At 72.3% G+C, this 50,992-nt stretch carries 43 protein-coding genes and 1 pseudogene (1 of these 44 cut by a window edge); 25 read left to right on the top strand and 19 right to left on the bottom strand.

The features are described from left to right. Positions 1-837, top strand: the 3' portion of a protein-coding gene (gene hmgA / locus ACFVX6_RS13540) for a homogentisate 1,2-dioxygenase (protein WP_389690917.1). It extends 486 nt beyond the left edge of the window; 837 of the gene's 1,323 nt are visible here — the last part of the coding sequence; the start codon falls outside the window, past its left edge; its stop codon occupies positions 835-837. 10 nt (positions 838-847) lie between these two features. After that, entirely contained in the window at positions 848-1,648 is an 801-nt protein-coding gene (locus tag ACFVX6_RS13545) for a GntR family transcriptional regulator (protein WP_389690919.1), read from the top strand. Between the two features lie 78 nt (positions 1,649-1,726). Here the strand turns inward: ACFVX6_RS13545 and ACFVX6_RS13550 are convergent, their stop codons facing one another. Next, positions 1,727-1,888: a hypothetical protein gene (locus ACFVX6_RS13550; RefSeq protein ID WP_385373620.1), complete on the bottom strand. Its 162-nt coding sequence runs from the start codon at positions 1,886-1,888 to the stop codon at positions 1,727-1,729. Between the two features lie 171 nt (positions 1,889-2,059). On the opposite strand from ACFVX6_RS13550, the gene ACFVX6_RS13555 reads away from it, so the two are divergent. Beyond that, entirely contained in the window at positions 2,060-3,205 is a 1,146-nt protein-coding gene (locus ACFVX6_RS13555; RefSeq protein ID WP_389690996.1) for a type ISP restriction/modification enzyme, read from the top strand. Between the two features lie 224 nt (positions 3,206-3,429). Here ACFVX6_RS13555 and ACFVX6_RS13560 read toward each other — a convergent pair whose 3' ends face one another. Next, the gene (locus ACFVX6_RS13560) at positions 3,430-4,155 is read right to left on the bottom strand and encodes a TetR/AcrR family transcriptional regulator (RefSeq protein WP_389690921.1); all 726 of its coding nucleotides are present in this window, start codon (positions 4,153-4,155) and stop codon (positions 3,430-3,432) included. A gap of 70 nt (positions 4,156-4,225) precedes the next feature. Between ACFVX6_RS13560 and ACFVX6_RS13565 the strand changes: the two genes are divergently transcribed. Genes ACFVX6_RS13565 through ACFVX6_RS13575 form a run of 3 tightly spaced genes read left to right on the top strand, consistent with a single transcriptional unit; the run spans position 4,226 to position 7,219 of the window. Continuing rightward, positions 4,226-5,194, top strand: coding sequence for an ATP-binding cassette domain-containing protein (locus ACFVX6_RS13565; protein ID WP_389690923.1), 969 nt, complete (start codon positions 4,226-4,228; stop codon positions 5,192-5,194). Then, a complete protein-coding gene (locus ACFVX6_RS13570; RefSeq protein ID WP_389690925.1) occupies positions 5,191-5,979 on the top strand; it encodes an ABC transporter permease in 789 nt (262 codons plus the stop codon). Before ACFVX6_RS13565 ends, ACFVX6_RS13570 begins: the two co-directional genes overlap by 4 nt. A 31-nt stretch (positions 5,980-6,010) precedes the next feature. Next, a complete protein-coding gene (locus ACFVX6_RS13575) occupies positions 6,011-7,219 on the top strand; it encodes a CaiB/BaiF CoA transferase family protein (RefSeq protein ID WP_389690927.1) in 1,209 nt (402 codons plus the stop codon). Between the two features lie 72 nt (positions 7,220-7,291). Here ACFVX6_RS13575 and ACFVX6_RS13580 read toward each other — a convergent pair whose 3' ends face one another. Further along, positions 7,292-7,561: a hypothetical protein gene (locus ACFVX6_RS13580; protein WP_030720225.1), complete on the bottom strand. Its 270-nt coding sequence runs from the start codon at positions 7,559-7,561 to the stop codon at positions 7,292-7,294. Between the two features lie 299 nt (positions 7,562-7,860). Here ACFVX6_RS13580 and ACFVX6_RS13585 point away from each other — a divergent pair, with 299 nt between their 5' ends. Beyond that, a complete protein-coding gene (locus ACFVX6_RS13585) occupies positions 7,861-9,540 on the top strand; it encodes a serine/threonine-protein kinase (RefSeq protein WP_389690929.1) in 1,680 nt (559 codons plus the stop codon). 49 nt (positions 9,541-9,589) lie between these two features. Here ACFVX6_RS13585 and ACFVX6_RS13590 read toward each other — a convergent pair whose 3' ends face one another. Next, on the bottom strand, positions 9,590-10,390 hold the full coding sequence (locus ACFVX6_RS13590) for an SGNH/GDSL hydrolase family protein (RefSeq protein ID WP_389690998.1): 801 nt from the start codon (positions 10,388-10,390) through the stop codon (positions 9,590-9,592). A 218-nt stretch (positions 10,391-10,608) separates the two neighbouring features. Here ACFVX6_RS13590 and ACFVX6_RS13595 point away from each other — a divergent pair, with 218 nt between their 5' ends. Continuing rightward, positions 10,609-11,709 (top strand): DUF5925 domain-containing protein, encoded by a 1,101-nt coding sequence (locus ACFVX6_RS13595; RefSeq protein ID WP_389690931.1) that lies wholly within the window; start codon positions 10,609-10,611, stop codon positions 11,707-11,709. Positions 11,710-11,939: 230 nt separating this feature from the next. Next, positions 11,940-12,482, top strand: coding sequence for an FABP family protein (locus tag ACFVX6_RS13600; protein WP_389690933.1), 543 nt, complete (start codon positions 11,940-11,942; stop codon positions 12,480-12,482). Between the two features lie 122 nt (positions 12,483-12,604). Here the strand turns inward: ACFVX6_RS13600 and ACFVX6_RS13605 are convergent, their stop codons facing one another. Next, entirely contained in the window at positions 12,605-12,997 is a 393-nt protein-coding gene (locus tag ACFVX6_RS13605) for a GntR family transcriptional regulator (protein WP_389690935.1), read from the bottom strand. 71 nt (positions 12,998-13,068) lie between these two features. Between ACFVX6_RS13605 and ACFVX6_RS13610 the strand changes: the two genes are divergently transcribed. The 3 genes from ACFVX6_RS13610 to ACFVX6_RS13620 all read left to right on the top strand — a co-directional run bounded on the left by ACFVX6_RS13610 (position 13,069) and on the right by ACFVX6_RS13620 (position 15,765). Beyond that, complete coding sequence (locus ACFVX6_RS13610) at positions 13,069-14,001, top strand: GNAT family N-acetyltransferase (protein WP_389690937.1); 933 nt, start codon at positions 13,069-13,071, stop codon at positions 13,999-14,001. Positions 14,002-14,018: 17 nt separating this feature from the next. After that, positions 14,019-14,501, top strand: a complete 483-nt coding sequence (locus ACFVX6_RS13615) for a DUF402 domain-containing protein (protein ID WP_389690939.1) — start codon at positions 14,019-14,021, stop codon at positions 14,499-14,501. Positions 14,502-14,742: 241 nt separating this feature from the next. Continuing rightward, the gene (locus ACFVX6_RS13620) at positions 14,743-15,765 is read left to right on the top strand and encodes a lytic polysaccharide monooxygenase (RefSeq protein WP_389690941.1); all 1,023 of its coding nucleotides are present in this window, start codon (positions 14,743-14,745) and stop codon (positions 15,763-15,765) included. Between the two features lie 104 nt (positions 15,766-15,869). On the opposite strand, the gene ACFVX6_RS13625 is transcribed toward ACFVX6_RS13620, so the two are convergent. Further along, positions 15,870-16,730 (bottom strand): esterase/lipase family protein, encoded by an 861-nt coding sequence (locus ACFVX6_RS13625; protein WP_389690943.1) that lies wholly within the window; start codon positions 16,728-16,730, stop codon positions 15,870-15,872. 244 nt (positions 16,731-16,974) lie between these two features. Between ACFVX6_RS13625 and ACFVX6_RS13630 the strand changes: the two genes are divergently transcribed. The 3 genes from ACFVX6_RS13630 to ACFVX6_RS13640 are packed head-to-tail and all read left to right on the top strand — an operon-like array spanning position 16,975 to position 19,960. Continuing rightward, positions 16,975-18,078: a DUF3533 domain-containing protein gene (locus ACFVX6_RS13630; RefSeq protein ID WP_389690945.1), complete on the top strand. Its 1,104-nt coding sequence runs from the start codon at positions 16,975-16,977 to the stop codon at positions 18,076-18,078. Continuing rightward, positions 18,075-18,740 (top strand): acetate uptake transporter, encoded by a 666-nt coding sequence (locus ACFVX6_RS13635; protein WP_389690947.1) that lies wholly within the window; start codon positions 18,075-18,077, stop codon positions 18,738-18,740. Before ACFVX6_RS13630 ends, ACFVX6_RS13635 begins: the two co-directional genes overlap by 4 nt. Positions 18,741-18,775: 35 nt before the next feature. Beyond that, on the top strand, positions 18,776-19,960 hold the full coding sequence (locus tag ACFVX6_RS13640) for an AAA family ATPase (RefSeq protein ID WP_389690949.1): 1,185 nt from the start codon (positions 18,776-18,778) through the stop codon (positions 19,958-19,960). A 15-nt stretch (positions 19,961-19,975) separates the two neighbouring features. On the opposite strand, the gene ACFVX6_RS13645 is transcribed toward ACFVX6_RS13640, so the two are convergent. From ACFVX6_RS13645 to ACFVX6_RS13670, 6 genes are all read right to left on the bottom strand, one after another. Continuing rightward, entirely contained in the window at positions 19,976-21,262 is a 1,287-nt protein-coding gene (locus tag ACFVX6_RS13645; protein ID WP_389690951.1) for a VWA-like domain-containing protein, read from the bottom strand. Beyond that, complete coding sequence (locus ACFVX6_RS13650; RefSeq protein WP_389690953.1) at positions 21,259-22,500, bottom strand: AAA family ATPase; 1,242 nt, start codon at positions 22,498-22,500, stop codon at positions 21,259-21,261. Before ACFVX6_RS13650 ends, ACFVX6_RS13645 begins: the two co-directional genes overlap by 4 nt. A 53-nt stretch (positions 22,501-22,553) precedes the next feature. Further along, the gene (locus ACFVX6_RS13655; protein WP_389690955.1) at positions 22,554-23,969 is read right to left on the bottom strand and encodes a hypothetical protein; all 1,416 of its coding nucleotides are present in this window, start codon (positions 23,967-23,969) and stop codon (positions 22,554-22,556) included. Positions 23,970-24,067: 98 nt separating this feature from the next. Beyond that, the gene (locus ACFVX6_RS13660) at positions 24,068-24,409 is read right to left on the bottom strand and encodes a hypothetical protein (RefSeq protein ID WP_389690957.1); all 342 of its coding nucleotides are present in this window, start codon (positions 24,407-24,409) and stop codon (positions 24,068-24,070) included. A gap of 38 nt (positions 24,410-24,447) precedes the next feature. Then, complete coding sequence (locus tag ACFVX6_RS13665) at positions 24,448-26,100, bottom strand: amidohydrolase (RefSeq protein WP_389690959.1); 1,653 nt, start codon at positions 26,098-26,100, stop codon at positions 24,448-24,450. A 241-nt stretch (positions 26,101-26,341) separates the two neighbouring features. After that, on the bottom strand, positions 26,342-27,739 hold the full coding sequence (locus ACFVX6_RS13670) for a purine-cytosine permease family protein (protein ID WP_389690960.1): 1,398 nt from the start codon (positions 27,737-27,739) through the stop codon (positions 26,342-26,344). A gap of 154 nt (positions 27,740-27,893) precedes the next feature. On the opposite strand from ACFVX6_RS13670, the gene ACFVX6_RS13675 reads away from it, so the two are divergent. Continuing rightward, positions 27,894-28,499, top strand: coding sequence for a TetR/AcrR family transcriptional regulator (locus ACFVX6_RS13675; protein ID WP_389690962.1), 606 nt, complete (start codon positions 27,894-27,896; stop codon positions 28,497-28,499). A gap of 150 nt (positions 28,500-28,649) precedes the next feature. Here ACFVX6_RS13675 and adhE read toward each other — a convergent pair whose 3' ends face one another. Continuing rightward, positions 28,650-31,283: a bifunctional acetaldehyde-CoA/alcohol dehydrogenase gene (adhE, locus tag ACFVX6_RS13680; protein WP_389690964.1), complete on the bottom strand. Its 2,634-nt coding sequence runs from the start codon at positions 31,281-31,283 to the stop codon at positions 28,650-28,652. 300 nt (positions 31,284-31,583) lie between these two features. Between adhE and ACFVX6_RS13685 the strand changes: the two genes are divergently transcribed. From ACFVX6_RS13685 to ACFVX6_RS13715, 7 genes are all read left to right on the top strand, one after another. Further along, on the top strand, positions 31,584-32,486 hold the full coding sequence (locus ACFVX6_RS13685; protein ID WP_389690966.1) for an alpha/beta fold hydrolase: 903 nt from the start codon (positions 31,584-31,586) through the stop codon (positions 32,484-32,486). A 256-nt stretch (positions 32,487-32,742) separates the two neighbouring features. Further along, positions 32,743-32,907 carry an FxSxx-COOH cyclophane-containing RiPP peptide gene (gene fxsA, locus ACFVX6_RS13690; protein ID WP_389690968.1) on the top strand — a complete coding sequence of 55 codons (165 nt, stop codon included), beginning with the start codon at positions 32,743-32,745 and terminating at the stop codon, positions 32,905-32,907. A 29-nt stretch (positions 32,908-32,936) separates the two neighbouring features. Then, the gene (fxsBH, locus tag ACFVX6_RS13695; protein ID WP_389690970.1) at positions 32,937-35,219 is read left to right on the top strand and encodes a radical SAM/SPASM protein FxsBH, inactivated beta-hydroxylase extension form; all 2,283 of its coding nucleotides are present in this window, start codon (positions 32,937-32,939) and stop codon (positions 35,217-35,219) included. Next, the gene (locus tag ACFVX6_RS13700; protein WP_389690972.1) at positions 35,216-36,064 is read left to right on the top strand and encodes an aminoglycoside N(3)-acetyltransferase; all 849 of its coding nucleotides are present in this window, start codon (positions 35,216-35,218) and stop codon (positions 36,062-36,064) included. Before fxsBH ends, ACFVX6_RS13700 begins: the two co-directional genes overlap by 4 nt. A 43-nt stretch (positions 36,065-36,107) precedes the next feature. Continuing rightward, on the top strand, positions 36,108-37,556 hold the full coding sequence (locus ACFVX6_RS13705) for a TIR-like protein FxsC (protein ID WP_389691000.1): 1,449 nt from the start codon (positions 36,108-36,110) through the stop codon (positions 37,554-37,556). Continuing rightward, on the top strand, positions 37,540-41,556 hold the full coding sequence (gene fxsT, locus ACFVX6_RS13710; RefSeq protein WP_389690974.1) for an FxSxx-COOH system tetratricopeptide repeat protein: 4,017 nt from the start codon (positions 37,540-37,542) through the stop codon (positions 41,554-41,556). Before ACFVX6_RS13705 ends, fxsT begins: the two co-directional genes overlap by 17 nt. A 102-nt stretch (positions 41,557-41,658) precedes the next feature. Beyond that, positions 41,659-42,555, top strand: a complete 897-nt coding sequence (locus ACFVX6_RS13715) for a DUF4231 domain-containing protein (RefSeq protein WP_389690976.1) — start codon at positions 41,659-41,661, stop codon at positions 42,553-42,555. A gap of 20 nt (positions 42,556-42,575) precedes the next feature. On the opposite strand, the gene ACFVX6_RS13720 is transcribed toward ACFVX6_RS13715, so the two are convergent. The 5 genes and pseudogenes from ACFVX6_RS13720 to ACFVX6_RS13740 form a co-directional block, all read right to left on the bottom strand. After that, positions 42,576-43,055 (bottom strand): hypothetical protein, encoded by a 480-nt coding sequence (locus ACFVX6_RS13720; protein WP_389690978.1) that lies wholly within the window; start codon positions 43,053-43,055, stop codon positions 42,576-42,578. A 117-nt stretch (positions 43,056-43,172) separates the two neighbouring features. After that, the gene (locus ACFVX6_RS13725; RefSeq protein ID WP_389691002.1) at positions 43,173-43,997 is read right to left on the bottom strand and encodes a S1 family peptidase; all 825 of its coding nucleotides are present in this window, start codon (positions 43,995-43,997) and stop codon (positions 43,173-43,175) included. Positions 43,998-44,195: 198 nt separating this feature from the next. Beyond that, positions 44,196-45,037, bottom strand: a pseudogene (locus ACFVX6_RS13730) (DUF1684 domain-containing protein). 171 nt (positions 45,038-45,208) lie between these two features. Next, positions 45,209-46,093 (bottom strand): S1 family peptidase, encoded by an 885-nt coding sequence (locus ACFVX6_RS13735; RefSeq protein WP_389690980.1) that lies wholly within the window; start codon positions 46,091-46,093, stop codon positions 45,209-45,211. 385 nt (positions 46,094-46,478) lie between these two features. Next, a complete protein-coding gene (locus tag ACFVX6_RS13740) occupies positions 46,479-47,627 on the bottom strand; it encodes a DUF5685 family protein (RefSeq protein WP_389690982.1) in 1,149 nt (382 codons plus the stop codon). Positions 47,628-47,910: 283 nt separating this feature from the next. Here ACFVX6_RS13740 and ACFVX6_RS13745 point away from each other — a divergent pair, with 283 nt between their 5' ends. Continuing rightward, positions 47,911-48,363: a cell division protein SepF gene (locus tag ACFVX6_RS13745; protein ID WP_214947996.1), complete on the top strand. Its 453-nt coding sequence runs from the start codon at positions 47,911-47,913 to the stop codon at positions 48,361-48,363. Between the two features lie 67 nt (positions 48,364-48,430). On the opposite strand, the gene ACFVX6_RS13750 is transcribed toward ACFVX6_RS13745, so the two are convergent. After that, the gene (locus ACFVX6_RS13750; RefSeq protein WP_250740262.1) at positions 48,431-49,600 is read right to left on the bottom strand and encodes an acyl-CoA dehydrogenase family protein; all 1,170 of its coding nucleotides are present in this window, start codon (positions 49,598-49,600) and stop codon (positions 48,431-48,433) included. A gap of 129 nt (positions 49,601-49,729) precedes the next feature. Here ACFVX6_RS13750 and ACFVX6_RS13755 point away from each other — a divergent pair, with 129 nt between their 5' ends. Next, on the top strand, positions 49,730-50,722 hold the full coding sequence (locus tag ACFVX6_RS13755; RefSeq protein ID WP_389690984.1) for a helix-turn-helix transcriptional regulator: 993 nt from the start codon (positions 49,730-49,732) through the stop codon (positions 50,720-50,722). The last annotated feature ends 270 nt before the right edge of the window (positions 50,723-50,992 follow it).

Here is a 50,992-nt window from a genome sequence, read left to right on the forward strand (position 1 = left end):
ATCGTCCCCGAGCGCGGCGGCCTGCTCCTGCACACCGAGTTCGGCCTGCTGAGCGCCCGACCCGGCGAGATGGCGCTCGTCCCGCGCGGGGTCCGCTTCCGCGTGGAGCTCCAGGACGAGACCGCCCGCGGGTACGTCTGCGAGAACTACGGCCGCCCCTTCGAGCTCCCCGACCTGGGCCCCATCGGCGCCAACGGGCTCGCCGCCGCCCGCGATTTCCGTGCGCCGGTGGCCTCGTACGAGGACGCCGAGCGGCCGACCGAGGTGGTGAACAAGTTCTGCGGCAACCTCTGGACGGCCACCTACGACCACTCCCCGCTCGACGTGGTCGCCTGGCACGGCACGCACGTCCCGTACGTCTACGACCTGCGCAGCTTCAACGTCCTGGGCTCCATCAGCTACGACCACCCCGACCCGTCAATCTTCACGGTCCTGACCTCGCCCTCCGACACGGCGGGCCTGGCGGGCGTGGACTTCGTGGTCTTCGCGCCGCGCTGGCTGGTCGGCGAGGACACCTTCCGCCCGCCGTACTTCCACCGCAACGTGATGAGCGAGTACATGGGGCTCATCGACGGCGCCTACGACGCCAAGGCGGAGGGCTTCGTGCCCGGCGGCGGCTCGCTCCACAACATGATGTCCGCGCACGGTCCCGACCGGGAGACCTTCGACCGGGCGAGCGCCGCCGAGCTGAAGCCGCAGAAGATCGACGACGGCCTGGCCTTCATGTTCGAGACCCGCTGGCCGATCACCGCCACCGCCCAGGCGGCCGGCGCGGACCATCTCCAGGGCGGATACGACGACGTCTGGCAGGGGCTCGAGCGCCACTTCCGCGCCTAACATCACGAGCATGCCGCGCGGCGCCGCCGCCGCGCCCACACCGTCCTACGGAGAACCACCCGTGACCGCCTTCGCCCCCGACTCGCTGGTACTGAACCGGAAGCTGCCGCTCTGGTACCAGGTCTCCCAGTCGCTGCGCGCCTCGATACTCGGGCGCACCGCGGACGCCTCGCTGCGCCTGCCCACCGAGGAGCAGCTCGCCGAGCACTACGGGGTGAGCGTGCTGACCATGCGGCAGGCGCTCAAGGAACTGGAGACCGAGGGTCTCATCAGCCGCCACCGGCGGCGCGGGACCTTCATCGAGCCGGCGGCGCTGCGCGGGGCCCCGGTCCAGCTGCTCGGCTCGGTCGACGCGATCGTGGCGCAGCAGTCGGGCGACCGTACGACGATCCTCGGGCACGAGCGGACGGCGGTGTCCGGGGAGCTGCTGGAGCACTTCCCGGACACCGCCGAGGTGGTCACGTACCGCAGGCTCCGGCACGACAGCGAGAGCGGCGAGCCGACCAACTGGGCGGAGAACGCGGTGCGCCCGGAGCTCGCCGACGCCATCGACCTGGCGGATCTGGAGCGTTGGCCGATGACGAAGGTGCTGCGGGACATCGTGAAGGTGGACATCAGCCGGATCACCGACACCGTGGAGGCGCGGCTCGCCGACCCCCTCACGGCCGAGCTGCTCCAAGTGCCGTTGCTGAGCCCGATCCTGCACTACACGGGCGTCACCTACGACGCTTCCGGCCGGGTGGTCGACGTGGCGCGGATCCGGTACCGCGGGGACCGGTTCTCCTTCACCGTGACCGTCGACGCACACTGACGGGCAGCGCCACTGACGGGCAGCGCCACCGACGGGCACCGTCCCGCTCTGCGCGCGGACGCCCGCGTCGTTCGGGGACTACTTCTGGTCGTCCTCCGTTCCGCGCTCGCCCTCCGCCTGGGACGGCGTGGTCCGCTGCGTCTGGACGTGGCGAAGCTTCTTCTGCTTCTCGTCCAGGTCCTCGTCGAGCCGCTCCCCCTCGGCCTGCGACGGGGTCGAGTACTCGTCGTACTGACTCATGTCCGCCTCCCGGGTCGTCCGGTCGGCCCGGCTCCGTCCGGATCCGGGCAGATCCCTACATAGGGAGCCTAACTCTCCGGCCTGGACGCGGCCCGGTCACCGGGTGGCGTCGCTACCATCGGCCGGGTGAGCGCTGACGCATCCCCGCGGGACCCGCTGCTGGACGATCTGATGCCCTGGGCCGTGGGCTCCCTGCGCCTGGGCCGGGCCTGGGTCGCGGCCCCCGATCCGGCGACCCTGCGTGCCCGGTGGGCCGCCCTGGCCGCCGCCGAGGGCCCCGAGCGGGAGCGGTTGTTCCGCCCGACCCGGGCACGGACACCGGGCGCCGGGGCGGCGGCACTGCCGGGTCAGCGCGCCGGTTCCACGGCCCGCTTCGCGGACACGCCCGGGCCCCGCCCCGACCCCGTACGGATCCTGCGCGAGCCCTTCGACGAGCAGTGGCTGCTGCCGGACCAGCGGCTCATCGACCTGGCCCGCCCGGAGCTGTGGCGGGTGCTGGACGAGCACCAGCTGTTCGTCGTGGAGCCGACGCAGCCGGCGGCGCTGCAGGTCACCGCGCACCTCCCGGCCGGCCGGCTCGGCCGGATCCGGCCGCTGCACCGCCGCCCGGGCGGCGCCGAGCCCAATCTCGCCCCCGGGCTGCAGCACCTGCTCGGCGAGCGGTACGGGACCTGGGTCACTCCCGAGGACGTGCTCTGCTGGATCCTCGCCGCGGGCCGCCCCGGCCCCCGGGGGTACGAGGTCCCCCTCACCGCCGATGCCGCGCACTGGCGGGCCGGGCTGGAGCTGGGCCACCGGCTGCTCTCCGTCCGGCTGCGCGGGGCCCGCGGCGGCGAGGCGCCCCGGCTGCCCGGCGGGCGCCGGCCCTACGTCCGCTCGGCACTGCCGGCGTGGCCGCGCGAGCTCTCGTACGACCCGGAGAGCGAGACCCTGACGGTGGGGGGCGGCTCGGGCGGCGGCACCGTGTCGCCCGTACCGGCCGGGGCGTGGGAGTACGAGGTCCAGGGCGTCCGCGTGCTGGAGTCCTGGTTCGCCGCCCGGCTCGCGCATCGGGACCCGGAGGCCGAGGGGCTGGACGCGGTGGGTCCGGCCGAGTGGCCGCAGGGCTGGACCTCGGAGCTGCTGGCCCTGGTGACGACCCTGGCACTGCTGGCCGAACTGGAGCCGGAGCGGGCGGAGTTCGAGGTGGGACCGGCGCTGACCGCCGCCGAGCTGCGTGCGGGCGGGGTGCTGCCGCCTCCGGACCGGGCCCGGCGGCCGGCCTCGGTCCTGGATCACCAGGAGGAGGGGCCGGGCGGGCAGTTCGCGCTGCTCTGAGGCGCGGGGGCCCCGGGGCGGGCGGCTTCCCTTAGCGGGGTCCCGTCCCCGGTGGCGGGCCGCCCAGGGGCGGGCGCGGGCGGGGCGGTGCGGCTGGGTCGGCCCTGCGGGGCGGAGTCCCCTACCCGCCCTTCCTCCGTTCCCCGGGCTGCGCCCGGACCCCCCTGGGGCTCCGCCCCCAGACCCCGGTCCTCAAGCACCGGACGGCTGAAAAGCCCCGACGGTCAGGCTCCCCAGGCTCCCAGGAGGCGCGATACCGAGCGGTCGAACACCGCGGCCGGATCGGCCAGTTCGCCCGGGACGCCCGGGGCGGTCGCCAGGATGCCCGCCAGGAGCGGGTACTCCCCCGTCACCAGCCGGGAGCCGAGCCAGGCCGCCCGTACGGCCTGTTCTTGGGCCTCGCTCCAGGGGAGTTGGCGGGCCCGCTCGGCCAGCGCCAGCTCGCTCGCCACGAAGGTGGCGACCGTGCCGTTGACCGCCGCGATCAGTTCGAGCTTCTCGCCGCCCGGAGCGTCCAGCGGGGCCAGGCAGGCCAGGCTGTGCTCCAGGTACCGCAGGGCGTTCGGGCCGAATCCGTGGACCGGGCTCAGCAGCCGGGGCAGCCAGGGGTGCCGGTGCATGATGGCCCGGGTCTGGCGGGCCAGCGCGAGCTGGTCGGCCCGCCAGTCGCCGGCCGGCGGCGCGAGGTCGTACTCACCGCTGACCGCGTCGACCATCAGCTCGTACAGGTCCTCCTTGCGCGGCACATAGTTGTAGAGGGACATGGTCCCGGCGCCGATACCGGCCGCCACCCGCCGCATCGAGACGGCGTCGATCCCCTCCTCGTCGGCGATCCGCACCGCCTCGGCGGCGATCGAGTCGCGGCTGTGGGCGGGCCGGGGGCCACGGCCGGCCCGCGGCGGGCGGGCCCAGATCACTTCGGGTTCAGCGGAGCGGCCGCTGGGTGTCATCGCTCATCACCTCGTCCATCCCCACCATCGTAGTTACGTACGGCGTACGTAGTCATGTAGGGTGCGAAGCATGACTACTACGTACGCTGTACTTAGTGAGGGTCTGGAGAAGAGCTACAGCAAGGTCCACGCGCTGCGCGGCCTCGACCTCGCCGTCCCGCCGGGCACGGTGTGCGGCCTCCTCGGCCCCAACGGCGCGGGCAAGACCACCGCCGTCCGGATCCTCAGCACCCTCACCACACCCACGGCCGGCCGCGCCCTGGTCGCGGGCCACGACGTGGCCCGGGACCCGAACGCCGTTCGTCGCGCCATCGGGGCCACCGGCCAATTCGCCTCGGTCGACGGTGACTTGACCGGAGCCGAGAACCTCCGGCTCTTCGCCCGCCTCGCCGGACTGCGCGGCCGAGCCGTCCGGGACCGCGCCGACGAGCTACTGGAGGGCTTCGGCCTCACCGAGGCCGCCGACCGGGTGGCGGGCACCTGGTCCGGCGGGATGCGCCGGCGCCTCGACCTGGCCGCCGGACTGGTCACCCGGCCCCGCGTGCTGTTCCTCGACGAGCCCACGACCGGCCTCGACCCGGCGGCCCGCGAACAGATCTGGAGGACCGTACGCGACCTCGCGCGCGAGGGGACCACCGTGCTGCTCACCACCCAGTACCTGGAGGAGGCCGACCGGATCGCCGACGACATCGTGGTCGTGGACCACGGCCGGGCAGCCGCCACCGGCACCCCTGCCGAACTCAAGGCCCTGATCGGCGCCTACGCCGAGGTCTCCGTCGCCGGGCCCGAGGCCCTCGCGCATGCGGCCTCCGTACTCGACCACCTGACGGGGGGCCTGCCCGCCCTGGACCGGGAGCGCCTCACCGTCGGCGCGACCGTCCTCGACCCCGGGCTCACGCTGCCGCAGATCGTCCGGGCGCTCGACGCGGCCGGCATCGCCGTCACCGACGCGAGCCTGCGCCCGCCCAGCCTCGACGAGGTGTTCCTGCGCCTCACCGGAGCCCGTCCCGCCACCGAACCCAAGGAGAACGCCGCATGAGCACCCTGCTGTCCGACGGCGGCGCCGTCTTCACCCGCCAGCTGCAGAAGGCCCGGCACGCCCCGGGCCTGCTGATCCTCACGCAGACCATGCCGGTCACCATGCTGCTGTTCTTCGGCTACGTCTTCGGCAGCGCGCTCGCCATGCCCGGTTCCGAGTACCGGCAGTTCCTGGTCCCGGGGCTGCTCGCCGCCACGGCCGCGAACGGCCTGATGGCCGGCATGTTCACGGCCGCGCAGGACGCGCACCGCGGGGTGACGGACCGATTCCGGACCCTGCCGATGAGCCGGAGCGGGGTGCCGCTCGGGCAGACGGCCGCGGATCTGCTGACGACGGGCGTCTCGATGGTGCCGCTGATCCTGGTGGGGCTGGCCATGGGCTGGCGGGCGGAGAACGGACTCCCGGGGGCACTCGGGGCCTTCGGCATCCTGCTGCTGTTCCGCTTCGCCACCGCGTGGGTGGGGACGTACCTCGGCCTGCTGAGCAAGAACGAGGAGGCGGCGGGGCAGCTCGGGGGCGCCACCTTCATCCTGCCGCTGCTCTCCAGCGCGTACCTGCCGACGGCCGGGCTGCCGGGGTGGCTGCGCACGGCCGCCGAGTGGAACCCGATCAGCGCGGTCGCGACGGCAGTGCGCCGGCTCTGCGGGAACGCGGGCGGTGAGGCCGCCGCGGGCGCCGCCTGGCCCGTCGCACACCCGGTAGCCGGGGCGCTGCTGTGGTCGCTGGTCCTGCTGGCGCTGTTCGTACCCGCCGCCACGCGCCGGTTCGCACGCGGCCAGGGGTGACAGACCGGGCCCGACCCGGTAGGCAGGGGCCATGGCTACCGATTCCCTCCCCGAGCCCCTCCCCCTCGACGGCATCACCGTCGTCTCCGTCGAGCAGGCCGTCTCCGCACCCTTCGCCACCCGCCAGCTCGCCGACCTCGGCGCCCGGGTGATCAAGGTCGAGCGGCCCGACGGCGGGGACTTCGCGCGCGGCTACGACACCGCCGCGCACGGTCTCGCCTCGCATTTCGTGTGGGCCAACCGGGGGAAGGAATCGATCGCGCTCGACCTCAAGGACCCGCGCGGCCGGGAGGTCCTGCACCGGCTGCTCGACGGGGCCGACGTGTTCGTGCAGAACCTCGCCCAGGGGGCCGCCGCCCGGCTCGGGCTCGACTCGGCCGCGCTGTGCGCCCGTTACCCCCGGCTGGTCGCCGTGGACGTCTCCGGTTACGGACCCGAAGGCCCGTACGCCCACAAGCGCGCCTACGACATGCTCGTCCAGTGCGAGGCCGGCCTGGTCTCGGTGACCGGCACCCCGGAGCAGCCGGTCAAGGCGGGCATCCCGGCGGCGGACATCGCGGCCGCCATGTACGCCTTCTCGGGCGTGCTCGCCGCCCTGCTGCGCCGTGGGACCACCGGGCGCGGCGGCAGGGTGGAGGTGTCGATGCTCGACGCGCTCGCCGAGTGGATGGGGCATCCGCTGCACCACACCATGCACGGCGGGGAACAGCCGGTGCGGACGGGCCTCGCGCACGCCGTGATCGCGCCCTACGACGCCTACCCGACGGCGGACGGGGACCGGGTGCTGCTGTCGGTGCAGAACGACCGGGAATGGCGGCGGCTGGCCGAACAGCTGTTGGAGCGGCCGGAGTTGGCCGATGATCCGGGGTTCGCGACGAACTCCGCGCGCACCGCGAACCGGGAGAAGACCGACGCGGTGGTCGCCGAAGCGCTGGGCCGGCTCGGCGCGGACGCGGCGATCGATCGACTGGAGGCCGCGGGCATCGCCTGCGCACGGCTGAACTCGGTGGCACAGCTCGCCGCGCACCCGCAGCTGGAGGCCCGGGACCGCTGGCGGGAGGTGGGCTCGCCCGCGGGCCCGCTGCGGGCCCTGCTGCCGCCGATCGGGCTGCCCGGCGGCGCGGCACCGCACATGGGTGCGGTGCCCGCGCTCGGCGAACACACCGAAGCCCTACTGCACGCCCTGGGGATGACGGGCGAACAGATCGCGGCATTGCGCCGGGACGGCGTGGTTCGCTGACTGGGCAGGGTCGATCAGGCCGGGGACGAAGCGGCGGCGCTGCGGGGGCGGGAACGCCCCTGTACCGGACGGTTACGAACGGCGGCTGCCGAAGAGGGTGCGCCGGAGCCTCCGCAGCGGCGCGAAGAGCGATACGCGCGCGCTCCGACTCCGCAGCCGGTGCGTGTGGTCGCGCGAGGTGAGCTCGCGCATGAGCAGCGTCGCCTCGGCGGTCTCGCGGTGCGGGACGGCGGGACCGCCCAGCACGGCGAGGTGACGGTCGAGGCGCGAACTGGTCGCACCACTGCCGCATGTGATGGCAGGCACGCGAGGCGGCCTGCTGCGCATTGCTATCTGTTCCATGTCTCTCCCCACCCGTATGAGGGCACCCGGCCCACCGGGCAGGGTAACCCTATCGTCCCCACGTCGTGCACGGGTATCCCGGTGGTGTGAATTGCCCGTGTGGCGAGCGGGAGTTGACGATTACTCAGCGGAGTCGATCGTCACTCTCCGCGAAATCCGGCGGGGTTCGGGTGGCCTGGAACCACATCGGCGCCGACTGCGTGACTCCTGTCGCGACCGGAGTCACGGCGCACGCTCTGCGCTAACTTGGAGTGATCGTCCGGTAACGCTCTTGGGGGCGCGCGTGAATGAGGCTTTCGGTGACTGAGTCCACGTCGAACGGGGACGGCGCCGGCGATCGTGTCATCGCCGGACGCTACCGCCTGCTGGGCCCGCTCGGCAGCGGCGGGATGGGCATGGTGTGGCGGGCCCGGGACGAGGTCCTGGGCCGCGAGGTCGCCGTCAAGGAAGTGCGAGCCCCGGCCGGGATGGACGAGGCCGAGGTGGCCCGGATGTACCGGCGTCTGGAGCGGGAGGCCTGGGCCGCGGCCCGCGTCTCGCACCGGGGCGTGGTCACCGTCTACGACGTGGCCACCGAGGACGGCCGGCCCTGGATCGTGATGGAGATCGTACGGGGACTCTCGCTCGCGGAAGTCCTGGAGGGCGACGGGCCGCTCACCCCGCAGCGGACCGCGCACATCGGCGAACAGGTACTGGCCGCGCTGCGCTCCGCGCACGAGGCGGGGGTGCTGCACCGGGACGTCAAACCGGGCAACGTGCTGATCGCCAACGACGGCCGGGTGGTGCTCGGCGACTTCGGGATCGCGAGCCTGGAGGGCTCCAGCGCCATCACCATGACGGGCGAGGTGGTCGGGTCCCCCGAATTCCTGCCGCCCGAGCGGGCGTTGGGGCGCGAGCCGGGTCCCGCGTCGGACCTGTGGGCGCTCGGGGTGATGTTGTACCTGGCCGTGGAGGGGGTCCCGCCCTTCCGCGGGGAGTCCCCGGTGGCCACCCTGCGGGCGGTCGTGGACGAGGAGTTCCCGGCCCCGCGGCGGGCCGGGCCGTTGACGCCCGTCCTGGAGGGGCTGCTGGTCAAGGATCCCGAGGAGCGGCTGTCCGCGGCCGAGGCGGCCCGGATGCTGCGCATCGTCGGCGCGGGAGGGACCGTACGCGCCTCCGGCGGGCCGGTGTCGGGCCCCGCGACGGCTCCGACGACGGGCGCGGGGTTCGGGGCGGACGACCCGACCTCCGTGATGCAGCACCGGTACGGCCACCCCACCCCGCCGCTGCCGCCCGCTCCCGACACCCGGTCGGCGCGGACGCTTCCCCCGGAGACCGGCGGGAACGGGGCCGGGCTGGTGCTGGGCGGCGGCATCGTGGTGCTGCTCGCGGTGGTGCTCCTGCTGGGATGGCTGCTGTTCAAGGACCGCAACACGGGCGGGGACGGCGATGACGGGGCAACGACCGCCCCGACCGTCACGCAGAGCGCTTCGCCTTCCCCGACTCCCTCGCCGAGCGCGTCCCCCTCGCCCTCCGTCTCCCCCTCTCCCTCCCCTTCGGCGACGCCGCCGCCGGGCATCACCCTGTCCGCCGTCCAGGCCCTCCGGGACGCCTATCGCGGCGAGTGCCCGGCACCCGCCGCCGAGGCGCCCGCCTTCACCGCCACCGTGGCGGTGGACCGGACACCGGCGATGGTGGAGTACCGGTGGGCGACGCGCAGCGGGCAGACCTCGGGCCCCGGCTGGCGGACCCTCGCGTACCCGGCGGGCGGGCCGGGAAGCGTACGGCTGGAGCACACGGAGCTGACCCACCACCCGGACACGACCTTCGAGGACGCGGTGCGACTGGAGGTCCGGGCGCCGTCGGAGGCGGCTTCGGCCTGGCTGGAGTTCTCGGTGACGTGCGAGGAGGAGACCCCGACGGGCGGGGCCTCCTCCCCGAGCACGTCCGGACCTACCGCTTCCCCGTCACCGAACCCGGGTCCGACGGCCAGTCCGTGACGCGTAGGTCCGTGACGCGTCGGTCCATGACGCGCCAGGCCGTCACGTGTCAGGCCGCGCTGGTGAAGACGGGCAGGTAGCCGCCGGACTGTCCGGCGGCGGTCGGGTGGTAGGACTCGCCGATGTTCAGCCAGTTGAGGCTGTGCAGCCACTCGCTGCCGGAGCAGATCTCGTGCCCGGTGAAGGCGCCGGCCACCGAGGCGAAGGCGAAGCCGTGGTTGGCGGCGCGCTTGGCGATGGCGGCGTTGAGGTAGTCGGAGGCGCCGTTGATGGCCGTGCGCTCGCCCTCCGACAGCCCGGCCACGCAAGTGCCGTTCAGCTTGTAGAAGCGGGGATAGCCGAGGACGACCACGCGGGCGCCCGGGGATCGGCTGTGGATCGCGTTGTAGACCTGGTCGAGCTGGCCGGGGAGGGTGGAGTCGACGTACGCCTTGGCCTGGTTGACCCGGCTGACGCACGTGGCTTCGGACTGGAGCACACAGGTGGTCATGACGTCGGAGAATCCTGCGTCGTTGCCGCCGATGGTGATGCTGACGAGGTCGGTGCCGGCGTTCAGCGGTGTGAGCTGACTGCTCATCACGTCACCCGTACGAGCGCCCGAGCAGGCGGCGAAGGAGAAGGTCTGGGGGGCGTGTGCGGCGGCCCAGAGGGCCGGGTAGGCGCGGGTGGTGCGCTTGCAGTTCCCGCTGGCGCTGTCGTAGTTGCCGGCGCCGACGCCGGAGGAGTAGGAGTCGCCGAGGGCGACGTAGCCGAAGTCGGCGGCGGCGGTTGCCTGACCGGCTCCGAACAGGGCTGCGCCCGCGGCGAGTAACAGGGCAGAGGCCAAGGCGGCGAAACGAGGCATTTTCATGCTCATGTGTGCGGCTCCTCGTGGGGGGTTACTCCGGAGTTACTCCTGAGTCCGTGGTACAAGGAACCGAGGTCGGCTGGAAGTGTTCATGCCAAGAATGTTCGGGGCGGACATGCGGCGCGAATCTTCACCCGCACGGCGTTTGAAGAGGGAATCCCGCCACCCGATCCGGCGAAACACGGGTGCATGAGGCCAGTTCGTGCCGGATCATGGGCGCCATGCCAGCCAACCCTCAGGACGCGCTGCCGATCCGGCTCAACGTCGACGACAGCGACTCCCCGTCGGACGTCGTCGACGCGCTGTTCCTCGGCCGCTTCGCGTCCGGCGAGCAGCCCCACTCGCACAGCGTGTCGATCGACCGGGTCAAGCCGGGCGCGACCCTGCTGCCGTCCGGGGCCACGGTGTTGCGCTCCGCCCGCGACAGCGACCGCAGCGCGACGCTCGCGGAGGGCGAGGGCTGGACCGTGCTCGTCTCCCGCTGGAGCCGGGGTGCGGACGTCACGGTGACGGCGGTCAGCGAGGAACTCGCCGCCGGTATGCTCGGCGAGGCCACCGAGGGCGCGCAGGACGAGCCCGAACCCCAGCCCGAGAACGTCGCGATGGGCTTCTGGTACGTCTCCCCGCGCCGCGGCCCGTACCGGACGACCCGGCAGATCGCGGCCGGCACCTGGGAAGAGGTACGGCCCAACTACACGGCTCCGGTGGCCGGGGCGATGGACCGGCTGATGAAGGTCACCCCCGACGACATCGCCGGCCGGCTGCTCCTGCTGCACGGCCCTCCGGGCACCGGGAAGACCTCCGCCCTGCGCACGCTCGCCCGGTCCTGGCGGGACTGGTGCCAGGTGGACTGCGTACTGGACCCGGAGCGGCTGTTCAACGACATCGGCTACCTGATGGACATCGCGATCGGCGAGGACGAGGGCACGGCGAAGAGCCGCTGGCGGCTGCTGCTGCTGGAGGACTGCGACGAGTTGATCCGCGGCGAGGCCCGGCACACCGCCGGGCAGGCGCTGTCACGGCTGCTGAACCTCACGGACGGCCTCCTCGGCCAGGGCCGCAACGTCCTGGTGGGCGTCACGACCAACGAGGACCTGGAGCGGCTCCACCCGGCGGTGGTCCGACCGGGGCGGTGCCTCGCCCGCATCGAGATCGGCCGGCTGACGCACCGCGAGTCGGTGGACTGGCTCGGCACCGACGAGGGCATCTCCCGCGAGGGCGCGACGCTGGCGGAGCTCTACGCCCTGCGCCGCGGCGCGTCGGGCCCCGCCGCCCTGTTGCCGCCGCAGGGCCACGACACGGACGCCGGGCTGTACTTGTAGGTGCGGCCCGCGCGAGTGCGGCCCGCGCGAGTGCGGCACGGGCGAGTGCGGCCCGCGCGAGTGCGGTATGCCCACGTGCGGCCCGCGCAAGCGCGGCGGCCCGGCCCACGGGTCCCCCCGCGCGGGGCGCGCACGGGTCCGGCGCGCACGGCGAGGACAATGGGGGCGCGGCCGAAGGCCCCCACCGGCCGTCCGCACCTCCGGGGGACCCACGAACAGGAGAACGCACCGTGCTCGAACCGGCGCAGGAGAATCCCTTCCCCGACAGCCACGTCCTCGGCGAGGGCCCCGAGCCGCACCCGCAGCTCCAGCCGGTGCTCGGCCTCATCGGACGCTGGCACGGCCGGGGCAGCGGCGAGTACCCGACCCTGGAGCACGGGTTCCGGTACGAGCAGGAGATCACCTTCAGCCACGACGGCCGGCCCTTCCTCGTCTACGAGTCCCGCGCGTGGCTGATCGACGACTCCGGCACCGCCGTGCGCCCCGCCGGCCGGGAGACCGGATGGTGGCGCATCCTCCCGGACGCTTCGGTCGAGGTCACGCTCGCCCACCCGACGGGCATCGTCGAGACGTACGTCGGCCGGGTCTCCGGTACGGAGATCGAGATGGCCACCGACACGGTGGGGCTGACCCCGCGGGCCAAGGAGGTCACCGGCATGCGGCGCCGGTACGCGCTCCAGGAGGGCGGGCTGACGATCGTGCAGGAGATGGCCGCGGTGGGGCAGCCCATGCAGCACCACCTCCAGGCCCGGCTGTTCCCGCGCAAGGACTGACCGGCGGGTCACCGTCGGGCAGGGGCGCCGCCCGGCGGTGCAGGGCATGCAGAGCGGGCCGTTCGGACAGAGCGGGCCCGGCCGGACAGAGCGGGCCCGGCCGTGCAGAGCGCTCCCGCGTGTCAGTCCGCGTACCGCGCGCGCAGCGCGTCCAGCACCGCCGCGGTCGCCTCGTCGAAGGTCAGGCCCAGCCGGCGCGCCCGCTCCGCGTAGGCCTGCGCGGCGGTGGCCGCCTCCCGGGCGGGACCGTCACCGGACGCCGCCACGAAGCTGCCCGCCCGGCCGCGCGTCTCGATCACGCCGTCCGACTCCAGCGCCCGGTACGCCTTCGCGACCGTGTTCGCCGCCAGCCCCAGGTCCTCCGCGAGCCCGCGGACCGTCGGCAGTTTGAACCCGGCGGGCAGCCGGCCCGCCCGCGCCCCGGCGGCGATCTGGGAGCGCAGTTGCTCGTACGGGGCGGCGGCGCCCGCCGCGCCGTCGATGCGGATCTTCAGGTGCGGAGAAGTCGAGGTCACGCGGCCGATTGTCCCCCATCCGCCGGGAAATTCGCAGGCGCGGGGCGTCCCGCCGCCCTACCGTCACACAGGTGATCACCACCATTCGCGATGTGCGCCCCACCGACCCGCGCGACGCCGAGTCCGTCGTACGGGTCCGCCGCGCCGCCCTCCCCTTCATGATCGGCACGGCCCGCGGAGTGGCCCACGAGCTCGCATCGGCCCACCCCGACAAGCGCTACCGCCTCCTCGTCGCCGAGAACGCCGACGGCCTGGTCATCGGCACCGCCCAGGTCGGCATCGCCCACGAGAGCCCCGAGCCCGGACAGGGCTTCGTCAACGCCTACGTGGACCCCGCCCACCGCGGCCTGGGCGCCGGAAGCGCACTGCTCGACGCGGCCGAGGAGCATCTCCGGGCCGAGCACGCACGGGCATCGTTCGCCTGGGTGCTCGACGAGCCGGCGCACCGTGCCTTCGCCGAGCGCCACGGGTACCGGCCCTCCCGCTCCGCGCACTTCCTGCGGCTCGACCTCGCCGCGGCCGGCCTGCCGGCGCTGCCCGGGAAGCTGCCGGACGGGGTGGAGCTGCGCGCCGGCTCGGCCTTCGCCGCCGATCCGCGCCCGCTCTTCGAGGCCGACGCGGCGGCGACCCTGGACGAACCGGGCGATGTTCCGGTGGAGTTCGACGACTACGAGGATTGGCTGCGGAACACCTGGGAGCACCCGTACCTCGACCGGGAGCTCACCACCGTGGTCCTGGTGGACGGCCGGGTGGCGGGCTTCACCGCCGCCCACACCGACGGGGCCGGGCGGTACTCCTCCGCCATGACCGCCACCCTGCGCCCGTTCCGCGGCCGGGGACTGGCCCGACTGGCCAAGACCGACTCGCTGCTGCGGGCCCGCGCGGCCGGCTGCACCGAGGCGTTCACCGGCAACGACACCGGCAATGCTCCGATGCTCGCCGTCAACGCCCGGTTCGGGTACGAGGTCTGCGCCACGGAGACCCGCTACACCAAGCAACTGTGACAACAGGAGAGACCACGATGACCGACCGATGGGCCGTCACCCTCACCAAGGCGGGCCGTACGAAGATCCGTTATCCGGCCGATCTGGTGGCCGACACGGGCACCCGGATCACCGTACGGGCCCCCTGGGCGGCCCCCGGGGTACGCGACTTCGGGTTCGTCCGCTTCGAGCCGGGCGACGTGTTCACCGAGCACTTCTGGCGCGACCGCTGGTACGCGGTCAAGGAGGTGCGGACGGGCGGGGGCGTCCTCAAGGGCTGGTACTGCGACATCACCCGCCCGGCGTCGGTGGCGGACAGGGTGATCCTGATCGAGGACTTGGACCTCGACCTGTGGGTATCGGCCGACGGGAGCACGGTGCTCCGGCTCGACGAGGACGAGTTCGCCGAGAGCGGGCTCGCCGACACCGACCCCGAGGCGGCCTCCCGGGCGGTGCGGGCCCTCGACGCCCTGGACGCCCAGGCCCGCTCGACGGCCGGCCTGTCCGCCCTGCTGGCCTGACCCCGGACCCCGCCGGGGCGCTTTCTGTAGGCCCCGCTTAGTGGCTCCTTAACTGCGCCCTAAGGATCGGCTCCAGGGGCTCGAACCCGGTGGAACTCGGGTTCCGGGCGGTTAGTTTGGCTGGGCCAGGGAGGGCCGGATGCGGCGCCGCGAACCCGTGAGGGGCGGCGCCGCACAGCCCCGGTCTTCCGGCGCACCCACGACTCGCGCAGCCCTGTGCCGTGCCCAGAGGAGATCCACCATGCCCGCACGCCGTACCGCAGCCCGCATCGCAGCCGGACTCGCCCCGCTCGCGGTGGCCGCGTACGCCGTCGCCCCGGCGGCCGCCCACGGTTCGATGACGGACCCGGTCAGCCGGGTGGCGGCGTGCTACGCGGAGGGTCCGGAGTCCCCGAAGTCGGCGGCCTGCAAGGCGGCGGTCGCGGCGAGCGGGGCGCAGGCGTTCTACGACTGGAACGCGGTGAACATCGCCAACGCGGCCGGTCAGAGCAAGGCACTGATCCCGGACGGACAGCTGTGCTCGGCGGGCAACGACAAGTACAGGGGGCTGGACCTGGCGCGCGCCGACTGGCCGGCGAGCCCGATGGCCGCGGGCGCGCACACCTTCCGCTACAAGGGGACCGCCCCGCACAAGGGTTCCTTCGAGCTGTACGTGACGAAGGACGGCTACGACCCGTCGAAGCCGCTGAAGTGGTCCGACCTGGAGCCGGCGCCCTTCGTGAAGGTCACCGACCCGGGGATGCAGAACGGCGACTACGTCTTCTCCGGCACCGTCCCCAACAAGACCGGCCGGCACCTGATCTACAGCGTCTGGCAGCGCTCGGACAGCCCGGAGGCCTTCTACACCTGCTCGGACGTGGTCTTCGGGAAGGACAACGGCGGGGGCGGCACGGGTGGCAACGGCGGCAAGCCCAGTGCCAAGCCCAGCTCGAAGCCGAGCTCGAAGCCGAGTTCCGTGCCCTCGCAGCAGCCGTCCAAGCTCCCCTCGGAGCTCCCCTCCGCCCCCACTGACGAGCAGATCTCCGCAGGCGCCGACAAGTCCACGGTGGAGCACCACGGGCACGGGGACAACGACCCGAAGACCAACGGCGGCGGCGCCCCGTCCCCGATCCCCTCGCAGACCGGGACCGGCCTCGCGGAGACGGGCGGCAGCAGCGCCACCCCGGTGATCGCGATCGGCGGGGCCGGCATCCTGGCCGTCGGCGCGGCCGTGCTGTTCGGGCTGGCCCGCCGCCGTGCGACCCCGGGCCGCCACGGCCGCTGACGACCTGGGCTGACGACCTGGGCGGGCGGCCCGTCGGGGCCGCCCGCCGTCGGCGTCAGGCGTCACGCGTCAGGCGTCACGCGTCAGCCGTCAGCCGTCAGCCGTCAGGAGAAGACCGACGCGCAGGTGGTCCGTTCGGCATGCGCCGGGTCGAGGGCGTTGGCCGCCTCGTGCCAGGCGATCCGGTCGGTGAGCCCGATGGCCACGTGCTCCGAGAGGTCCACCGCGCACAGGTCCTGGAGCAGCACGTTGCGGACGTTCGGCCCGCTGAGGAACTGGCTCCGGTACGGGGTGACCACCTCGTCGTACCGGGTGGCGATCACCGTGTACGCGACTCCGGGGACGGTGTCCCCGCCCTCGTTGAGCTTGTTCTGGAAGGCCGATCCGGCGATCTGGTCGGCGAGGCCCGGGGTGGCCTCGCTGATCAGGTCCCCGGCCCCGGGGAAGTACGGGAGGAGCTTGGTGAGGCCGAGCAGGGTCGTCCCGTGGTTGTCGGGGGCGAGCCCGACCAGGGCGTTGACCTTGGCGGCGCCGCCGAGGAACTTCAGGTAGTAGCGCGGCATCATGCCGCCCTGGGAGTGGCCGACGAGGTCGGTCTCGGCTGCCCCCGTAGAGGCGAGGACCCTGTCCACGAAGGCGTCGAGCTGTCCGGCGGACTGCTCGATGGGGCCGAGCCCGTTGAAGAAGGGGACGCCGGGCAGTTGCCCGTAGTCGAGGGAGTAGACGCAGTAGCCCCGGTGGACGAGGTACGGGGCGAAGCCGAGCCAGTTGTCGACGGAGTTCCCGAAGGTTCCGTGGACCAGGACGACGGGCCGGGGGTGGGCGTCGGACGGTTTGCAGGACCAGTTGTTCCAGCCGCTGCTCGGCGCCGAGGCGGCCTGGGCCGCTCCGGTGGGGGCGACGAGCGCGGCGGCGGTCAGGGTGAGGACGGCCAGCGGGCGGAGCAGGCGTCTCCAGGGCAGCATCGTGTGATCTCCTTGCGGCTCAAGGGGAGTAACGAGGGATGGCGCGGGAAGTACGTGGGGGTGCATCCCGTGATCCGGATCACAAGGGGGTGCTGCAGCCGCTAAATTACGGGCGAGTAGCAAAACTGGGAAGTTACGCGTCGGTAAAAAATCCGCGTGCGTCCTGGTGGCCGGCCCCGACGGCCGTCATCCATTTGGCCCTCCCCTGCTGCGCCGGGCGCCCGGTACGCCGAGCGTGTGAGACATGACCCAGCCCACCCACGCAGACCAAGGGCAGTCCGGCGGCTTTCTCGCCGAGATCAAGGACGCCGTCACCACCCGGGCCGCTCTCCTGGTCCTGGGCGTACTGGCGCTCCAGCTCGCCTTCATCACCTCGTACGTCGGGGCCTTCCATCACCCCAAGCCCAGCGAGATCCCGATCGCCGTGGCCGCGCCCGCCGCGCCGATCGCCGAACAGACGGCGAAACAGCTCTCCGCGCTGCCCGGCAAGCCGCTCGACCCCCGTGCCGTACAGGACGAGGCGACGGCGCTGCGGCAGATCAAGAACCGGGACGTGGACGGCGCGCTGATCATCGACCCGGCCGGTACGACCGACAAACTGCTGGTCGCGAGCGGCGCCGGGGCCTCCCTGTCCCAGGCCGTCGAGGAGATCGTCGGCGTCGTCGAGAAGACCCAGGGGCGCAGCGTCCGCATCGTGGACGTGGCCCCGACGGCCGCCGGCGACGCGCGCGGCCTGAGCTCGTTCTACCTGGTCGTGGGTTGGTGCGTGGGCGGCTACCTGTGCGCCGCGATCCTCGCGATCAGCGCGGGCGCCCGGCCCGCCAACCTCCACCGCGCCATCATCCGGCTCGGCGCCCTGCTGGTGTACTCCATCGCGGCCGGGCTGCTCGGCGCGGTGATCGCCGACCCGGTCCTGGGCGCACTGCCCGGCAGCATCTGGGCCCTGTGGGGGCTCGGCACCCTCGTCGTCTTCGCCGTCGGCGCGATCACCCTGGCCTTCCAGGGCCTCGCGGGCGTGGTCGGCATCGGTCTGGCGATCCTGCTGGTGGTGGTGCTCGGCAACCCGAGTGCCGGCGGCGCCTACCCGTACCCGCTGCTGCCGCCGTTCTGGAAGGCCATCGGCCCGTGGCTGCCGCCGGGCGCGGGCACGTACGCCGCGCGCTCGATCGCGTACTTCAAGGGCAATGACATCACCGGGTCGTTGCTGGTCCTGAGCGGCTGGGCGGTGCTCGGCTCCGCGATCACGATGGCCTGTGCGGCGGGCCGCAGGGGCAAGGCGGGAACCGCGGTGGGCAGCGGGCTCCCCGAGGGGCCGGACGCCCTGCCGGAGCGGGAAGCCGTGCGGTGAACAACCCCATCCACGTCCGCAACCGCCAGGGCCCGGCCGAACAGGCCGTCTCCGTCAAGCGGATGGAGCCCAGCGCGCAGGCGCAGCTGGGCGCCCTCGGACTCACCGGCTTCATCGTCGTCACCACCATCGCCACCGGCATCGACGCGGGCATCTTCCCCGAGAAGCTCGGCCACTCCGTGCTGCCGCTGGTCGGGTTCTTCATCGGCGGGCTCGCCCAGCTGCTGGCCGGGCTCTTCCAGGCGCAGCGCGGCGACACCTGGCACGCCACGGTCTTCGGCGGCTTCGGGCTGTTCTGGATGGCGAAGGCCTGTCTGCTCCAGTGGGTGCTGCCGGCCACCGATCCGGCGCTGCGCGGGGACGTGAGCGGGCTGTTCACGCTGCCGTGGGTGTTCGTGGTGTTCGTGCTGTGGATCGGCAGCTGGCGGATCCACCTGGTGCTGCTGTCGACGTTCACGTGCGTCCTGGTGGTTTTCGTGGCCATGACGATCAGCGGGTTCACCGGCTCGGTGGTCTGGAACCGGATCACCGGATGGAGCGGACTGCTGGCCGCGCTCGGAGCCACGTACCTGCTCGCCGGGCAGATCATGGCGAGCACCTGGGGCCGCCAGGTGCTGCCGATGGGCCGCTTCCTCGCCCCCGAAGAACACCCGGAGGCATGACCACCCCATGATCACGACCACATGATCACCGCCCCGTGATCACGACGCTCGCGGTGGAGAACTACCGCTCCCTGCGCAGACTCGTCGTCCCCCTCGGCCGGCTCACCGTGGTGACGGGCGCCAACGGCACGGGCAAGTCCAGCCTGTACCGGTCCCTGCGGCTGCTGGCGGACTCCGCGCGGGGCGGCGCCGTCGCGGCGCTGGCCCGGGAGGGCGGTCTGCCCTCCACCCTGTGGGCCGGGCCGGAGAAGATCGGCCGGGCGGTGCGCGAGGGCCGGTACGCGGTCGAGCCGACCGTGCGCTCCGAACCGGTGAGCCTGCGGCTCGGCTTCGCCGGGGACGAGTTCGGGTACGCGGTGGACTTCGGCCACCCCGCACCGGTCCCCGACTCGCTCTTCGGTCTGGACCCCGAGATCAAACGGGAGTCCACCTGGGCCGGGCCGGTGCTGCGCCCCGCCGCCCTGCTCTCGGACCGCGCCGGGCCCGCCGTGCGCACCCGGACCGCCGACGGCGGCTGGCACCGCACCCAGGGCGCCCTGCGCCCGTACGACTCCATGCTCAGCGAACTCGCGGACCCGCAACTGGCCCCCGACCTGCTGGCCCTGCGCGAGCTGATCCGCTCCTGGCGGTTCTACGACCACGTTCGGACGGACGCCGACGCGCCGGCCCGCACCCCGCGCGTCGGAACCCGTACGCCGGTTCTCGCCGCGGACGGCTCCGACCTGCCGGCCGCGCTCCAGACGATCCGGGAGACCGGCGACCACGCGGCGCTGGACGCCGCCGTCGAGGCGGCCTTCCCCGGCAGCAGCGTGGCGGTCGCGGAACGGGACGGCCGCTTCGAACTGGAGCTGCACCAGCACGGGCTGCTGCGGCCGCTGGGCGCGGCGGAACTCTCCGACGGAACGCTGCGCTACCTGCTGTGGACGGCCGCCCTGCTGACCCCGCGCCCGCCCGCCCTGATGGTGCTCAACGAGCCGGAGACCAGCCTCCACCCCGATCTGCTGGGCCCCCTCGCGGACCTGATCCTGACGGTGGCCCGGAACACCCAGACGGTGGTGGTCACCCACGCCGCCCCCCTGGCACAGGCCCTGGCCTCGGGCGTTCACCGCCACCGCGTGGACCTGCGGACCATCACCCTGCTCAAGGACTTCGGCCAGACCGAGGTGGCGGACCGCGAGGGCCCCCTGGACGAGCCCCTCTGGTACTGGCCCAAACGCTAGCCGCCGGTCCGGACCTCAGCCGATGTCCACCACACGGGCCCATTCGGGCGGCAGGTCCGGCACGTAGTCGGGATTGTCCTCGTCCCCCGATCCGTCGGACCGGCCCCGGGGGAACAGCCCCACCACCGTCCGGCACGGCGGCCGCGCGTCCGGCCAGGGGGTCTGCCCGTCGGTCAGGACCACGATCACGTCCGGTCGGGGCGTCGTCCGCAGCGCCGTGGCGAAGCCCGTCCGCAGATCCGTACCCCCGCCGCCCAGCAGGGGGATCCCCTCGGCGCGGCACAGCGGATGGGCGATCCGGGCGGATGCGTCGCACGGCACCACCGTGACCAGGTCCCGGCGGCCGCCCACCGCGCGGGAGATCGCGGTGACTTCCAGGAGCGCGCTGCCCAGTTCGGCGTCGCTGACGGAGCCGGAGGTGTCGATGACCACGCTGACGCGGGGCGGCCTGCGCCGCAGGCTCGGCAGCACGGCGCCCGGCACCCCGGCCGAACGCCGCGAGGGCCGGCTGTACGTGTAGTCGTCGCCCGCGCCGGATCCGGAGGTGGCCGACCGGACGGCCGCCCCCAGCAGCTCCCGCCACGGTTGCGGCGGGTGGAACACCTCCTCCGCCCAGCGCTTCCAGCCCTTCGGCGTGCTTCCCGGCCGACCGGTGATGCCCTGCGCCACCCGGAACCGGACCGCGTCGCGTTCCTGCTCGCTGAGGCCGTCCGCACCGTCCGCGCCGAGGTCCCACTCCCGTTCCAGCCCGTCGGCGCCGCTCCCGCAGTCCAGCCAGGCCATGTGCTGCGTGTGCGGCCCGAGCCCGAACTGCATCAGGTACTCCTCCATGAGCTCCCCCTCCCGCAGTCCCACGGCCGCCGGCTGGACAGCGCCCTCGGGCCGGACGAGCCCGTCGCCGTACGCGTCGTCGTTGATCTCGAAGTCGGCCGCGATGTTCATGCGCAGCCGCTCCCCCGGGCCGGCCGGCCCGCGCTCCCGCGCGACCCGGTCCCCGCGCCCGTGGTGATCGCGCAGGAGGTGGGACACCTCGTGCACCCAGACCGCGGCGAGTTCCTCCACGGGGGTGCGGTTCACGAAGCCGGGCGAGACGTAGCACCGCCAGTGGCGGTCGACGGCCATCGTCGGCACCCTGCGCGATTCCACGACGTGCAGGGCGAACAGCGCCGTGGCCAGGTACGGCCGCACGCGTACGGCGTGCAGCCGGGCGGCGTAGAGCTTGTCCAGGTCCAGGGCCACCGGCGCCGCGGGGGTCACGGGCAGTGCGGGGGTCACAGGCGCTGCGGGGGTCACAGGTGTCATCGGCCGGCCTTGACCGGTACGCCCGACCGGGCCGCCGCCCGGTCGGCTCGCCGGGACAGGGCCACGGCCCCGGCGAGCCGGTCGATCGCGGCCGGAACCTCCCAGTCCCCTTGGCGCAGAGCGGCGAGCGTGCTCGCGGGGACGACCACCAGGTCCGGCGCACCGGTTTCCAGTGCCCGGGCGAGGAGCGCCCACGCCGCGTCCCAGCGGGACTTCTCCGGGCGCCCCCGCACCGCCTCGACCACACCGTCGAGCACGGCTTGGCGCAGGTCCCCGCGCTCGGGCAGGACGGCGCCCGCCGGGTCGGCGAGCAGGGACTCCGGGTCCGGGAGGTCCATCCGGTCCAGGCTCGCCAGCAGTTCCAGTCCGGGACCGTCTCCCACGGTTCCCCTGACCAGCAGGGAGAGCACTTCCCGGGAGGAGCCGGCCGCGGTTGCGAAGGCGATCAGACGGAGCGTCATCTCCCAGCTCCGGGGGGAGGGCCAGGGGCCGCCCCGGCGGGCTTCGCCCGAAGGCAGCAGGTGGACGAGCTTGGGCCGGGAGGCGAGCAGCCCGCACACCGCGCGGCGGGCGAAGTCCACGGCTTCCGGGAGCCGTTCGGGGTCGAGCCGGGGCAGGGTGGCGCGGGGCCAGGTCCCGCCGAGGCCGCGCACCACCACCTCCTGGTCGTGCGTCCACTGGAGGTGTACGAAGCGGTTGGCCAGCGGCGGGCTCAGCTCCCAGCCGTCCGCCGCGGAGGACCGGGGATTGGCGGCGGCCACGATCCGGACCTCGGGCGGCAGCCGCAGGGCGCCGATCCTCCGCTCCAGTACGAGGCGGAGCAGGGCCGCCTGCACGGCCGGCGGCGCGGTGGACAGCTCGTCGAGGAACAGCAGCCCCCGGCCGGCCCGTACCAGGCGCACCGCCCAGTCCGGCGGGGCCATCGGCACCCCCTGCTCCGCGGGGTCGTCCCCGACGATGGGCAGGCCGGAGAAGTCGGACGGCTCGTGCACGCTGGCGATGACGGTGGTCAGCGGAAGGTCCAGGGATGCGGCGAGCTGGGTCAGCGCCGCGGTCTTGCCGATCCCCGGCTCACCCCACAGGAGTACGGGCAGGTCGGCGGCCACGGCCAGGGTCAGGGCCTCCAGCTGGATGTCGGGGCGCGGTTCGGTCGTCGTATCGCGCAGCAGGGCCAGGAGTCCTGCGGCGACGTCGAGTTGGGCGGGGCCGGTCGGGGCGGACGGAGTGTGTGTACGCATGCGGAATCACCTTTGGGTGTGTGACGGGAAGGGGGTAGCGCAGGAGGGCCGGGTCAGCGGTGGATCGCGTGCCGCGGATGCGAGCGCTCGGTGCGGCGGGGGCGGGGAGAGCGGTAGCCGGTATGGGCGCGGCCGACGGCCCGTACGGCCAGGCCCGCCCGGAACAGTCCGTAGGCGACCCGCCGGAGCGCGGCCGCCTCCAGTTCGTCCCGCAACGGGCCGTCGCGCAGCAGCGCTCCGGGACCGAGCAGTCCCTCTACGACGGCCAGGGCGCCCGCGGTGTCGCCGTGGTCGAGGCGCTCTCGGACGCCTGAGAGGGAGTCCGGGCGGCGGTGCGCGACGTCGATGGCCTGCAGGCAGGGCAGCGGCGTACCGGTCAGCGCGACCAGCAGCTCCTCGCGGCGGATCTCGGCCGGGTCGTGGTCCAGCGGGACCAGCACTCCGTCGACCAGGCCGATCCGGTGCCGGGCACCCCGGCAGTCCACCGGGCGCGGTCCCCCGGCCCGGTCCGCGGCTCCGGCGGGCGGCAACGGCGACCAGTCCGGTACGAGGGCCCGGCCGACCAGGGGGTGCAGCCGGCCGGCGTCGATCACCCCGGTACGGAGCAGCTCCAGGTCGGGCAGCACCCAGGTCGCCGCGTCGGGCAGCGCCGGCGGGGCGGCGACACCGGGATCCACGGACGCGGCTGCGGAGATCTGCCCGTCGCCGTCGCCGCGCAGGTGCACGTACAGCCGGTGCCGGGCCCCGAGCCGCACGGCGACCGTGCCCTCGGAGCGTCCCTCGGCACGGAGCACGATCGCCGCTTCGGCCGGCCATCGGTCGACGGCGCATCGGGGACCCGGGGGCAGCAGCCCGGGCAGGACGGGATCCGCCGCGGGATCCGCACCGGCGAGCGGCCGGTCGGCCCCGGACCTGGAGCGGAGCTCGTCGCTCCGGCGTGCGTCCCACAGGTGGCGGTGCAGGTCGAGGCGGAACCGCGGATGCGGGTGGGGATGGGGATGCGGACCGGCCCCCGGACGGCGGCGGGCGGCGTCCTCGGAGCGGGCTCCGTCCCACAGGGCAAGGCTGATCCGCTGCCCGTACTCCGCCCAGGCCGGTGGAGTACGAGCCACGAGGTGGACCGGGCGTGCACCGCCGGGCCCCGCGTCCCCGTACCGGGCCAGCGCGATGGTCAGCCCGGGGCGGAGCAGTCCGTCCGGGGCGATCCTCGGCAGGTGCCAGCGCAGCAGGTCCGGAGCCAGGTGGCGGAGATCGGCCCGGATCCGGGCCGCGAGTTCGCGGCCGTGGGTGCGCGCCAGGGCGCGCAGGTCGAAGTCCACGTCTACGGCGGCTGCGGCGCACGCCCCCGCCCAGTCACCGGCGGAGCGGCGGGCGGTCGCGGTCTCGATCATGGACGGCGGCACGGCGAACTCGCGCACGCGCAGCCAGAAGGAAGGGCGGGAAGCCCCGTTCGCGGTCTGAGTGAGCATCAGCACTCACCTTGCGCGGACGGGACCCCCGATCTCTGAGCATGTGAAGTCGTCATCGCGGCGAGACTAACGCCCCGCCCCTCGGCCCGCCAGGCATTTCATGACCGGCGGCCGCGGGCCGCTCGACTCGGCCCAAGGGAGCCGGGGGTCACTCCCGCCTCGTCGGCGGAGCTGGTGTAGGTGCACTGGACACCGGGGGCGGTCGGGCTGGTGAGGGCGAAGGGGGCGGTACGGGGGCCCGCGAGGGCGTCCAGGATCACCTCGGCCGCGCCGGAGTAGGTGTTGTGGCCGCTGGGGTAGTCCGGGTGGGCCGGCGTCTGGTGGAGCGTCGCTCCGGCGGCGGCGTCCGCCCATCGCCGGTCCGCCTCGCGCCGCACGGGCCCCTTGCGAAACCAGGCGAAGAACACCACTACCGCCAGAACGTAGAGCAGCGCATCCACACGGTCCCCCCGACCCCCGCGGCAAAAGTTCCGCCCACCTACCCCGCCCGGTGGACCACCTCGCCCGCCACCACCACCGTTTCGGCCACCGATCCGGGGATCTGCTCCGGGGCCACCGCGAGGATGTCGCGGGACAGGACCACGAAGTCGGCCGCCTTGCCGACCGTGAGGGAACCCCGGTCGTCCTCGAGGAAGTTGGCGTAAGCGGAGCCCATCGTGTAGCCGTACACCGCCGTCCGGGCGTCCACCGTCTCCTGCTCCTGCCACGGGTCGCCGCCGTCCAGCGGGCGCCGGGTCAGTGCCGTGTAGATGCCGACCATCGGGTCCATCTCGGCGACGTTCCAGTCACTGGAGAAGGCCAGGACGGCGCCCGCCTCGGCGAGGCTCCGCATCGGCCACGCCTTGTGCCAGCGGTCCTCCCCCACGTTCTCCGCCCAGTCCTGGCCCGGACCGGCGATCTCCGGCGCGCAGTGCCGGGGCTGCATGCAAGCCACCACACCGAGCTGCGCGAAGCGCGGTACGTCCTCGGGGTCCAGGCATTCCACGTGCACCACCTGGTGGCGGGCGTCGCGCGGGCCGTTCACCGCGCGGGCGTGCTCGACCGCGTCGAGGACCGTGCGGATGCCCCGGTCACCCGTGGCGTGGACGAAGCACTGGAACCCGCGCGCGTCCAGCCGGGCGAGGAGCTCGGTGAACTCCTCCGCCGGGTAGAAGGTCTCGCCCCGGTGCGCTCCGCAGCCGGTGTACGGCTCCAGCAGCGCGGCCGTGCGCGGCTCCACCACGTCGTCGATGTAGAGCTTGAGGGGGCCCACCCGGAAGCGGTCTCCGGCATGCACCTTGGCCGCCGCCTCGAAGAGGTCGAGGTCCTCCTCGGTCGTACCGCGCGGGTGGAACAGCGCGGCGACGATCCGCGAGCGCAGCCGACCCTCGGCGCGCGCCCGGTCGTACAGTTCCAGGTCGTCGAGGGAGTTCTGCGGCTCCACGACGGTGGTGATGCCGAAGCGGATCGCGTCGTCGAGGCTCTTGGCGAGGCGCCCGTACTGGCGGTCCGGGGAGGCCCACGGCACGCCCAGATCGCGCAGGGCGCGGTGGCCGTCGCGCGAGAGCCCCTTGATGGCGAAGTCCTTGACGAACCCGGTGGGTTCACCGGTCTCCGGGTCCACGGCGGCCGTACCGAAGGGCAGGTCGGTACGGTCCTTCGCGACCCCGAGCCGGCGCATGGCCGCCGTGTTCAGCCAGGCCGTGTGGACGTCGTACGAGAGCACGATCGCGGGCGTGTCCCCGGTGACCGGGTCCAGGTCGGCGGCGGTGGGCATGCGTCCGCCGGGGATCGCGGAGTAGTCGAAGGCCTCGGCCTCGATCCAGTCGGCGTCGGGGTTGGCCTCCCGCCACTCGCCGATCCGGTCGAGGATCGCTTCGAGCGTCCGCACCCCGGCGAGCTGCACGCACGCGTCGTCGGAGCCGAGCCGGACGTGGTTGTGGGCGTCGATGAATCCCGGCAGCACGAGCCGGCCGCCCGCATCGATCCGCTCGGTGTCCGGGCCCGCCCAGTCGGCGGCCTCCGCGTCCGGGCCGACCCAGACGATCCGCCCGTCGCGCACGGCGAGGGCTTCGGCCTCGGGCAGCTCGGGGTCGACGGTGTGGATGCGGGCTCCGATGAGGAGCAGATCGGCGGGGGCGGGGTGCGACATGGGGTGGTGCTCCTGTGCAGAGGGGGTACGGGGAGACGGGCGGCCGGAAGGCAAAGTCAGGCCGGGAGGCGAGGCTCGGGCCGACCGGGAGGGCGTGGAGGGCCGGGGAGGCCGGGGAGACCGGGGAGACCGGGGAGGCCGGGGAGACCGGGGAGACCGGGGAGACCGGGGAGGCCGGGGAGACCGGGGAGACCGGGGAGGCCGGGGAGGCCGGGGAGGCCCCCAGGCCCCCCTGAACCCCTCAGGCGGCCGCGACGTACGCCGGCGTCCGCCGGGCGAGGGCCCAGTACGTGAGCCCGGAGACCACCGAGCCGAGCAGGGTGAGGTCGGCGCCGCCGAGCGGGGCCACGAGCGGCCCGGTCCACAGCTCGGAATCGCAGGTCAGGGCGGCGAAGGCCATTCCGGCGAGCAGGGCGGTCATGCCGGCCGGGTGGTAGCCGGAGCGGTACCAGTAGGCACCCTCGCTCCCGGCGTGCAGCGCGTCGGAGTCGTAGCGACAGCGGCGCAGCAGCATGTCGGCGAGGAAGACGCCGCCCCAGGGGGCGAACACGATGATCAGGAGGGAGAGGAAGGACAGCAGCGAGGTGGTGAAGTCGGTGAGGAAGAGTGCGGCGAGCGATCCGGCGGCGGTCACAACGGCGCTGACCACGATGGCCCGGGCCCGGCTCCACGGGATGCCGAGGACCTGGAGGTTCAGGCTGGAGGAGTAGAGCGTGATGATCGAGTTGGTGACGGAGCCGCCCAGCACCAGGGCCAGGAACAGCGGCTGGAACCAGCCGGGCAGCAGGCTCTCGGCCCCGGCGACGGCGTCGGTCATGTCGGTCTGGGTGGCGGCGGCCACGCCGGCGATCCCGAGGGCGACGGAGGAGACGAACCCGCCGAGCGCGCCCATCCAGGTGATCGACTTCAGCGAGGTGGTGCGGGGCAGGTAGCGGGTGTAGTCGGCGGGCATCGGCAGGTACGAGAAGGGCCCGGCGAGCATCACGACGAAGGCCAGGCTCCAGCCGGACAGGCCCGGGGCCAGGGCGTCGGCCGGGGCGGTGGTCTCGGTGCCGGGCAGGACGAAGACCAGCAGGGCGCCGAAGCCGACGGCCAGGACGTAGGCCATCCAGCGCTCGGCGAACTGCACCGTGGCGTGCCCCCACATGGCGACGGCGAAGGTGAGCGCGAGGGTGATGCCGAGCGCGGCGGCGCGGATCACTGTGCCTTCGCCCAGGCCGATCTCGGCGAAGAAGACCTCGAGCGCCAGGGTGCCGACGACGGTGTTGACGATGGTGTAGCCGATGCTCACCACCCAGTTGAGGACGCCCGCCGGCCAGTTGCCCCGTACGCCGAAGGCCGCTCGGGAGATGACCAGGGTGGCGGTGCCGGTGCGGATGCCGCTGAGGCCGGCGGCGCTGATCGCGAAGAAGGACAGCCCGCTGATCACGACCACGGCGGTGGCCTGCCAGAAGGTGAGGCCGAAGGCGACGGCGAGGGCTCCGTTGATCACGTAGGTGAAGGTCAGGTTCGAACCGAACCAGAGCCAGAAGAGGTCCTTGGCCCCGCCGTGCCGCTCGGCGTCGGGGATGGGGTCGATGCCGTGCGTCTCGACTCTGAAGACCTCGTCGACGTCGGCCGTCGTCTCCTGCTGTGCCATGCGTCTGCCCCTGACCTTCGGTGGTGAACCGCGAAGCCGACCTTGAACGGCGTTCTAAGTTCTTGAATGGCATTCAAGATGCGCTGCCGAGCCGGACCCCGTCAAGACCCTGTCCGGGATAAGGTCGGCCCACGAAGATCGGGAAGGCGGCACGGTGGCGGGAGCGGCACGGCGGCGCGACGGGCGGATCGCCCAGGAGCGGATGCTGGAAGAGGCCATGACGGCGATCGCCGAGGACGGGCTGGCGACGCTCACCATGTCCGCGCTCGCCGAACGGCTCGGCACCAGCGGCGGCCACATCCTGTACTACTTCGGCAGCAAGGACCGGCTCCTGCTGGCCGCCCTGAACTGGAGCGAGCAGCAACTCGCCGAAGAACGCACCGAATTGCTGAGCCGCCGGGTCACCGCCCACCGCAAGCTCGCGCTCTTCCTCGAGCTCTACCTGCCCCGCGGCCCCCGCGATCCGCGCTGGACGCTCTGGATCGAGCTGTGGGCCCGCATCCCCTCGAACGAGCCGCTGCGCGCCGCGCAGCAGGAGATCGACGACGGCTGGCAGCGGGACCTGGAGGCGCTCCTCGCCAAGGGGGTGGAGCAGGGCCGCTTCGCCGCCGGCCTGGACGTCCCCGCCCGGGCCTCGGAGCTGCTGGCGCTGCTGGACGGGCTGAGCACCCGGGTGGTGCTGGGCGAGCGCGGCGCCGACCGGGCCACCTCCCTGGAACGCGCCCGCTCGGCGGCGGCCCTGCTGATCCCGCACCTGTAGCCGGTCCCGCGCGGTCCGCCGCACCCGGACATGTGGAAAGCCCGCCCGGGCCTTAGCGTCCCGGGCGGGCTTTTCCACTCCTTAGCGGAGGTTCTTCGGAAGAAGGAGGAACAGAAGGATCACTCCCTCTTGGCGGTTACTTCTTGGCGGTTACTTCTTCTTGGCGGCCTTCTTGGCCGGGGCGCCCTCGGCGTTGCCGTAGTACGCCTGGCGCATCAGCTGCTTCAGGTCGTCGATCATCGGCATCCGCGGGTTGGCGGGGGCGCACTGGTCGGCGTAGGCGTTCATGGCCTGGGTCGGCAGGGCCTCGATGAAGGCCTGCTCGTCCACGCCCTCCTCGGCGAAGGAGGAGGTGATCCCGCACTTGCTGCGGAGCTCCTCGACGGCCTTGGCGTAGGACTCGACGCCCTCGGCGGCCGTGGCGGCCGGCAGGCCCAGCATCTTCGCGATCTCCTGGAAGCGCTCCGGCGCCCGGTAGACCTCGGCCTTGGGCCACGGGGTGGCCTTGTGGGTGACCGTGCCGTTGTGGCGGATCACGTGCGGCAGGAGCAGCGCGTTGGTGCGGCCGTGGGCGACGTGGAAGGTGTTGCCCAGGGTGTGCGCCATGGCGTGGACCATGCCCAGGAAGGCGTTGGCGAAGGCCATGCCCGCCACCGTGGAGGCGTTGTGCATCTTCTCGCGGGCTTCGGGGTCGTTCGGACCGTCGACCACGCAGCGCTGCAGGTTTTCGAAGATGAGCTTGATGGCCTGGAGGCACAGACCGTCGGTGTAGTCGTTCGAGTACGCGGAGACGTAGGCCTCGGTGGCGTGCGTCAGGGCGTCGAAGCCGGAGTCGGCGGTCACCTTGGGCGGGAGGCCCATCGGCAGCATCGGGTCGACGATGGCGACGTTCGGGGTCAGCGCGTAGTCGGCGAGCGGGTACTTCTGGGCCGCGGCCGGGTCGGAGATGACGGCGAACGGGGTGACTTCGGAGCCGGTGCCCGAGGTGGTCGGGATGGCGACCATCTTGGCCTTCTCGCCGAGCGAGGGGAACTTGTAGGCGCGCTTGCGGACGTCGAAGAACTTCTCCTTCGTGTCGGCGAACTCCACCTCCGGGCGCTCGTACATCAGCCACATGATCTTCGCTGCGTCCATCGGCGAGCCGCCGCCGAGGCCGATGATCGTGTCGGGCTTGAAGTCGCGCATCATCGCGGCTCCGGCCCGGACGGTGGAGAGCTCCGGGTTGGGCTCGACGTTGTCGATGATCTGGATCGACACCGCACCCTCGCGGGCCTGCAGGATGTCGACGACCTTCTGCACGAAGCCGATGGAGACCATCGTCTTGTCGGTGACGATCGAGACGCGGCTGATGCCGTCCATCTCACCGAGGTAGCGGATGGAGTTGCGCTCGAAGTAGATCTTCGGCGGGACCTTGAACCACTGCATGTTGGTGTTGCGCCGTCCGATCCGCTTGACGTTGATCAGGTTGACCGCGGTGACGTTGTTCGACACCGAGTTGTGTCCGTACGAGCCGCAGCCCAGGGTGAGCGAGGGGAGGAAGGCGTTGTAGACGTCGCCGATGCCGCCGAAGGTGGAGGGCGAGTTGGCGATGACGCGGATCGCCTTGACCCTCTTGCCGAACTCCTCGACGAGCTCCTCGTCCTCGGCGTGGATGGCGGCGCTGTGGCCCAGTCCGTGGAACTCGACCATCGCGGCGGCCAGTTCGAGGCCGTGCTCGGTGTCCGAGGCCTTCAGGGCGGCCAGGATCGGGGACAGCTTCTCGCGGGTCAGCGGCTCGCTCTCGCCGACCTCGTTGCACTCCGCGAGGAGGATCGAGGCCTCGGCGGGGACGGTGAAGCCGGCCTGCTCGGCGATCCACTGCGGGGACTTGCCGACGACCGCCGGGTTCAGCTTGGCGCCGTTGGCGTCGGCCGCGTAGGCGGTGGTGCCGAAGACGAACTGCTCGAGCTTGGTCTTCTCGGCGGCGGAGACCACGTGGGCGCCGAGCCGCTTGAACTCGGCGAGGCCCGCTTCGTAGATCTCGGTGTCGAGGATGACGGCCTGCTCGGAGGCGCAGATCATGCCGTTGTCGAAGGCCTTGGAGAGCACGATGTCGTGGATCGCGCGGCCGAGCTTGGCGCTCTTGTGGACGTACGCCGGGACGTTGCCCGCGCCGACGCCCAGGGCCGGCTTGCCGCACGAGTAGGCGGCCTTGACCATGGCGTTTCCGCCGGTCGCGAGGATGGTGGAGACGCCCGGGTGGTTCATGAGGGCGCCGGTGGCCTCCATGGAGGGGGCGGTGACCCACTGGACGCAGTTCTCGGGGGCGCCGGCGGCGACGGCGGCGTCGCGGACGATGCGGGCGGCCTCGGCCGAGCAGTTCTGCGCGGAGGGGTGGAAGGCGAAGATGATCGGGTTGCGGGTCTTCAGGGCGATCAGGGCCTTGAAGATCGTGGTGGAGGTCGGGTTGGTGACCGGGGTCATCGCGCAGACGACGCCCACCGGCTCGGCGATCTCCGTGATGCCGTTCAGCTCGTCGCGGCGGATGACGCCGGCGGTCTTGAGCCCGCGCATCGAGTTCACGACGTGCTCGCAGGCGAAGAGGTTCTTGACGGCCTTGTCCTCGAAGAGACCGCGGCCGGTCTCTTCGACCGCCAGCTGGGCGAGCTCGCCGTGCCGGCTCAGCGCGGCCAGCGAGGCCTTCTTGACGATGTGGTCGACCTGCTCCTGGTTGAACGACGAGAACTGGTCGAGCGCCTTGAGCGCCCCCTGGACCAGTCCATCCACCATCTCGTTCGCCTGCATGGCAGGAACTCCTTCATTTCGACTCAACCCGAACCGCTTTCCTGATGACTCAATTCGACACCCAAAAGCGGAAGCCGCGCTGCCGAAAAAGCCCTTTCCCGCCGGGCCGAAGGGCCGTTCACACCTGTTCACGCCCCCTCCATCACCCCTCTGACCTGCATAGATATCTCGGGACCTAAGACCCCTGTGCGCTTGTGAAAACTTTCACAAGAATTTCGGGCGAAGTGCGCCCTACCGCGCTCCTCCCCCAGCGAGCACAATCACCGTGACGAGTCGCGTCGACCGTGAGGGAGGGAGCGCGTGCGCGTTCAGGTGCGCGTCGCGGACGGACGGAATCTGACGGTGGAACGCTGGGGCGACCCGCACGGAAAACCCGTTTTCCTGCTCCACGGCATGCCCGGCAGCCGCCTGGGCCCCGCCCCCCGGGGCATGGTCCTGTACCAGCGCCGGATGCAGCTCATCGCCTACGACCGGCCCGGCTACGGGGGCTCCGACCGCCATCCGGGCCGCACCGTCGCCGACGTGGCCGCGGAGGTGGCCGCCATCGCCGACTCCCTGGGCCTGGACACCTTCGCCGTGGCCGGCCGCTCCGGCGGCGCCCCCGGCGCGCTGGCCTGCGCCGCCCTGCTCCCCGACCGGGTCACCCGGACCGCCGCGCTGGTCTCCCTGGCCCCCCGGGACGCGGAGGACCTGGACTGGTTCGAGGGCATGTCCCCCTCGAACATCCGGGAGCACTCCACCGCCGGCCGGGACCCCGAGGAGCTCGCCGCCCGGCTGATCCCGCGCGCCGCCGGGATCGCCGAGGACCCCGGCCGGCTCCTGGACGAGCTGCGCCGCGAGCTCACCGACAGCGACCGCATGATCGTCGCGGACGCGGGGCTGCGGGCCATGCTGCTGCGCAATTACCGCGAGGGGGTCCGCACCTCCGCCTACGGCTGGATCGACGACGCCATCTCCTTCAGCAGCCCCTGGGGCTTCGACCCGGCCGACATCCGCTGCCCGGTGCTGATCTGGCACGGCGAGCTCGACGTGTTCTCGCCCGTGGGCCACTCCCGCTGGCTGGCCGGCCGCATCCCGGGCGCCACCACGAACATCGACCCGGCCGCCGCGCACTTCGCGGCGCTGCGCGCCCTGCCCGACGTACTGACGTGGCTGCTCAGGGAGGTGCCCGCGCCTCCCGTCAACGAGCAGCAGCCGGCGTAGAAGGGGGGGCCCGGCGGGAAATGGATCTTGCCTTGGGGTAAACGCCCGGAGCGGAGGTCCGTGGATTTTCGTTCACCCATGCCACGGGCGCGTGATCGTTCGTCACGGTCATTGGACCGAGAGGTCACATTGTGAGAACCCGCGTCCAGGTTCAGCGAGCCGAAGGGGACACGGACAGGTAAAGTCCGCGCCAGACACTGGCTCTCCTCGCCAATGTCCCCTTCCCATTCCCCATGACCTCCCCGAGGACGGCGTCATGAACACCTCCGCAACCCACCCGGCCGGCACCGTCACCGCCCGCCGCGTCCCGCTCGACCGGATCGATGTCCGCGGTGCGCGCGCGGCCGCGACCCTGGGTCGCGTCCTCCCGACGGAATCCGGCCGAAAGGCTCAGACGCCCATCTTCAACTCTGCACTCTGACGAGGAAGTCAGCGCTCTAGACTGGCGGAATGACCGGCCTGATCGCTTTTCGCGAGATCGTCCTGAAAGTTCACAGCAGATGCGATCTTGCTTGTGATCATTGCTACGTCTACGAACACGCAGATCAGAGCTGGCGCGCCCGGCCCAAAGTGATCTCCCCCGAGGTGATTGCCCAGACCGCGTCGCGTCTCGCCGAACATGCAAGGACACACGCACTCCCCTCCGTCACGGTCATCCTTCACGGAGGGGAACCGCTTCTCGCGGGCACCGCCCGCCTCCGGCTCGTGTGCGAGGAATTCACCCGCGCCCTCGACGGCATCGCCGCCCTCGACCTGCGCATGCACACCAACGGCCTGCAACTCAGCCGCCGTTATCTTGACCTCTTCGCGGAGTTCGGCGTCAGCGTGAGCGTCTCCCTCGACGGGGACCGCGCAGCCAACGACCGCCACCGGCGCTTCGCCGACGGGCGCACCAGCCACCCCCTGGTCCTGGCCGCCGTGGACCTCCTGCGCACCGAGCCCTACCGCCACCTCTACCAGGGCCTGCTCTGCACCATCGACGTGGCCAACGATCCGGTGGCCGTCCTCGACGCCCTCGTCGAACTGGCCCCGCCGCGCGTGGACTTCCTCCTCCCCCACGCCACCTGGCAGACGCCCCCGGTCCGCCCCGACGAGGCCCCCGACACCTACGCGCGCTGGCTGCTGCGGGTCTTCGACCACTGGGACCGCCGCGGCCGCCCGGTCCCCGTACGGCTCTTCGACTCGCTGTTCTCCACCCTGGCCGGCGGCCCCAGCCTCACCGAGTCCCTCGGCCTCGCGCCCACCGATCTCGTCGTGGTGGAAACCGACGGGAACCTGGAACAAGTCGACTCCCTGAAGAGCGCCTTCGAGGGCGCCGCCGCCACCGGGTTCAACGTCTTCGACCACGCCTTCGACCTGGTCGCGGCCCATCCGGGGGTCCGCGCCCGGCAGTTGGGACTGGCCGGCGTCAGCGACACGTGCCGCCGGTGCCCCGTCGTACGTTCGTGCGGAGGCGGTCTCTACACGCACCGCTACAAGGCCGGCCCCGACGGGCCTTCCGGCTCGGGAGCCCCCGGGAACTTCGACAACCCCTCCGTGTACTGCACCGACCTGCGCGAGCTCGTCGACGGCGTGGAGGGGCGTACGAGTGCCCGCGCGAGCGCGCCGGAACTGTCCGACCCGGCCGAGCTGGCCGGCTCCCAGGAGCAGCTGACCCGGGACCTGCTCGCCCTCTTGAACGACCGCCGCACGGGTGATTCCGACTGGGAGCGGGCCTGGCGGGTGCTGGGCGCCGTGGAGCGGGCCGGGCAGGCGGGCGTGGACGCGCTGGACGCCGTACTGGCCCACCCGTTCACCCGGACCTGGGTGATGGCCTGCCTCGACCCCGGGCAGGAGGACCCCGACACCCCGTCGGCGGCCCGCCGGCTGACCGCGCTGGCCGCCGCCGCCGTGCTGCGCGGCGGGCTCGACCTGCCCGCCGAGGTCGCCTACCGGGACGGTGAGGTGTACCTGCCGACGCTCGGCCTGCTGCGCCTGGGCGAGCCCGGCACCGAGGGCCGGGCCACCCTGCACGCCGCCGACGGCGGGTACGCCGTCCGCGAGGAGGGCCGCCCCGAGCACCGCTTCGGGCCCGCCGCGGGTGACGCGCGCTGGCAGCCCGTACGCACCTGGTCGCCGGGGCCGGACGCGGCCCCGGTGGCGCTGGAGGACCTGGATCCGCACCGCAACTGCTTCGCCCGCCCGCCCCGGCTGCGCCTCGGCGCCGGGGAGGCCGAGGAGTGGCGCGGGCGCCTCGACGCGGCGTGGGCGCTGCTGCACGCCTCGGTGCCGGAGTTCGCGCGGGCGGCCGCCACCGGGCTGACCACGCTGACCCCGCTCGCGGGCGGCCCGCGGACCGCCGACTGGGGCGAGGCCGGGCTCCACGGTCCGGGCGCGCTCGGAGTGCCGTACGCGGCGGGGGTGGCGGAGACCGCGCTCGCGCTGCTGACCGGGCGGCGGCGGGCCGGGCTCCAGGCACTGACCGAGGTGACCGACCTGTACGCGCTGGACGGGGAATGGCAGCACCCCTCGCCGTGGCGGGAGCGCCCGGTCCCCGTGTCCCGGCTGCTGGCCGACGTCCACGAGCGGGTGGCCGTGGAGGCCTACCGGCGGGCGACCGCCACCGCCGAGCCGGGCGGGCTGGACCGGATCAACCGGGCACTGGACCGGCTGTCGGGGGCGGCGGAGCTGACGAGCACCGGCAAGCGCCTCGTGGAGCAGCTCCGCTGGGAACTGAAGGCGGTCGACGCATGACGGGCCCGCCGGGCCGGGGGGACCGCTCCCCTCGGCCCGGCCCCGAAGCCCCCGACGGCCTGGCCGGCCCCCTGCACGCGCTCGGCGTCCGCCCCGGCATGCGCCTCCTGGTGCACGCCTCCCTCGGCGGCACCGGTCTGCGCGCCGAGGAACTGCGCGACGCCCTCCTGGCCGCCGTCGGCCCGGGCGGCACCCTCGCGGCGCCGGCCTTCACCCCGCAGAACTCCAAGACCTCCACCGCACACCTGGCACAGGTCGCGGGCCTCACCGAGGAGGGCGTACGGGCCTTCCGCGCGCGGATGCCCGCCTTCGACCCGGTGCGCACCCCGAGCCACGGCATGGGGGTCCTCGCCGAGGCCGTGCGCACCGCCCCGGGAGCGGCGCGCAGCGGGCATCCGCAGACCTCTTTCTCCTCGGTCGGCGAAGGCGCCGGGGAACTGTGTGCGGGACATCCGCTGACCAGCCATTTGGGCGAGGAATCACCCCTGGGAAGGATGTGCGGGGAGGGATGGAAGGTACTCATGATCAATGTGGGATTTTCCGTCTGTACCGCTTTCCATCTCGCGGAGTATCGAATTCCGAAGCCCCCCTTGCGCATGTACGAGTGTGTGGTGAAGGTGAACCATCCGGGGTCTTCAGGGGGGCAGCCTGAAGGGCCGAAGCGGGAAGGGTGGACCGCGTACGAGGACATCGCGCTGGATGACAGCGATTTCGCCGAGATCGGCAGGGCGTTCCCGGTAGACCGGATACGCCGGGGGCGGATCGGTGAGGCATCGACCATGCTCTTCGCCCTTCCGCATGCCGTCGATCACGCGCTTGAATGGATGACCGAAAACAGACGCTGATTGACTGAACGATGAGGGGATGTGGCGGAGCAGCTCCGGAATGATGTTTCTTCGCTCGCATCTTCGGGACGGGGGTCGTGTGCCCGCATCAGTGCAGCCGTACTTTTTTCTCAGTTATGCGCATACACCGAGGTTCGGGGCGGGAGGACCGGACCCGGACATGTGGGTGGAGCGGCTTTTCCGCGATCTCTGCAGTCATGTCATGGCACTGACGAATCTGCCCGCGGGAGCCGAGGCCGGCTTCATGGACCGGGAGATACGCAGCGGTGAGGGCTGGTCGGAACGGCTCGGGGCGGCGCTCGCCACCTGCCGGGTCTTCGTCCCCCTGTTCTCGCCGCGCTACTTCGCCAGCGAAATGTGCGGGAAGGAATGGTTCGCCTTCGCGCAGCGCACGATCCACCACGTCGCGCTCAGCAATCAACCGGCCGAGGCCATCGTGCCCGCGTTATGGGTTCCGGTACCGCCCTCCCAACTACCGCTTCCCGCCGAGCGGTTGCAGTTCAACCACAACACCTTCGGCGAGCGGTACGTCACCGACGGGCTCTACGGACTGATCAAACTGCGGGGCTACGCCGAGCAGTACGAGAGCGCCGTGTACGAACTCGCCAAGCGGATCGTCCGGGTCGCCGAGACCGTCCGGCTCGACCCGATCCGGCCGCTCGACTACCGCCTCGTGCCCAGCGCCTTCGGCTCTCCGAACGGCACCCCCAGCAGCACCGCACGCACCCTGCACGTCACCGTGGCCGCCGCCTCCCGGCACGATCTGCCCGAGGGCCGCAGCCCCGAGTACTACGGGGACAGCGCGCTGGACTGGAACCCGTACCACCCGGTCTCGCAGCGGCCCATCGCCTACGTCGCCGAGGACCTGGTCCGCAACCTCAACTACCAGACGACGATGGGATCGTTCGACGACGAAGCCGGGCACTTCGACTCCAAACAGCCGCCGACCCGGCCCGAGATCCTCATCGTGGACCGGTGGGCGGTGGAGGACGAACAGCGCCGCCAGCGCCTCGCCGCCTTCGACCAGGAGTCCCGGCCGTGGATCAACGTGGTCGTGCCGTGGAACCGGTACGACCACCAGAGCCGCGCGAAGGAGAGCGAGTTGGCCCACCGGCTCGAGGACACCATGCCCGTCAAGATGAGCCAGGGCCGGGCCGCCTGCCGGGCCGCCGCCAACGGCGTGGCCAACATGGAGACGCTCGGGCAGATCCTGCCGCAGGTGGTGGAGGCCGCCGCCCAGCAGTTCCTGAGACACGCCCAGGTCTATCCACCGGCCGGCAGCCCCGCGGCCGGCACCGAACGGCCCCGGCTGCTCGGTCCGATGGGGATGAACGGGCCTCCGGCACCACCGCCCGCCCCCTTCCCGCCCACGGCGGGCGACACGGGAGACGGGTACGGCGGGTCCACCGGGTCCACCGGGTCCACCGGGTCCACCAGGCTCACCGACAACAACGACAACGACCGGGGGGACACGGATGACAGCGAGTCGTGACAGCCAGAGTCGTGACAGCCAGCACAGCGGCAGCGACGAGCACCGCGAGGGACGCATCGTCACCTTCTACTCGTACAAGGGCGGCACCGGGCGCACGATGGCGCTGGCCAACACCGCCTGGATCCTCGCCGCCAACGGCAAGCGGGTCCTCGCCGTGGACTGGGACCTGGAGGCTCCCGGCCTGCACCGCTTCTTCCACCCGTTCCTGGACCCCTCCACCCTCGGCGCCACCACCGGTGTCATCGACCTGATCAGCGAGTACGCGTGGGCGGCCACCAGTCCGGTGCAGCGCGCCGACGACTGGCACAAGGACTACGCGCGGATCCAGCCGCACGCCGTCTCGCTCACCCCCGAGACCCTCGGCTGGGAGTTCCCCGACGGCGGGACCCTCGACTTCGTCTCGGCGGGCCGGCAGAACCGCGAGTACTCGGCGACCGTCTCCACCTTCGATTGGGACAACTTCTACGACCGGCTCGGCGGCGGGCTCTTCTTCGACGCCTTACGGGCGGACATGAAGCGGAACTACGACTACGTCCTCATCGACAGCCGCACCGGCCTCTCCGACATAGCCGACATCTGCACGGTCCACCTGCCCGACGTCCTGGTCGACTGCTTCACCCTGTCCGACCAGTCCATCGACGGCGCGGCCTCCGTGGCCCGGCAGATCGACGAGCGGTTCAACGACCGCGGCATCAAGATCTACCCGGTCCCGATGCGCATCGACGAGGGCGAGAAGGAGAAGGCCGACGCCGGCCGCGCCCTGGCCCGGATCAAGTTCGACCGCTTCCCCAACGGCCTGATCGGGGACGACCTCACCTCCTACTGGGGAGCGGTGGAGATCCCGTACCGCCCCTACTACGCCTACGAGGAGACCCTGGCCACCTTCGGGGACGAGGCCGGGCTCACCAACTCACTGCTCTCCGCCTTCGAACGGCTCACCACCGTCGTCACCGAGGGCGACGTCACCTCGATGCCGGCCATCGGCGAGGAGGTGCGCCTGCGCATCCGGGACGCCTTCACCCGGCGCCGCCCCGCCCTGCCCGCGGACCTCTTCCTCTCCTACGTCGCCGAGAACCGCATGTGGGCCGACTGGATCGAATCGGTGCTCACCCGGGCCGGCTTCCGGGTCGTCCCCCGGGACGTCTCCGCCGAACGGACCCCGGACACCGCCGGCGGGGACACCCTGGGCGGTAGCGGAGTCAGCGTCGACACCGCCGCGCGGACCGTGGTGCTGCTCTCCAGCGCCTACCTCAAGTCCGCCCGCGCGGTGGACGTGTGGGAGCGGGCCGCCGCCGAGGACCCGACAGGGGGCCGGCGCCAGCTGGTGCCGCTGCGGGTGGGCGACGTACGCCTGTCCACCCCGTACATCGACCGCAATCCGGTGGACCTGTTCCGCCTCGACGAGGTGCACGCCACGACCGCGCTGCTGCGCGCGGTGGAACGGCCCATGGCGCTGCCCGACACCGTCGCCAGTGCCTCCGCGCCCGGCCCCCGCTTCCCGGGGACGGTCCCGAAGATCTGGAACGCGCCGCCCCGCAACCCCGGTTTCACCGGCCGCTCCATCGTCCTGGAGCGGATGCGCGACCAGCTCGGCGGCGGCATATCCGTGGTGCTGCCGCAGCCGCAGACCCTGTTCGGGCTCGGCGGCGTGGGCAAGACCCAGGTGGCGCTGGAGTACGTCCACCGGTTCATGGCCGACTACGACCTGGTCTGGTGGATCTCCGCCGAGCAGACCGACGACGTGGTCGCCGCCCTCGCGGAACTGGCCGTACGCCTCGGCGCGCAGACCGGCGAGGACATGTCGGCCGCCTCCCAGGAGGCGATCGACCTGCTGCGGCGCGGGGTTCCCTCCTCGCGCTGGCTGCTGGTGTTCGACAACGCCGACGATCCCGAGACGCTCAAGCGGTACTTCCCGCCGGGCGGCCCGGGGCACGTGCTGGTCACCTCCCGCAACCAGTCCTGGTCCCAGTACGGCGACGCCCTCCCGGTGGACGTGTTCCTGCGCGAGGAGTCCATCGAACACCTCCAACGCCGGGCCCCCGGGCTGAGCAAGGAGGACGCCGAGCAGGTGGCCGTCGCCGTCGGCGACCTGCCGCTGGCCGTCGAACAGGCGGGCGCCTGGATCGCGGAGACCGCGACCCCCGTGTCCGCGTACATCGAGCAGCTGGCCCAGCAGGCCGCCCGCGTGCTGGCGCTGAACCAGCCGCCCGGCTACCCGGAGCCGGTGGCCGCCACCTGGAACGTCTCCATAGAACGGCTCCAGTCCCGCTCCCCCGCAGCCGTGCGGCTGCTCCAGCTGTGCGCCTTCTTCGCGCCCGAGCCCATCTCGGCGAACCTGCTGTACAGCAAGGAGATGATCGACGCCCTCAAGCCGTACGACTCCTCCCTCCAGGAGAAGCTCGTCCTGGGCCGCGTCATCCGGGAGATCGGCCGGTTCGCGCTCGCCAAGGTCGACCAGGTCAGCAACAGCATCCAGGTGCACCGCCTGGTGCAGGCCGTGATCCGGGCGCAGCTCTCCGAGGAGGAGCAGCGCGAGGCCCGCCACGCGGTGCACCGGATCCTGGCGGGTGCCCGGCCGGACGACGACGAGCCGATAGACAACCCGGAGACCTGGCCGCGGTTCAACACCATCTGGCCGCACCTGACCCCGTCGGAGGCCCGGTTCTGCAAGGAGCCGGAGACCCGCCGGCTGCTGATCGACCGCGTCCGCTACCTCTGGAAGCGCGGCGACTTCAAGGCCGCGTACGCCCTGGGCGAGGAGTTGCGCGAGACCTGGCGCGAGACCCTGGGGGGCGACGACCTCCAGTACCTGTACCTGCGCTTCCACCTCTCCAACATCCTGCGCTCGCAGGGCCGGTTCGTGGAGGCGATGGAGCTGGACGAGGGCACGCTGGAGCGCCAGCAGGCGGCGCTGGGCGTCTCGCACCCGCACACGTACATGACCACCAGCGGGCTGGCGATGGACCTGGGCGCCCTCGGCCGCTACGGCGAGGCGATGGAACTGGCCAACGCCGCGCACGAGGGCTTCGGGCAGATCTTCCACGAGGCCCACCCGCGGACGCTGGCGGCGGCGAACAACCTGGCGCTGAACCTGCGCATGATCGGGCAGTACGCACGGGCCAGGGAGATCGACCAGGAGGTCTTCGACCGGCGCACGGAGGTACTGGGCACGGATCACCCGTACACCCTGTCCTCGGCGCAGAACCTGGCGCGCGACCTGCGCGAGGTGGGTCGGTACGACGACTCGGTGCAGCTGCTGAGCCGGACGTACGAGATCTACAAGCGGACCCTGGGCCGGGCCTTCCCCGGCACCCTGTCGGCGGCCAAGAACCTCGCGGTCTCGCTGCGCAGGGCGGGGGACGTGGAGGACGCGCTGCGGCTGACCACGGCGACCCGCAACCGGTACCGGGCCAAGTACACCTCGGTCAACCCGGACCTCCTGGCCTGCGAACTGAACCTGGCCGCGGACCTGTTCGCTACCGGGGACCCGGGCGGGGCACGGGACCTGGCCCAGGAGGTGGTGGACGAGTACGTCAAGGTGCCGGGCGAGCGGCACCCGTACACCCTGGCCGCGGTCAACAACCTCGCGGTGTTCCACTGGGGCACGGGGGCGGCGGACACCGCCGACACGATGCTGCGCCAGACCATCCACCACATGCGCGAGGTGCTGGGCGACAACCACCCGCACACCATCTTCGCCAACCTCAACCTGGCCAACGCCCGGGCCGACCTGGGCGATCCCGAGGGCGCCCTGGAGTTGGAGCGGATCTCGGTGATGCGGCTGCGCGAGGCGCTGGGCGTGCACCACCCGGAAACCCTGGCGAGCTCCTCCAACATGGCGGTCAGCCTGGACATGATGGGCCGCAAGGAGGAGGCGAACCGGGTGCGGGCCGAGTCGGTGGCCGAGCTGACCCGGCTGCTCGGCGAGGACCACGGGCTGACGCGGTACGCGCGCGACGAGCGCCGGGTCCACCGGGACCTGGAGCCCCTGGCGGTGTGATCCGCGGGGGCGGCTCCCGCCGGGCGCCGCCCCCGCACCTCCCCTCCCGATGGACACAGAACGCAGAACCAGCAGACTGGGGGGTTCGCTGTGAGTGACAGCATGACCTTTCGCAACGAGGACCTGCCGGCCCTCTTCCACCACACCGACCAGGCGGCGATCTCCCGGCAGCGGGAGTCCACGCAGGCCACCCGCGCCCAGCTGATGCTGCTCGTCGTGGCCGCCGCGATCGCCGCACTGCCCGAGGGGCCGAAGGTCGGCTCCGCGTACCTGTCCGGGCTCCTGAGCGTGCTCGCCTACGCCGGGGTGCTGGGCGTGGGCATACGGGCCACCCGGCGCCGGGCCCGCCCGCAGTGGCAACTCAACCGCAGCGCAGCGGAGTTCATCAAATCGCTGGCCTGGCGGTACGCCGTCCACGGCGCGCCCTTCGGCAGCGATGTCCCGGGCGTCGAGGAGACGTACCGGACCCGGCTGGAGGCGGGACTGAACGAGCTGCGGAAGATGGGCTGGGAGGATCCGCGGACCGCCGGGCTGGTGCCGGAGGGCGGGGAGATCACCGGTGCGATGTTCCGGTTGCGGGGGCTGGACTACCAGGTCCGCAGGGAGACGTATGTCCGCGACCGGCTGATCGAGCAGCGCAACTGGTACCAGCGCAAGACGGAGGTGTCCCGGCGGGCGACGGCCCTGTGGTCGTGGTCGATCGTGCTGCTGACCTTGCTGGCGCTGCTGTTCGCCCTCTTCGGGGCGTTCGGTTCGGGTCCGGGGCCGGCGCTGACCGGGCTGCTGAGCGCGGCGGCGACGGCCGGGATCGCCTGGAACGAGGTGCGGCGCCACCACCCGCTGATCGAGGCGCACACCCTGATCGAACAGGACCTCTCCGCGATGATGGTCGTGATGCAGACGACGATCACCGAGACGCAGTGGCCGACCTCGGTCTACGAGACCGAGCGGTACGTGTCCCCGCAGCACACGGACTGGCTGGCCCGGCACAGCAGTTGATCCGTCGGGCGGGCGTGGCCTCAGTCCCGGGTCACGCCCTCCCGCCAGATCACGGTGACGGGTTTCCCGAGGGTGCGGGCGTAGGCGACGATCTCGGCGGTGCCGCCGTGCCCCCGGGCGGGCAGGCCGTCCCAGACGGCGACGAGGCGGTCGCAGGAGTCGGCGATGTAGGTGCCGGCCGCGTAGTAGGCCTCGTCGGTGGAGCGGGCGAAGTCCATCCGGACCTCTTGGGCGGCCCGGCGCTTGAGCCCCAGGTACCGGTCCAGCGCGCCGGTGTCCTCGAAGCCCTCCTCGTAGTCCCCGCTGGGGATGACCACGGTGAGGTCGGCGCCGCATTCCAACGCGATGGCGGCGAACAGCTGGTCCGCTCCTTCGGCGAGGCTGGAGAGGGCCTCCAACGGCCCCTCGTGGCCCCCGAGTACGGCCCGCAGGCCCTCCTCCACATGGCCGAGCAGCTCGTCCGGGATCGACCGGTGCCCGGTCACGCCGATTCGCTTCATGCAGAAACCCGCTCCCCCCGTGGACACGAACGCCCTGGACATCCTCCCAGAAGGCGGGAGGACGTCCAGGGGTGCGGCGGGGGCGCACGGGTCCGTGGCGCGGCCCCGGAGCGGGGTCTAGTACACGCTCACGCCGTACGCGTTGAGCGCCTCGACGACGGGCTGGAAGAACGTGGTGCCGCCCGAGGAGCAGTTGCCGCTGCCGCCGGAGGTGAGGCCCACCGCGCGGGTGCCGGAGTAGAGCGGGCCGCCGCTGTCGCCGGGCTCGGCGCAGACGTTGGTCCGGATCATCCCGTAGACGATGTCGCCGCCGCCGTAGTTCACGGTGGCGTTGAGTCCGGTCACCGAGCCGCTGTGGATACCGGTGGTGGAGCCGCGCCGGGTGACGGACATGCCGGTGGTGGCGTTGACGGCGCTGGTGATGTCCTGGTTGCCGACGGTCCCGGGGTGGGCGACCGAGGCGTTGTCGTAGCGGACGAGCCCGTAGTCGTTGTTCGGGAAGCTGGAGCCGACGGTGGGACCGATGACGGTGGTGTGGGCGGAGTTGGTCCACCAGGTGCCCGCGCCGTCGGTGCAGTGTCCGGCGGTCAGGATGTAGTACGTGCTTCCGCTGCGCACGTTGAAGCCGGCCGAACAGCGCCAGCCGGAGGCGTAGATGGCGTCACCGCCGGAGATCAGCTTCCTCAGTTTGCCGGGGGTGCGCTCGATACGCAGGGCGGCCGCGTTCGTTCCGGCCTCGCTGCGGATCCTGGCGAGGTCGGCCGCCGAGACGGTGGAGTCGGCGGTGACCACGAGGGTGCCGGTGGCGGGGTCGGTGTGCCAGGCGGTGCCGGCGACGTCGGCGCGCAGGACCGAGGCGCCGGCGGAGGCGAGCCGGTCGGCGCTGAACCCGCCGTCGGCGTGCGCGGCCGTGGGCGCCGCGAGGGCGGCCACGGCGGCCATACCGGTGGCCACGGCGAAGAGCCGGGAACGGATGATGCTCTTGATCGTCACTTGTCGTCCTCCCGAGTGGGGATCGGAGGCCCGGCGGGGTGGGTGGTGCCGGAGCCCGTGGAGGGCGGCCGGGGACACGGCGGAACAGGATGTCGTTCGACGTGCCCCTGACAAGCCCCGAGAGACGCTGACGGGAGTCTCCTGGTGTCAGATACCGCTAGCAAGGGCGCCTTTCAGCCGCCGCTCTCCCGCCGCGATCTCGAAGGGCAGGGTGTTGCCCGGCGGGGGGAAGGGACACACGAAGTGGTCCGCGAAGGCACACGGCGGGAGCTGGACCCGGTTGAGGTCCACGGTGACGGAGCCGTCGGCGGCCGGGATTCCGGGCTTGAGGAAGCGGAAGCGGTAGCTGGAACGGCCGCCGGTGGCATCGCCGATGACCGCCAGAGGCTGCCGTCCTCCTCGTCCACCGCGACCCGCAGCGTGTGCCGGGCGCCCGCGAAGGCGAAGCTCAGCTCGCCGCCCAGATCGAGCCCGCGCGCCCGTCCGTCGACGTTCTCGACCTGGACCGTCCGGTCCTCCCCGTACGGGGCGAAGTGCCCGGGCACCGCGTACGCCGGGTCGTACGGGGTGGCCTCGATCCCGGTGAAGGCCGCGCGGCCCGGTGCGGCCGGGTCGAACACGCGGACCGCCCATTCCCCTTCGCGTCGGATCACCACGAGCCGTACCTCCCCGGCCGCGAGCCGGGAGTGCGAGGGCGGCGCCTCGTCGGCGGCCAGGACGGCGACGCCGGCGAGGGGTTCGCCGTCCAGGGTGATCCCTTCCTCCGGCCCGGCGGTCAGGGTCACGCCTCCGCCGGCGGCCCGCCAGCGCCCCGGAACGGCCGGAATTCGACCTTCCGGGTAGTCGGCGAGCCCGGGGGTCCCCCCGGACGGAGTCTGGGGGAGGGTGCCGGTCAGTGCGAGCGGCCCGTAGGGGGCGGACACCGTGGTCACCCGATGCTCGTGCCACTGCTTCCAGGCGGTGGTCGGATCTTCTGCGTCAGCGCTCATGCAGCTCAACCCTTCCACACCGGACCGGCCCGAAACCGGAAGGCTCACGAAGCGCCACGAACGCACGCATACCAGAACGCACTGGACCCCCACCCGGCAGGCGGGAGGGGGTCCAGCGATGAAGCTGTGAAGCTGTGAAGCTGTGAAGCTGTGAAGCAGGGTGCGTACGGCTTAGTACACGCTCACGCCATAACGGGCGAGGACTTCCCGGACGGGCTGGAAGTAGGTGGTCCCACCCGCGGTGCAGTTGCCGTTGCCACCGGAGGTGAGGCCGACCGCGCGGGTGCCCGAGTAGAGCGGGCCGCCGCTGTCGCCGGGCTCGGCGCAGACGTTGGTCCGGATCAGACCGTAGACGAGCTCACCGTTGCCGTAGTTCACGGTGTAGTTCAGGCCGGTCACCTTGCCGCTGTGGGTACCGGTCGTGTTGCCGCGACGCTTGACGGCCAGGCCGACGGTGGCGTTGATGGCGCTGCTGATGTCCTGGGTGCCAACGGTGCCCGAGTGCGACAGGCTCTTGTTGTCGTAACGGACCAGACCGTAGTCGTTGCCCGGGAAGCTGCCACTGACGCTCGGGCCGATCTTGGTGGTCCGAGCCGCGTTGGTGTACCAGCTGCCGGCACCCTTGACGCAGTGACCCGCGGTCAGCAGGTAGTACGTGCTGCCCTTGTGCACGTTGAAGCCGAGGGAGCAGCGCCAGGACGTGGTCCAGATGCCGTCGCCGCCACGGGTCAGCTTCGACAGCTTGCCGTGGGTCCGCTCGATGCGCACCGCCGAGGCGTTCGCCCCGGCCTCCTTCTTGATCTTCTCTATGTTCGCGTCCGAGACGGTGGAGTCCGCCGTGACCACGATGGCCCCCGTCTTGGGGTCCTGACCCCACGCGGTGCCGGCGACGTCGGCCCGCAGGAGCGAGGCCTCCACCGCGGCGAAGCGCTGGGCGTTGACGCTGCTGCCGCTCGGGGCCTCTGCCGCCGTCGCGGGACCCGCGAGGGTGGCCACGGCGGTCAGACCGACGGCCGCGGCGAAGAGCCGGGAACGGAAGATGCGCTTGATCGTCACTTATTGTCCTCCCGAAGGAAATCGAAGCCCGGGGCAGGTGCGGTGCCCGAGCTTGTGTAGTCATCAGGAACCGCGGCCGGCAGATCGCCGTTCGCCGTGCCCCTGACAAACCCCGTAAATGCTATCGAAGGTTTTCCGGCGACAGGCACGCGGGGCAAGGGCTACTTCAAGCCACTGTTCGCTCCGCGTTGCCCACCTCGACCGAAGTGCTCCCTTGTCGCAGCCCAGGGCGTGCTGCCACCCGCCGTGCAGCGGCTCCCGGAACGGCTGGAAATCGCCCTACGGTATCGGTGGCGTGAAGGGCCGGGCCAAGCCCGCACCAACCCGAAACCAAGCCGGAACCAATCCGAAGCCGAGCCGGGGTCGAAGCGGAGCCCGAACGTCCTCAGCAGCCGTCACAGGGACAGCAGCAGCAGTCCCCGCATCCGCAGTCACAGCCGTTGCAGTTCGGACCGCAGTCACAGTTGTCGCACCACGCGTCCCTCTTCTTCCGGGACCACGGACCCTCGTGGTCCGTGCAGCACAGCTGGCAGGTGCAGAACAGCCCCAGGGCCACCGCGCAGCCCGGCAACAGGTCGCGGCGCGGCTTGCGCGGGGGCGCCGGCGGCGGGCCGAAGTCCACCGGAGGCGGCCCGAAGGAGCCCTCGGGCGCCGGGCCCGTCGCCGTGTGGGAGCAGCCGGCCGTCCCGAAGGCCCGGTCCACCGAGGTGCGCAGCTCGTGCACGAGCAGCCGGTGGGCGAGGCCCGCGTCGGCGAACTCCACCTCCCGCAGCGCCAGCCGGATCCCCCGCAGCGCGTCGTCGCACAGCCTGCGCGCCTCGGCGCGGGGGGTCCCGGTGGCGGTCAGCGGGTTCCAGGCACCCGCCGCAGCGTCCGCGGTCTGGTCCTCGACGGCGTCCAGCAGGTGCGCGAGCCGCCCGAAGTAGCGTCCCGCCTCGGCGAGCGCGGGGGCGTTGCCTGGCCGTCCGGCGAGGGTCGCGGTATGGGCGAACGCGGCGGCCGTCGCGGTCTCGGTCGGCTCGGTCACCACGAGCACCGGCGTGCCGGCTCCGGCCAGGGTCTCGATGCCCGCCTGCCGGTCCACTGCGTCGACGAGCACGGCCGTGTCGAAGCCGAGCGAGGCCCCGGTACGGGCACCCGCCCGGTCCCAGCCCCGGGCCACCCGGCGCGCCGCGAGGGCGATCGGGGCGCGGGCCAACAGGCCGTCGCGGTCGGCCACGTGGTCGCGCACCTTCGCGGAGGCCAGGACCAGCGAGACGGCGGCGGCGAGCCGTGCGCCCTCGCCGTTGGCCACGGCCGCGGTGCGCATCCCGCGCAGTGGACAGGGACCGGCGGTGCGCCGGGAGCCCGGAGCGGGACCGGACTGAGCCTCCGTCAGAACGGAGACGAGCAGCCCGTCGTAGTTGGTCACGATCCTCGCGAACTGGCCGTGGTCACCCCGAAGTGCCAGGCACAGTCCGCAGAGATGGGCCATCCACTCCGTCTTGAACCGCTCCCCGAGCCGGTGCGTGCATGGTCTGACGATCCCGAACAAAACGATTCCCCCGTGTGTCATACGCGCGCTGACGGGCATGGTAGCGAGACCGGCCGTCACCCGTACGCCCCCGCCTGCCACCCGTACGGCGGCACCGGTCGTATTTTCACTCAGTCAGCAGCGGTAGCCGCCGGGATCCTTGACGGTGCAACGGATGTTCTGCACCAGTACCGTCACGAAACCCCTGCGCGGCGACTATCCACTTGGCGCGTTGTCAGCATCATGGACGACGATAGGGACGCGGAAGACAAGACAGAACTGACCGCGATGAAAGGAGGCGTCCATGGGTTCGGTGCGCAAGGCGAGTGCCTGGCTGGGTCTCGTAGAGGACAGCGACGACGAGCGTTACTACGACGACGACTACGCGGAGGCTCCGCAGGGGGGCTCGGTGGTCGGCCCCGGCGAGCAGTGGGTCACGGACCCGCGCGTCAAGGTGGCGTCGGAGTCCGCCGTCGAGCAGGGCCGCCGCATCGCGACGGTCACCCCGGACGGCTTCCGCGACGCCCGCGGCATCGGCGAGCTGTTCCGCGACGGTGTCCCGGTCATCGTGAACCTGTCCTCGATGGACCCGGGCGACGCGAAGCGCGTGGTCGACTTCGCGGCCGGTCTGACCTTCGGTCTGCGCGGTTCGATCGAGCGGGTGGCGACCAGGGTCTTCCTGCTGACCCCGGCCGACACCCAGATCGTGAGCGGCGAGTCCGGCGGCCGCTCGCGCGACTTCTTCAACCAGAGCTGAGCAAGGCCCTCACCGGCCGCCTCCGGTTCCTTCCGGCCCTCCCGGCGATCCTGTGGCCGTACCCGGCCTAGCGGAAGGCGTCGAGCCCGGTGAGCGCCTTGCCCAGCACGAGCTGGTGCATCTCGACGGTGCCCTCGTAGGTGAGGACCGATTCGAGGTTGGTGGCGTGCCGCATGACGGGGTATTCGAGGGAGATCCCGTTGGCACCGAGGATCGTCCGCGCGGTGCGACAGATCTCGATGGCCTCGCGGACGTTGTTGAGCTTGCCGAAACTGATCTGCTCCGGCCGCAGGGTCCCCGCGTCCATCCGCCGCCCCAGGTGGTGGGCGAGCAGGATCCCCTTGTGGAGCTCGAGCGCCATGTCCGCGAGCTTGGCCTGGGTGAGCTGGAAGCCGCCGATGGGCCTGCCGAACTGCTCTCGCGTCTTCGCGTAGTCCAGCGCCGACTCGAAGCTGGCGCGCGCCGCGCCCATGGATCCCCAGACGATCCCGTACCGCGCATGGCTGAGACAGCCGAGCGGCCCCTTGAGTCCGGTGACGCCCGGAAGCACCGCGTCGGCGGGCAGCCGTACGTCGTCCATGACGAGCTCGCTGGTCACCGAGGCGCGCAGGGACCACTTGTGCTTGATCTCCGGGGCGGAGAAGCCGGCGCTGTCCGTGGGGACGGCGAATCCGCGGATCCCCTCCTCGGTCTGTGCCCAGACGACGGCCACGGCGGCCACCGAGCCGTTGGTGATCCACATCTTGCGGCCGTTCAGCACCCAGTCCGAGCCGTCCCGCTTGGCGTGCGTGCGCATCGCGCCGGGGTCCGAACCGACGTCCGGCTCGGTCAGCCCGAAGCAGCCGATGAGTTCGCCCGCGGCCATGCCGGGCAGCCACCGCTGCTTCTGCTCCTCGGAGCCGTACTTCCAGATCGCGTACATCGCGAGCGAGCCCTGTACGGAGACCAGCGAGCGGATCCCCGAGTCCGCGGCCTCCAGTTCCAGGCAGGCGAGCCCGTACTGGACGGCGCTCGCGCCCGCGCAGCCGTATCCCTGGAGCGACATCCCGAGGGCGCCGAGGGCGCCGAGCTCCTTGGCGATCTCCCGGATCCCGGGCAGCTCGCCGTTCTCGTACCACTCGGCGATGTTCGGCAGGACCCGGTCGGCGGCCCAGCCGCGGACGGTGTCCCGGATCGCGAGGTCCTCGGGCGTGAGGAGTTCGTCGAGCCCGAGCGGGTCGGTGGGAACGAAGGACACTGCGCCTCCTGGCAGACCGGGATCACAAAAACCTAGCGCCGCAAGTTTGTCGGTCCGCCGCTCCGCGGTCCACCCGCTTCCGGTGTGACCCTGGTCAGGTGACCGCGGTCCTGCGGGCAGACTGCGGACATGCTTGATACTTCCGCGCGCCTGCTGCGCCTGTTGTCCCTGTTGCAGGCCCACCGGGAATGGACCGGGGCCGACCTGGCCGGCCGGCTCGGCGTGACGGCGCGGACCGTGCGCCGCGACGTGGACCGGCTGCGGGAGCTCGGCTACCCCGTGAACGCCAGTCCGGGCACCGGCGGCGGGTACCAGTTGGGGGCCGGGGCCGAGCTGCCGCCCCTGCTCCTCGACGACGACGAGGCCGTCGCGGTGGCCGTGGGTCTGCGGACCGCCGCCGGGAACGGCGTGGAGGGCATCGGCGAGGCATCCGTACGGGCGCTGGCGAAGCTGGAGCAGGTGCTGCCGTCACGGCTGCGTGCCCGGGTGTCCGCGCTGAACCGGTTCACCGTGCCCATGTTCCGCGGGGCGGGCGCCTCCACCATCGACTCCTCGGTGCTGACCGAGCTGGCCGGCGTCTGCCGCGACGCCGAGCGGCTGCGCTTCGACTACCGGGACCACGGGGGCACCGTCACCCGCAGGACCGTCGAGCCGCACCGGCTGGTGTGCAGCGAGCGCCGCTGGTACCTCGTCGCCTGGGATCTGGACCGGGAGGACTGGCGGACCTTCCGGGTGGACCGGATCGAGCCCAGGCCCCCGCACGGACCGCGCTTCACCCCGCGCCCGCCGCCCGCCGAGGACCTCGCCGCGTACGTCTCCCGAGGCATCTCCCAGCGGGTGTACGCGGCCCGCGCGGTCGTCCGGCTGCGGGTGCCCGAGCAGGAGGCGGCGCGGATCGTCGGGCCGGCCGACGGGACCCTGGAGCCGCTCGACGAGCAGAGCTGCATCCTGCGCACCGGGGCGGTCAACCTCGATGTCCTCGTGATTCACATCATGCTGATCGGGTGTGAGTTCGAGGTCGTCGAGCCGGCCGAGCTGACGGACCGGATCCGGGCCGCGCGAGATCGGCTCGGCAGGTCTCTGGAACCGCGTGAAGCGACCGGAGAAGTGAAGGATTTGTGAGGAAGCGGAGGGTGCCCGGAGTGCACTCCACCCACAATTCCGGGAAGTTCCGGAGGAATTCGAAACAGAATTCACCCCGGGCGTGTCGTTGGACGGGAAATAAAAGGTCCAGACGAACTCCGCCGTGGGGGACTGTCGACAATCCGTGACACAAGCGTGACCCGGTATGGAGGAACGTCCGGGCGCGCAGCTGACGTTCCGGCCCTTTCGCGGTCGGCCCGGCGGCGAAAGCCCACTGCCGGTCCCGGACGCGCCACGGCGGGCCCCGGT

The organism is Streptomyces sp. NPDC058289 (genome assembly GCF_042880975.1).
In the GTDB taxonomy this organism is placed as follows: Bacteria; Actinomycetota; Actinomycetes; order Streptomycetales; family Streptomycetaceae; genus Streptomyces; species Streptomyces stoeckheimensis.

Coding starts and splice junctions, on each gene's coding strand:
- ACFVX6_RS13650 (WP_389690953.1), bottom strand. CDS start 22,500: ATGCGTACACACACTCCGTCCGCCCCGACCGGCCCCGCCCAACTCGAC.
- ACFVX6_RS13590 (WP_389690998.1), bottom strand. CDS start 10,390: ATGAAAATGCCTCGTTTCGCCGCCTTGGCCTCTGCCCTGTTACTCGCC.
- ACFVX6_RS13550 (WP_385373620.1), bottom strand. CDS start 1,888: ATGAGTCAGTACGACGAGTACTCGACCCCGTCGCAGGCCGAGGGGGAG.
- ACFVX6_RS13670 (WP_389690960.1), bottom strand. CDS start 27,739: ATGGCACAGCAGGAGACGACGGCCGACGTCGACGAGGTCTTCAGAGTC.
- ACFVX6_RS13720 (WP_389690978.1), bottom strand. CDS start 43,055: ATGAAGCGAATCGGCGTGACCGGGCACCGGTCGATCCCGGACGAGCTG.
- ACFVX6_RS13555 (WP_389690996.1), top strand. CDS start 2,060: ATGCCCTGGGCCGTGGGCTCCCTGCGCCTGGGCCGGGCCTGGGTCGCG.
- ACFVX6_RS13665 (WP_389690959.1), bottom strand. CDS start 26,100: ATGTCGCACCCCGCCCCCGCCGATCTGCTCCTCATCGGAGCCCGCATC.
- ACFVX6_RS13655 (WP_389690955.1), bottom strand. CDS start 23,969: ATGCTCACTCAGACCGCGAACGGGGCTTCCCGCCCTTCCTTCTGGCTG.
- fxsA (WP_389690968.1), top strand. CDS start 32,743: ATGAACACCTCCGCAACCCACCCGGCCGGCACCGTCACCGCCCGCCGC.
- ACFVX6_RS13615 (WP_389690939.1), top strand. CDS start 14,019: ATGACCGACCGATGGGCCGTCACCCTCACCAAGGCGGGCCGTACGAAG.
- ACFVX6_RS13620 (WP_389690941.1), top strand. CDS start 14,743: ATGCCCGCACGCCGTACCGCAGCCCGCATCGCAGCCGGACTCGCCCCG.
- ACFVX6_RS13565 (WP_389690923.1), top strand. CDS start 4,226: ATGACTACTACGTACGCTGTACTTAGTGAGGGTCTGGAGAAGAGCTAC.
- ACFVX6_RS13700 (WP_389690972.1), top strand. CDS start 35,216: ATGACGGGCCCGCCGGGCCGGGGGGACCGCTCCCCTCGGCCCGGCCCC.
- ACFVX6_RS13745 (WP_214947996.1), top strand. CDS start 47,911: ATGGGTTCGGTGCGCAAGGCGAGTGCCTGGCTGGGTCTCGTAGAGGAC.
- ACFVX6_RS13545 (WP_389690919.1), top strand. CDS start 848: ATGCCGCGCGGCGCCGCCGCCGCGCCCACACCGTCCTACGGAGAACCA.
- ACFVX6_RS13570 (WP_389690925.1), top strand. CDS start 5,191: ATGAGCACCCTGCTGTCCGACGGCGGCGCCGTCTTCACCCGCCAGCTG.
- ACFVX6_RS13705 (WP_389691000.1), top strand. CDS start 36,108: ATGTTTCTTCGCTCGCATCTTCGGGACGGGGGTCGTGTGCCCGCATCA.
- ACFVX6_RS13755 (WP_389690984.1), top strand. CDS start 49,730: ATGCTTGATACTTCCGCGCGCCTGCTGCGCCTGTTGTCCCTGTTGCAG.
- ACFVX6_RS13715 (WP_389690976.1), top strand. CDS start 41,659: ATGACCTTTCGCAACGAGGACCTGCCGGCCCTCTTCCACCACACCGAC.
- ACFVX6_RS13630 (WP_389690945.1), top strand. CDS start 16,975: ATGACCCAGCCCACCCACGCAGACCAAGGGCAGTCCGGCGGCTTTCTC.
- ACFVX6_RS13595 (WP_389690931.1), top strand. CDS start 10,609: ATGCCAGCCAACCCTCAGGACGCGCTGCCGATCCGGCTCAACGTCGAC.
- ACFVX6_RS13580 (WP_030720225.1), bottom strand. CDS start 7,561: ATGGAACAGATAGCAATGCGCAGCAGGCCGCCTCGCGTGCCTGCCATC.
- ACFVX6_RS13575 (WP_389690927.1), top strand. CDS start 6,011: ATGGCTACCGATTCCCTCCCCGAGCCCCTCCCCCTCGACGGCATCACC.
- ACFVX6_RS13645 (WP_389690951.1), bottom strand. CDS start 21,262: ATGACACCTGTGACCCCCGCAGCGCCTGTGACCCCCGCACTGCCCGTG.
- fxsT (WP_389690974.1), top strand. CDS start 37,540: ATGACAGCGAGTCGTGACAGCCAGAGTCGTGACAGCCAGCACAGCGGC.
- ACFVX6_RS13560 (WP_389690921.1), bottom strand. CDS start 4,155: ATGACACCCAGCGGCCGCTCCGCTGAACCCGAAGTGATCTGGGCCCGC.
- fxsBH (WP_389690970.1), top strand. CDS start 32,937: ATGACCGGCCTGATCGCTTTTCGCGAGATCGTCCTGAAAGTTCACAGC.
- ACFVX6_RS13625 (WP_389690943.1), bottom strand. CDS start 16,730: ATGCTGCCCTGGAGACGCCTGCTCCGCCCGCTGGCCGTCCTCACCCTG.
- ACFVX6_RS13725 (WP_389691002.1), bottom strand. CDS start 43,997: ATGGCCGCCGTGGCCGCCCTCGCGGCGCCCACGGCCGCGCACGCCGAC.
- adhE (WP_389690964.1), bottom strand. CDS start 31,283: ATGCAGGCGAACGAGATGGTGGATGGACTGGTCCAGGGGGCGCTCAAG.